The sequence below is a fragment of the Pseudoalteromonas sp. MB41 genome, from assembly GCF_020966275.1.
Taxonomy (GTDB): domain Bacteria; phylum Pseudomonadota; class Gammaproteobacteria; order Enterobacterales; family Alteromonadaceae; genus Pseudoalteromonas; species Pseudoalteromonas lipolytica.
In genome coordinates this window covers 114,478-161,732 of sequence record NZ_JAJJZF010000006.1, presented here as the reverse complement: position 1 = coordinate 161,732, position 47,255 = coordinate 114,478, and the positions used below count along the sequence as shown (strand labels likewise).

The window sequence follows — 47,255 nt, the reverse complement described above, 5'->3', positions numbered from 1 at the left end:
TTCATGACCAACACTACGCGCTTTGCGTGCCCAATAATGAGCACCGCCACATGATTCCATGACAACTTTACAACGAGGAGACGTGGTGAGTATCGACAGTAGCTCTTTTCTGCTTACCGCTTTATTACTTTGTAGTTTTTGATGAAAAAATTGACCGACTTGAAAAACATTTTTTGCCAAGTCGATACAAATTAAGTTAAATTTTGACATGTATGGATTCCTTATTGGTAAAAGTGGTTTTGCAATTTCTTTATACCGTACTTACCCTATTTAGGGGAGGAGTCCATACATCTCCTACGCTTCTTAATCACGATGACAGAAGTGCAAGGGGCTCTAAATCGCTCATTTCACTTCTGGCTCAATTAATTAGAAGGTAGAGGCACTTGAGTGCCGAAAAATGATTATGCTTTTCGCACATAACCACAGACATTCACGGCTATAGCTGTTCCAACGAGATAGTGATTCATTGCTAGTTATTAAAACAAGCCATATTCTTCGGTCTCTTCGGCTTCATGGCGCATCAGATGCTCAGGGCGGAATATGGCGCTAGGATCGAGTAACAAACTATGCTTGTTTTTCATTTTGATTAAACCACGCATCATATTTTTAGTTTGAGGATCAACATCAAAACCAACGGAGGTAAGCTTATCAAGCGGTTTAATATCCTCTTTCTTTACATTGATATTATCTTCTACCTTGTCAACGAGGAGGCCTATATGAGGTGTTACGCCATCTTTAGTGGTAAAGATTATGATAGGCTTGTAATCCAGAATAATCTGCTCTCTTGCAGACTCAAACAAGCGTATTAACTGATTAAACACTTGGCGCTTCTTTTCTTCAAATAAACGAATAACGTTTTCTTTTGTCATTGTTTTTTGAAGGTCTAAGAATTCACGCGCCATGGCGTGCAATTCTCTGTGGGGGGTGTCGAACTTATCGAGGATATTTTGCAGGTCTTCGTTGTCAGTTTTAAAGCTGTTGTACCATCGGCCAAAATCGCATTTATCCGGATCAATTGTGTTTGTGAAGGCTGTGCCTGTGAGCAGGCTATGCTCTAGTGCGCTCAACCATTGTTGGTGATCTTTTTCTTTTTCAACCAATAAGTCAGTGAGCTCTGCATTTGTCTTATTGGTTGATTGGTTATTAAGTACAATGCCTAAATCAAAGATGGGCGTGGGTGTTTCCATGTAATCTTTTACACCAATGAAGCTTTTATTTTCATTAGGCAAAGATGTCAGGTTATTTTCGTAACGTTCTGTTAGAAGAATATCGAGAATCTTAAGTGAAATGGTCTTTTGCCCAACACGAAAATTAATCAGATCCATATTTCCCTCAAAGCCTTGTTAAGTCTTTAAAGCATAGAACATTATTTCGATTTAGCAGTAGTTAATTTCAATTACTTTTAAAATAGGATCGATAGATCTTTTTATCCGTGTTGTTTGTCTGATTGTTAAATAAATCGGCAAACTCAGACGTATCACTAAAGAGCTTATTTAGTTCAGTCAGTAAGCATTGATTATTCAACGGTGTTGTGCACTTTTGTGCGGCGCTCACTAACGCAACTGCATTCAAATAGCCTTCAAAAATAATTCTGTTAGGGCTTGTGTTATAGGGCTTGATATCTGCTCTAAATTGCTTGCATAAGGAGTTGTCACACTGATTGGGGTCTGGCACAACCTCCGTTACCATAATAGTACTTGGGTGGTGAATGAGAGAGTATAAATCAAAACTCGACACAAATGATACTGAGGTATAGTCGGGTTTGAAACCTTGCTCGTATCCAGTATTAATAAATTCGGCTAATGGTTGATAAGTGCCCACCATGCATACTGCGGTGACTCCACTATCTTTAAGTTGTTCTAGTGCCTTTGATATCTCTTCGCTATTTCGTTTGAAACGTGCAACTTCAACCGGTACCAAATCGTGTTTTTGCAGTGCCATTATTAAGTTACTTTCAACTAAAAAACCAAACTCATCGGCTTGGATTATCAACCCTATTTTTTTATGCTTGCGCTCCTGAACTAAATAATTAATTTGCTCTATCGCTTCATCTTGATAGCTTGCGCGTAAGTTAAAGACGTTTGGCATTGACTGGTTATGGAGAAAGTCAGCTCCAGTAAAAGGCATCAGGAAGGGCACTCGATGTCTATCTAAAAGGGGCTTAATCGCATTTGCAGTCGGTGTACCCATCGAGCCGAAAATAGCGTCTATTTTGTCATTAAATAAAAATTGTCGTGTGTTTACAACGGTGTTTTTAGGCTCATAACCGTCATCAGCAAGAATAAGATCAATATTTTGACCATGTATTCCATCACGTGCATTTACTTTGTTGAAATAGATTGTACTACCCAGTGCTAATTGCTCGCCGATGTGTTTTGCAGGACCTGTTAGTGCGGTAGACATCCCTAATTTTATAGATGGCTGTGTATGTTGAGTGTTTCCTATAATAGGCACGAAAAGCAAGCAAATCGCTAGGCGCTTAACGGTTGCTCTTATTAAGTAAAGTAAACTGGGCATACCAATCGTGTACTGCTTTTTTGAACCGAATGTCGAACTCTTTTTTACCCGTGAAGTGTGCTTCATCAATTACGCTTTTCACATCAATTTGCTGTAATACTAGTCTAATAAGGATCATTTTTGTATCTTGGTCGAGTAAATTTAGACTAATAGGCATGTGCCAAATAAGCTGCCACAGTAAGGGTTGTAATTTAAAGAGTGTAACGTCGTTGTTGAGTAACCTGTCTGCTCTATTAAGCATTTCTGAAGAGCAACCTATTGTTGAATAGCCTGAGAGTAGTTCATCAACTAGTTGCCATGGTAAAGAGTTAAAATGCCCAAATAGTTGCACGGATAGGTCTTGCTTAAATTCTTCTTTTAATTGCTCTGTGACTGCTTTGCTTTGTGTTTTTAATGGCTTAATAACAAGTGCAGCATGTTCTGCAGTGGCTTTATCACGGTTAAAACCTAGCTTTACAAGGCGAAAACCATTTGTTTTCCAAAACCTAACTAATGACGCATTTGCCCCAAAACTTGCACCAAAGAAATCGCACGTACTTAGTTGTTGTTGGCAAAAATCTAATAAGGCAGATCCTATACCTTGTTGGTGGCTCTCTGGTGCTACAGCGATTCTCACAACGCGTGCAGAGTGACCTGTTAGCCACTGCGTATCATGCGTTAACTGAGTTAATGTTTGTGCCATTAAATGCCCTTGCGGGCGGCGTTCGCCTGTTATTACTTGCTCTGCAATATCTTGCGATAGTCCCCCTTCAATTGCGACTAAACAGACGGCTTGTAGGTTTTCTGCTTGTCGGCAAATAAATAAGTGTAACTCAGGTGCATCAAGCAATTGACGTAAATCACTCACACTGGTTTGGTAGTGCGCTAACGCGAGGAGTGCCATAACTTGGCTTAATAAGAGTTCATCACGAATAAGGCGCTCCTTGCTAACCTGCTCGAACTGCAAAGGTAACGAACTAGCGACTTGATTGTATTGCGCATCAAGCAGTAATAAATCGCGTATGGCGTACTCAAGCGGATCATGCTTTGCAAAGCGGATCGGTGCGTCTAAGTTTATTGTCTTTAATGACTTAAACTGGCTGCGCAAATAATGTAAAAAGCGCAGTGTATAACCGCGGCCATTGCCTTCATAACCGACCATGGTGCTAGCAAACACAATACGTGGATACGAGTGTAAAATTTGCATTAGCATAGGAACAGGGATAGCTGCAGCTTCATCTATAAATAGCAGATCGCATTGAGGTTTTTCATTAAGGAGGTTATCAGGAGCACTATAACTTAGGTTTGCAAGTTGCTTGCAATTGGCTTGCAAAGGGACATTAAGTTGTTCAGCTAAGTGTTTAAATGTGGTTTGCACCGCTTTAACTTGAGTCGCACACAGCAGTATTTTTTTATCCTTTAATGCAGCAGCTGCAAGGCCTAATGCGGCTGATTTTCCTCGCCCTCTATCAGCACTAATTACGAGAGGACGATGTGCGCGACCCTGTGCTGTTTTAATTATTTGCTCAATACACGCCTGTTGTTGAGAGAAGTCAATTAATGCGTGATGTGGGTGTATTGTTTGATATGTCGTTGGCGTGATGTGCTGCTTAAAAATGTGTGTTTGCGACTCTAATAATGTAGTTAGGCGTTCATTAAAGAAACTATGCGTTATTGTTTGTCCAAACGATGTGACGTTTTCAAGCGCAGGATCGACCCATGTTGGGTCATTCGGGAGTAATAAAATAAACACACCACCGGCTTTAACTGTACCGGCAAGCGCGGCTAACTTATCTGCATACAGTCCACTAAAACCATCAAAAATCGCGTGTTGAAACTCTTGTCCAAGAATTTGATGAACATGCTTTGGGAAGACGCTATTTTTTAATTGATGGCAACTGCTAAACACATACGTGTTTGGCAGTGACAGTTGATTGGCAAATGCATAACACCAGGTTGCATCACCTTGCACCACAATAAGCTGACGATGCTTGGCAATCGTCAGCTCAGTGATGAGCATGCTTAGGTAGTCGTTATAAGGCTTGAAGTCTTGCATACTGAGTAACAAGCCACTTACTGCCTAAATCATCAAAGTTCACTTGAATACGTGACTGTGCACCACTGCCTTCATAATTTAGTACCGTTCCTACACCAAATTTTGCATGTAAAACGCGTTGCCCTAAATTAAAGCCACTGTCTTCAAATGCGGCATGTGTGACTGATGAGCTAAAACGGCCTGCGGCTGGGGGCCTTGAAACTTGTGTTTTGATACGAATTTCCTCAACACAGTCTTCTGGCATTTCGCGCAAGAATCGAGAGGGGCTGTGGTATTTTTCTTGGCCATATAAACGGCGAGTTTCAGCGTGACTAATGTACAGCTTTTCCATCGCTCGGGTCATGCCTACATAACACAAACGGCGCTCTTCTTCTAAGCGACCAGACTCCTCATTACTTTGCTGTGAAGGAAACATGCCTTCTTCAACACCCACCATAAAAACAAGCGGGAACTCAAGGCCTTTTGCTGAATGAAGTGTCATCATTTGCACGGCATCTTCGTGCTCATCGGCTTGACCTTCGCCTGATTCGAGAGAAGTGTACGCAAGAAAGCCTTGCAGTGGTGAGCTGAATTCTTCGTCTTCAGGTAGCTCATATTGGCCACAGGCACTAATGAGCTCTTCTAAGTTTTCTACGCGAGCGCGGCCTTTTTCACCTTTTTCAGCTTGGTACATGGCCATCAACCCTGAAGTTTGAATCGCGTATTTAGCTTGCTCTTCTAAGGTAAGATCACTGATTTTGTCTTCAATGTGCTCAACCAGCTCTAAAAATTTTGTTACTGCACTGGCTGCACGCCCAGATAGATGCTGCTGTTCAATAATGGCTTTTGCAGCATACCACAGAGGAAGAGACTCGTTCCGCGCACAGTCACGAATGTGGCTGAGGGTTTTATCTCCAATGCCACGAGCAGGGGTGTTAATAACGCGCTCAAAGGCGGCATCATCTTGGCGATTACCCACTAAGCGCAGGTACGAAAGGGCGTCTTTAATCTCTTGACGCTCGAAGAAGCGCATGCCGCCATAAATGCGGTATTTAAGCCCTTCTTGTAACATGGCTTCCTCGAGTACACGAGATTGCGCATTGTTACGGTATAGAATCGCGGCATCTTGCAAGGCATTACCAGCATTTAGCCAGCTACGCAGTTTACTGCTTACGAAACGGGCTTCATCTAATTCGTTAAAAGCGGCATACACCGAAATTGGTTCACCCTCGTTACCATCGGTCCAGAGGCTTTTACCCATGCGTTCAGCATTATTTTTAATTAGCGCATTGGAGGCTTTTAATATTGTGGCTGTTGAGCGGTAGTTCTGCTCAAGACGAATGGTTTCGGCTTCGAAGTCGGTTAAAAAGCGTTTAATATTCTCAATACGTGCACCGCGCCAACCATAGATACTTTGGTCATCATCACCTACTATCATAATGCTGTTGGTGTTTCCTGCTAGCAGCTTTAACCAAGCATATTGAATCGTATTGGTATCTTGGAACTCGTCTACCAACATATGAGCAAAACGCTGCTGATAATGACGCAGTAGCGTAGGGTGATTGTTAAGTACTTCGTAGCAGCGTAATAAAATTTCTGCAAAGTCGACCAAACCAGCACGATCGCACGATTCTTGATATGCTGCATAAACTTTCAGCATCATTTGCTCATTGATATCGTAAGCCTGAATATCTTTAGGGCGCAGACCTTCGTCTTTTTTAGCACTGATGTACCAGCTAAACTGTTTCGCTGGCCACTTTTTATCATCGATATTCATTGCTTTAAGTAAGCGTTTGATCATTCGCTGCTGATCGTCTGAATCTAAGATTTGAAAGCTTTCAGGTAATTTTGCTTCACGATGATGTGCACGCAAAATACGGTGAGACAACCCGTGGAAAGTGCCAATCCACATGCCACCAACAGGCGCTTTTAAGGTTTCTTCTACGCGAGAGCGCATCTCTTTTGCAGCTTTATTAGTAAAGGTGACGGCAAAAATACTGTAGGCAGAGGCTTGCTCAACTTGCATTAGCCATGCGATACGATGAACAAGTACTCGAGTTTTACCAGAACCTGCACCAGCAAGTACTAGCATATTTTGCAATGGGGCTGCGACTGCATCCCGTTGTTTGTCATTTAAGCCATCGAGTAATTCAGAAACGTCCATCGTTACGCCTTTTCAATCTATAATGAGAGGAGTATAACAGGTGTTTATGCAAGGCTAAATAAAATACTGTTTTTATAAACAGCTATTTTGGCAAGTTATTAAAATTGCATAATAAAAATTGTGAATTTGACCTATTTGTGGCAAAAAGAACTAAAATAAAAACAGTGTGAAAATTTAACGTGTTGATTTATAAAATATAATAAGTTGGCATGAAGTGTGTTTATAAAAAGTATAATCATCAAAAACTACAGAGGTTAGTATGGCAGAGCAAGGTTCTGGCGGTAATGTAATCGCAGCAATATGTAATATCTTTTTTCCCGGTTTAGGGCAACTGGTGCAAGGTCGTTTGATGGCGGCGATCGCATTTTTCTTAGCGTGGATCATAAGTGGGGTATTAATTTATGTCGCCGTTGGTTTCATATTACTTCCGATTGTATACCTATGGGCAATCATTGATGCCGCGCGTTTCAAGTCGCGACTCTAGCAATTTTTATATATCTAAACAGCATTAACACTAGCGCCATTGGGCGCTAGTGTTGTTTTTGGCCTTCTGAACTCGCTACTGCATGCCGCAACCGATATAATTACTGCATCAAGAGTTGTGAGTATTTACGATGGAATATCAATTTATCCGCGATCCAATGAGCGGTTTACGTATTAAAATTTCGACTGAACATGCGGTTATCGGTCGTTGGTTGAATGAAGAAATAGGCAAAGAAAAAATAGCGATGGTCCAGGCGCTAATTTCCGCTGTTAAAAATAGTCATGAGCCCTTAACACTGCAAGGCCAAGAAATAGATTTGATTTTGAGCAAGGACGAAGCGTTGTTTGAAGCTCATGCTCTTCATCAAGATAATGAAGATCTCATGGCGTATCAGGATGATGATTTAATGCTTGAAGAAAATGGCTTAAGCAGTGGCTGCGGTTTTGAGGATTTTGTTGATTTAATTGAGTCTTGGTACGCGTTTGCGCAAGGTCGATAAGCAGGGCTTATAAAGCCCTACTTAATTAATCACTCGATAGTGTGTTTATTGTTCGCTCACTGATTTAACTGCGGCTAACAATACGTCTTCTGTTAAACGAACTTTATAATTAGGGTTCGCATACTGAAAGTGGATAAGCCCTTGCTTATCTACTACAAAAACAGCAGGAACGGGTAACGCAACCTGTGCTTTGCCATCGAGTGATACAAAGTTAACCCCTAACTTGTTGCGATAAATTTTTGCGGTCTTGTCATCGAGATAAAATGCCAATCCCAACGTTTGGCTCAATGCCAAACTATCATCAGAGAGTAGTTGATAGTTCGCAGAGGTTATTTTAGTCTCGGCTAGCTTTTCTGGACTATCCGGAGATATTGCAATAATTTGTGCCCCCAAGTCTGCTAATTGATCCTCAATTTTTTGTACGTTGGCTAATTGCTTGGAACAATAGGGACACCATCCACCTCGGTAAACAATTAATACGGTAGTTTTTTCTTTAAAACGTTTTTTTAAAGAAACGGTTGTGCCGTTTTGGTCTTTTAAATCAACATCTGGAATTGTTAATCCAGGCAATAGTGGACTGACGTGCTCTGCCGAGTCAGCAATATTATGAGCTGTGGCTGCAAGTGTTTGGCTAGATAGCACAAGTAATGCACTAACAAGAAGGGTTCTCAGCATGGTATTCCTCAATTATTTTTTTCAACTGCTTATGAAGACCTGCTTAGCTGTTTTTTAATTTCATCAATGCTGAATTTATCTGTAGTATATAGCTAAATAAAAATGCAAGTTGGGATTAAAAATGTCTGCTAATTTACAAAAAATCGTTGTCATGCTTGAGATGCAAAATGCCATGAATACAAAAGTGCATGAGCAATGGTTTAGCCAAGGTTTTGAATGGTATCGTGCTATTTGGGTTGAGTGTGCTGAAATGCTCGACCGCTTATCGCCAGCACAATTGTAAGTATTGACGAGTTAGTAGATAGTTCTGAAATTGTAACCTATTGAAATTTATTTTTTATTAATTTTTTTTGGGGTTTTAATGCCACTTACAAAGTTTACTTACAAAAAATTAGTTAATCTGCCCTTAGCTACCTTGACTCTGTTAAGAAATTGACTTGCAGGTTAAAAATTAAGTTTACTTTTATTTACCCAAACATAAACATTTTAGGTTCAAGAACTGATACTGGAGCAAATGCTCTTTCAAGTGTAGACGTAGCAGTTTATATTTATAAAATACACTTGATCAAAAGTTTCAACGTATATTCGGAGTATTAATGAAAACAGTTGAATTGAAAATTTTAAATCCTAAAGTAGGCAATGAGATTCCATTACCTTCCTACGCAACAGACGGTTCTGCTGGTGTAGACCTTCGAGCATGCATTGATGAGCCTCTCACCTTAGAGCCAGGTCAGACCGAGCTGATTCCTACAGGAATCGCTATTCATATGAAAAGTAAAGATTTGGCTGCAACTATACTGCCTCGTTCTGGCTTAGGGCACAAGCATGGTATTGTACTAGGTAATCTAGTCGGACTTATTGATTCTGATTATCAAGGACAGTTGTTTATATCATGTTGGAATCGTGGCACTGATTCTTTCACGATTGAGCCCGCAGATAGAATTGCCCAATTGATGTTTGTCCCTGTAGTGCAAGCTCAATTTGAAATTGTTGAAGAATTTGAACAAAGTGATAGAGGCGAAGGTGGCTTTGGCCACTCTGGCAAAAACTAACCTTGATCACATTGAAGGCTGTATGAATCGGTCTGCGGCCTTACATAGATAATATTCTATTTGACTCTACTAAATCAGGATAAAGTTCAGCACTTTTAAGGCTATTGTGTTTTTTCTGTTTATGCAGGGTCGATAATATTTCCTTTAGGATTTCCCGCGTAATGTCTTCTTTACTTCTAGTGGTATCAAGGAATATAACCGACTCATCAATTATGGTGCTGTAAAAATCGCACCAAAAGTTCTTATTTTTTATTTCTAATGAGTCGATATCGTATTGATCTACCGTTGGCTTGCTAAGAACTCTTTTTCTTCGAACTTTTTCCGAAGAGTGTAAAACTATTGTAAGGTCGGGTTTTACAATACTTTGATAAATCTTATTTAATTCCGACTTTGCAAAAACTATTGAGCCGAACGAGGACTTTCTTAATTTTTGATAACCAAGTGCAGAAGGTAAATATCTGTCGAATATCAATACTTCTTTTGTCGCTTCCGCTAATCTAGTTCTTATTGAGTTTACATAATATGCATAAGATAAATCTGCATCTAGCATTTCTCTGGTAGTTATTGTGCCATGTGAGTCGATAGGCCAACGCTTGTTGCTTACATTGAGTTTATCTAATTCATCACTTATTATTGATGAAAAAAGAGTTTTACCAGTGCCATCCAGCCCTTCGAATGCAATGATAAGATTATTAAGGCTCATATGTACTCACCTTATTCACACTAATTTGCTTAAACATTGTTAAGTTTCTGATTTTTGATTCTAATCTATCAAAATTTTCAAATACAGTTCCTATTATTGATTCATTTATCCTGACGTTTCCTTGTGTATCAACTAATAGACAATTGCCATTTCCTTGCTTGGATATTACATTGCCTTTAAAGCTAAGAGCTATAGCTTTAGCTGTTTGTTCAAATAATTCCAAAGATGTTTCGAATCTCTCAGAGGCATAAAGTGAACGAAAGTTATTCCTCGTAAATTGATAAAGCTTCCACTTACTTATCTTTAAGTCTTTGGAGTTTATTATTTCAGCCAGCTTTACTAGTGATTGAGCATTAAAGCTACTTACTAATGAAGCTAAAAGTATTTTTGTTTCAGGGTTTTTGGTATTTATCTCAGCTATATTAGCTAAAGGTAAGAGCCATTTATCATCTTCAGAATAATCGAAGGTAGAGGATGAGGGCCGCATTCTTTTTACTGTCTTTTCATCAGCCCCATCGATAGAAATTCCAATCCATATAAAATAGTTTATTAAATCCATGTATTCACCAAGTAACATACCATTAGTCCTTAATATCAAAGGTATGTTTAACTTGTTTGCTTTTTCAACTAAGACTCTAAAGTCAGGGTGTAGTAGTGGTTCTCCTCCAGTAAAACCTATGGATGTTTTACAGTGTTTTGCAAAGCGAAGAACTCTGGAATAAACTTCTGCGTCAATTCCTTGCTTTTTTACATCTTCGCCAAAACAGTATGGGCAACTAAAGTTACATTTTCCCGTCACGTATAAATCGATAGTTGGGAACTGGAATGTGCTACAGTTCATCGATGATTGTATCCAAAGTGCCTTCTTCAGTATTGATTATTCTTTTTATGCCTTCGTCATTTAAATCAAATATAGAATGAAGGCTTATTGACGCTTGTTTGTAATCTTGAATTGCACCATCTTCTTTTCGACTGAATAGTACATATACATCATCAACACGTAATTGATGAGAACGCAAGATCTCAACGGACTCTTTCAAAATACTGCCTCCAGAGACTGCATCATCAATTAGAAACCCTCTTTTATTTTCAGAGCGAGGAATTTCACTTAACCCATCGACTTTAACTTTCTTTCCTTCTAATTCCCATCTGCTGTCAAAGTTAACTATGACGAGCGGTAAATTTAGAAAGTTAGAAATTAAATACCCTAAAATTGCATTTCCGTTTCTATTAACGGCAACAAAGTCATACCCTTTTTCATTTTTCTCAATGTCGTCATAAATAAAACCAGCCAAAATATAGCTTAGGTTTGTTGCATCTTGACTATTAGGTAAAATGTTTCTGAGGTTGATATAGAAGTTATATTCACTAGGTCTATTTATGCCTACTTTCGCTTTCGCTTCTGTAGAGTTCTTTTTTATAATTCTTATGAGTCTTTTTTTATACTCAGGGAATTGAGATTTTATTTGAGACTCTATAAAGTTTTTCGTTAGAATAAGATGAATACTTTTTTGCTTATCTAAAGATCTAAACACACCCGTATCTCTTAGTGTCTCAGTTACAGATGTGTCAACGACTCTTTTTATTTCATCGCCGAATTGTCTATCTAAAATAGAGTCCATTACAGGACCATAATTTTTATTGATGTATTGATCTGGTTTGAAAAGTAAAAAGTATAAGCCTTCAATACCTTTCCAAAAAGAAAAAATTATAAACGCTACTATCGTCAAAGCACCAGTAACAGAACTGATCCATTTGACAATCATCATAAAATCCATGCTATAAACGGCTCCATAATTAAGTTTTTGTTAAGCTTACTTAGTTTGGCACTTTTGCAATCAAATGTCAGTCTTTATTAAGTCATGGGAAAGTCTGCTCAGCAAAGTTATTGCTTGAAGAATTGCCTTTGTTCAGAGGTCGAAGCAAGTGTCTTAAGATTTTATTTTTAGTACAAAGCTGAATAAATGTCATTGCTTTAGTTTATGAATGAGTATCTGTCTGACTTATGAGCTACCTTAGAAAAGTTGACTTTTAAGTGTTTTGTTGTTGCTTCGAATCTCTAATTTTGTATAGTTTATTTGGGTTAAAAATTAAAAAGGACTTAAGAATGGAAAACCTTCTATACCAATACTTCTCTGACATTGACTTAGGCGATAGCTTTTTTGACACACTTAAAGAAGACTACACAGAGTTTTCTGCTTGGTTCAACAAAAAGGCATTGAGCAGAGAAAAAGCGTATGTACTATATGAAAATGGAAATGTTGATGGTTTTTTATATCTTAAAAATGAAACTGGTTGTCTTAATGAACTAGATCCCCCGCTCAACTCACAAGTTCACCTGAAGGTAGGTACTTTTAAATTTAACTCTCATGGAACAAGGAGAGGAGAGCGCTTCATAAAGAAAATATTTGATCATGCGACTTCTGCGTATGTTGAAGATATTTATGTCACGGTTTTTGATAAGCATGAATATCTAATCAGATTATTTCTTAAGTACGGCTTTACAGTTCATGGTAGTAAAAACACACCAAATGGCACAGAAAATGTGTTAGTGAGGAAAATGCGATTAGTTACTGGAAATGGATTAATCGATTACCCGTATATAGATGCAAGGACCTCTAGCAACTTTTTATTAGCTATTTACCCTGAGTTCCACACTCGAATGTTACCTGACTCTATCTTAAATAATGAATCAATAAATATAATTGAAGATGTTTCTCATTCAAACAGTATTCATAAGATTTACTTATGTGGTACCCCTCTTGTGTCCACATTTAAGCCTGGCGATATTGTGATTATATATAGAACAGGGGACGGGCAAGGCCCTGCCTGGTACCGTTCTGTAGCAACCTCGGTATGCGTTATTGAAGAGTACAAAAATATAAGTGAATTTACTGAAGCTGAATTTATGAAATATTGTGGAAGCTATTCGGTGTTTTCAGAGCGAGAATTGAAAGGGTTTTATACTCAAAAAAAATACCCTCATATTATTAAATTCACGTACAATGCCGCGCTATCTAAAAGATTAAATAGAAAAATGCTGATTGAGCAAGTTGGATTAGATCAAAATGAACGCTGGAGTGCTCTAGAGCTAACAAAAGATCAATTATCTAACATACTGAACTTGGGAGGGGTTAATGAAAGTCTTGTTGTCTATTAAACCAGAATATGTCGAAAAAATACTCGATGGTTCTAAGAAGTTTGAGTTTAGAAAAAACCTTTTCAAGAAAGAAGGCGTTAAGACAGTTGTAATTTATTCCACTATGCCTGTTGGAAAAATCGTTGCAGAGTTCGAAATAGAAGATATTTTGTGTGAGTCCCCAGACCTCGTATGGGATGCTACTAAACGTAGTGCCGGTATTTCAAAAGAGTTTTTTGATACATATTATGTAGGTAAGGAAAAAGCTGTCGCGATCCAGGTTGGTAAGCTCAAGAAATATGATGAGCCTTTTTGCATATCACTTTTAGGTGACACAATTAGGCCTCCTCAATCTTACAGATACTTATAAAACGATAGCGTATTTAATTACTTACTGAATACGCTATCGATGATTAATTTTATTGGATAAAATCATCTAATATTAATCTTTCACCACCCTTTAACTTTTTCCTAAGCTCTTTAGGTGAAAGCTCAGTACTTTGTATAAAGTGCACTAAAAAGTTAACTCAAGCATCCTTATAAGACATAGTCGTTATGGGGCTCATCATATAAGCAATATTCAGCGTTAGTGTCGAATGAATCTTCTGCACCTGCTTAAGGCCTAATATTAAAAAGTTTAAATAAGTCTATATGGGTATTACATAATTATTTAGGCTATCCTTAATAGTCATCCTTTTATGCTGTAGGTTTAAGTGGCTACTGAAGAAAATAAAGGTAAATCCGTTATGTTTGAAACAATTATAAGGTTTGAAGTCGATAATGATGCTCTGACGATAGATGAGATTGACGATCGTCTTTTCGAGGCCGGATTTGATGATGCGATTGTCAGTCACTATGAAGATGGAAAAATTGCAATTGAACTGTGTAGGGAATCGGTTAGTCATGAGAGTTTGGTAGCTTCGGTTGCTTTACAGGTTAAGGCCGCTATTCCTGGTTCAAGGGTATTACACCGATAGCTTACTCAGTTAGTAAACTTTATGTAGCTTTCAGGGGGAGAAATGAGAAAAACTACTAGGCAGCCAAGCTCAGTAGGTGAAATTATCCAGCAGGAATTTTTGATTCCTTCAGGTGTGACAGTAGAAATGTTATCCGTAATGATGGATGTTGATCACCAAACCGTGGCTGAACTTATTAATGGTGCAAAGCTCTCAGAACTTTTGGCTAATAAGCTTGCTAAATATTTTGGCACCTCCCGCGAGTTCTGGTTGGATATTCAAACTGCACATGACAATTGGCAGGCAAGCCAAGTAACCCATCCAAACCCGTTCAAGGAAAATAAGCTGGATAACCCTGGGGTCGATGCTACGACTTCTAGAATCCGCAGCCAAAGAAAGCTCAAATCTATTATCGAAAGCGAAGGTGGTTATATTGTTGACATTCCTGATGACAAAAGAATGCTACATCCAGCAAGGTATTTCGAAACTTTATTTTTACATAAACTAAAAGCTCGAGAGTTAAACAATAATGATCTAAGCAAGCGGTTAGATCTTTCAGTCGAGCAATTCAACGACTTTCTTAAAGAGAAAATAAGCGTAACACTTACTTTGGCTAAACGGCTTGAGGAAATAACTGGTATGCGGTGTGAGTTTTGGATACGAGTTCAGAGTAAATTCGATAATTCTCACTGATAAAACGGTTGGAGATCAGAATCAAGGCTTGATTTAAATATCCACGATCAGGGTGAAGCCTCTATTCTAATATTGAAGATCAGAATCAAGGCTTGATTTAAATATCTACGATCAGGATGAAGCCTTCATTCTAATATTGAAGATCATAATCAAGGCTTGATTTAAATATCCGCGATCAGGATGAAGCCTTCATTCTAATATTAAAAATCAGGATCAAGGCTTGATTTAAATATTTTTAGACTAGAAATAAGGCTTTATTCTAATATCGGTGATTAGGATGTCGCGTTATTAAAAAATAGCATAGGCAGGTTAATTATGATTGTAACAGTAGGTAAAAATGGGGCTATACCACTACTGGACAACGAAGAAAGCAAATTAAATATCGGTGATATTCTATTATTTAAACTTAGCGAAGATAAGCGTTCAATTGAGCTTGAAAAGTTTCCAGACCAAACTTTAAATGATGAAAAAATAAAAGCACACGGCTCTTTAATTCGTGTTGAGCCATTCAACCCTGATGACTTCAAGTAAGCCATTTGACTGAAATTACTTCTTCGTTATCTCACTCAAAGATTATTGTAAGTTACCCTTCTTCAATCAGAAGAAAGGTTTCATTTTAATATCTAATGTCAGAGACAGACCTTGATTATAGTACTTAGCCTAAGATTACACTCTAACATTAAAGTAATGACTGTAAAAAGGTTGTGCGTTGTACTGTGATTAATTCTTTTAGCGTTGAATTACTGGAAGTGATTAGAAAATTTTATCTTATCAGACCTTATTAATAGGACAAACTAGGCAGGAATCCCAGTACTATTCCAAACCTTTCGGTTTTTTTTATACAGCTTATCTAATAAAATCCATTCAAACTAACTATCTCTGGGGTAGAGTATTTCACAATAGAAAAAGACTTTATGCCAGTTGCTGGTAATTGACATTTATTTTAGCCCCTAAAGTATCGGGCTACTGTTTGATATTATTACAACCGAAATTTTGGTTCTTTCCCCTTCAAGAAATTTACGTTAAGCTCGTATCTAACTGTTTAGATTTAAAAATATTAAATTTCTAAAAATAGAGCAATAATATTGAACACTTTGGGTTATGAGTTTGTTGTACGTATCTCTCACTCCCGCTTCAAGCAATGAAATGTTCAGTCTCTAGCTTTTAGAGGTGAATTTTTGGTTACTTATTGCATCCTCATGCTGGGTCTCAAAACCTGTGATAACAATAGCCAATAAATGAACATACAAACCCCATCAGGTTGTAAAGCTCAGCTTTCTTCAAAGTGTATCAATGGTTTTATAAACAGTATGGAAATGAAGAAGGCTGGCTGTAGATTAAATTCGGTGGTCAGTTTTACATAATTGTCTAGATTGGACTGTGGCGAAGTCATAATCATCCTAATTGACTTAGGCTTAGAACATTTAACATTGCAATCAATTAATGCTCCAGTTCTGATACTCAGGCTGGCAAAAACAAAATAACTGGATAGATATCGATATGACTGAAAGCTCGCAGAATGATTACAAAGAGATGAACGAAATCATAATTGACTTGTTTGCCCCAAATCTTCCGGGTAGCACCAAAGAAGGTGATTTAATTCAGAAAGCGTTGCGTGATAAGTTAGTTGAAAGCATTCGAAATTCAATTAACTTACCTAAATCCAAAAATCTATCGGGTGTTGCCAGATTTATTGATGAGTCAGGACGTAATGTATTCTTTGTGGATGGTACTCGCGGTGCCGGTAAGACTACTTTTATCAACAGTGTAGTCGAACGGCTGAACCATGAAAGTAATGATGCGGATACTGGCATCAAATGTCTGCCAACTATTGACCCTACCAAATTACCTCGTCATGAACCTATTTTAGTTACAGTGACAGCTCGCCTGAATAAGGTGGTGTCAAGCAAGTTAAAGGGATTCTGGTCATCTAATCAGTATTCAAAGCAGAAGGAAGAATGGCAAAGTCATCTCGAGCAACTCCAACGTGGCTTACATTTGTTAACTGATAATGAATATAGACCAGAGTATTTTAGTGACGCTTTGAAATTGGATGCCCAGCTTGATTACTCTATCGGAGGTCAGGATTTATCCGAGATATTTGACCAACTGGTTGAATGTGCGTGTGATATTCTTGACTGTAAAGCAATTTTGATCTCGTTTGATGATATCGATACTCAGTTTGATACAGGTTGGGATGTACTGGAATCTATAAGAAAATTCTTTAATAGCCAGAAGCTGGTGGTGGTGGCGACAGGTGACTTGCGTCTTTATTCTCAGCTGATTCGCGGTAAGCAATATGAAAATTACGGCAAAACTTTGCTTGATCAGGAAAAAGAAAGTGCCCGCTTAGCAGAAAGAGGCTATATGGTGGAGCACCTTGAACAGCAATATCTGTTAAAATTGTTTCCGGTTCAAAAGCGTATGCAGTTGAAAACAATGTTGCAATTGGTCGGCGAAAAGGGGGAGCACGTCAAAGAAAATATTAAGGTTAAAACAGCGCCTAATATGAGCGAGAAGGAAGCCATAGAAGTTCGCGATGCTATTGGAAGTGCCGTAAGGGTAGGACTTAACCTTAGAGAAGGCTCTGATGCTGATATGTACGTGAATGAGCTTCTGAAACAGCCTGTGCGTTTATTAATGCAGGTATTACAAGATTTCTATACCAAAAAGAATCATACCAAATATATTAATGGTGAGCAGGGCGTTAATGAACAAGTTGGGGAACCATCAGTCCCGAATTTACTGAGAAATGCTTTGTATGGTTCGATGCTTAGTAGTATTTATCGTGCGGGCTTAAACTATGAACAGCATCGGTTTGGCATGGATTCACTTTGCAAAGATATATTTACCTACGTAAAGCAAGATCGTGATTTTAATACTGGCTTTTATTTGCGGCCTCAGTCTGAGAGTGAGGCATTAAGAAATTGTTCTATTTACTTAGCATCCCAAGTAAGCGAAAACTGTCAAGGAAGTCTGTCAAAATTCCTACAGATGCTTTTGGTTGGCTGTGGTTCCGTCAGTATCTTCAACCAATTTGTGACTGGTTTAGAGCTGGCTGGAAATGATAGTGGGAAGTCCGAACAACTCATCAGCGAATATTTAGCCTACATGTCTGTAGGTAGAAATGAGAGTGCTTCCCATTGGGCTAATAGGTGCTGCGCTGTGGTAGCAAACAACCCCAATGACGCCAAGGCTGGTGTTTTCCTTGGTATGGTGCAATTAAATCGACAAAAACGCTCAAATATACCTGATAGTTTCAATGTATTTAAGATTGATGAAGAGAAGGGCTTGGCTAAAGCAGCAATGGCTGCTTCTTTGAGCTCTGTTGCTTCTAGTAATCTTATGGATTTCAGCAGTGTCTTTAATCTGATTGGTGCCATCGCTGATATCTCTGCATGCCATCGTGAAAGGGCTGCCATTACTAAAGCATTTAATAAAGCTATAGCACAACCAACATGTATTGTTCCACCATGGAGCGAAGCCGCTGCTCGTGCAGAGATGAAAGGTTCAAATAAAAGTACTGATAATGTCATTTCGTTGTCAGCTTCTGAACCTATTACCAATCCAGGAATCGAAGGGGATGGAGAAAGTCAGGAAGTCCAAATACAATTTTCTGGCGCAATCGAGAGCCTTGAAAAGTGGCTAGAAAAAGTAGGAGAAATTGAGGCTTCAATTCGACCATCGGCGCTACTGATTGGTAAAGTATGGACTCGGCTTTATTTTAATCTGAACAATGTAGCGGACCAACATAAAACTAGAATCTACAATGACTCAAATAATGGACGAAAAGCTAGCCTGTCTAATGCCGCAAAGATTATGCGTTTTAATGTACTAGCTTTTCTTCATGCTGTTTTGGTAGAAGAAAGCCTATACCACTCTGTTAATTCGGAAGAGTATCTTGGTGAAGGTTTGAGGCTCAATCCAATTACTTCGGTGGATGAGTTTGAGAAAAAGCTTAAGTCTATCAATGAGTATCTGAAAAGTAACAGAAAATCATGGAGCGATAATCACCCCTTATTCTTCTTATTGATAAGTTGCCCAATCCTGCACCCGTTCATCTTTCCTGTAGGAGGGGTTAATGGTTTGCCAAGATCCTATGGAAAAGAGGATAGTTTTCGTAGTCTTATTGCGGAAATAATCCAACCTGATGAAACTAATAGCTACTTTTTGTCGAAGAGCGAATTAAGTGATTTATTCCAGAATGAGACTCCAAGTACAAGTACCAATCCGGAAACTTACAGTAAAACAATAAGTACTCTGAATGCGGCTACAATCGCTGGAGCAAAATACCCAGACCCTAAGACAGCTCAGGAGAGCTCACTTTCTTCTAACGACGACGCAGTCTAAACATAATGACCCCCTTGTAAGGATCGTATATGGAACGCTTTCTTCTTAACTCATCAACTTTGTTGCATCGGCTGAGTGCAACTTCATTGGCTGAGGTACTATGTGATGACATTGTGGCGTCCTCTGCGTTCCTCACACAATACGAACAGGCGCGTAGTTTGCCTGATCATGTAGCAAAATCGGCTTGGTCATCCTTGGAACAGCGACTAAAACAGCGGAACATGAAGCTTGGCCCTATTTCTTCTTTACGTTTGCTCGCAGAAAAGTATGTTAAAAACGAAAAAGATGGCCCCAAAACTGAGCTTGCTTTGTTCTCTGAGTGGCAAACTCTGATGAGCCGAGTATCGAGCCTGCCGATTATGGCTTGTCATAAGGTCTTTAACTCTCAGTCTGTCAGTCAGGAGTATAGTTTCCGCTGGCCTTTGTATCCTTATCATCCCTCGGTCGAAGACTACATTTCCCGTGAAGGTCTGCACGAAACTCATCAACATTTGAATGGTAGCACAAGCGCTGAAGAGTGTTGGTTAGATGCTCTTAAGCACCCAGAAGTGACCGTAAGAGATTTCGAGAAGGGCTGGGCATCTCAAGAGATGAGACAGCTTTGTGCCCAGATTGACCCCTCCCTGACACCTAATATTTTTAGGGAACGTTTGCAAATCGCCGGTAATATTCGAGAAATTCTTTGTCGGGTAGCCCTGGGGATTGAGTTGCCTGAGTGGATGCAATCTTTGCAGCATCCGCAGCAGTTGGCGGACAGCACAATTTTACATCATGGTAAAGAATATGGGTTTACGACTGTTTGGCCAACAGACAAAAAATATAGTCAGGAATCTGAGTTTTGTTGGCTAATCGGCGTATTCGAGAAATGGAGGTATGGTGCACCTGAGGGGTTGGAGCGTCTATTATGGATTTATCTGTTAATTCAGAATCAGTATCTGACCCTGCTGGTTCAGCGAGATGATTTCTTTGGTTTTGACCAGTTCCAGAAGTACACGATGACGGAGTTAAGGGAAGAAACAGAGAAGTCTTATTTGTCTCGTTTTAAACATGCACATGGTGTCGGTATTAATTCTCAGGTACATTACTTGGAAGGACGTTTTGCTCCGAAAAGCGACCCCGGTAAAATGCAAAAGTTGCTCTTTAGCGTTTTGCGAGGTTACTGGGAGTATCTTTATGAACATATGACTTTAGATTGGGAGCATTCCCAGCCGCTTAACATCACTCAAGTGCTGGATAATCTTGATCAGGTTAAGCCCAGTTGTATATGTTCAGAACTTGCCTTAGTACCACATTTCATCAAGAAAAAGTCCAGAAAAGATGAAGTCTATCCCTTTGCGATGCTGTTTAAGGATCTGAAGAATCAGGCTGCTATCTTGATGGATATCTTGAATCATGAACCTCGCTTGACACGCTGGATTCGAGGTGTGGATGCCGCTGCAAACGAGATGCATACGCCCCCAGAGTTGTTTGGACCTTTGTTTCGGGTGCTAGCTAAATCAGGTATTGCTCATTTTACTTATCATGTAGGTGAGGACTTTCCGCATTTGATCAGCGGTATTCGCTCAATAGATGATGCCTTGAGGTTTTTGCCTTTGCGTAATGGCGACCGTCTTGGGCATTGCACTGCCATTGGAATTACGCCTGCCATCTGGAAACGATCTTTGCCTTTGTCTATATCCATGACCAAAGAGACGAGATTGCTCGACTTGGTATTCATCTGGCGGGAGCTTCGAAGTCACCCAGATTTGCTACGTTATGCGAGTGATGCAGCGATTGAAGCGGTTCATTTGGCCCATGAGGTGTTTTCTTTGGAAGAAGAAATCTCGATTACTACCCTTGATCAGGTATTTGAGTTGCGTGGTGTACTAGCTGAGTCTGAGGGGCTGTTGGGTATACTAGATGAGTCAGGTGAGCCATTGAAGCCGAAATCCTTATGGCTAGAGGAGTTCGAGTATGTCAGGGGGTTAGCGAGAAGGGCAGGTATGAAAAGGGTCCTGAAGTTGTATCGTAAATGGCTGACTTCTGAGAATGTTCGAAAACAGCGAATTGAATATGTTGAAGTTTCCCTTGAATACTTACCAGATAAGGCGGTTACTTCATTGCAACAAGCAATAATGACAAAAATGGCTGATCGAAATATCGCGATTGAGTGCCCTCCGACCAGCAATACTCGAATTAGTCAGTATCGAGATGTCAGTGAACATCATATTTTCCGTTGGATGGGCTTGCCGAGTGAGGTGATTGAAGGTGATGTTTCTATGTCTATTTGTCTGGGCTCTGATGACCCAGGTGTCTTTGCAGCGGATTTGAAATCAGAGTTTTATCATCTATTTGTGGTGTTAATCAGAAAGTTTGGTTTGTCACCTGCGGATGCATTGAGAAAGATTGCAGAAGTGAACGAGAATGGGCGGATTTATCGCTTTCACGATGTTAGGTAATGTATATATCAGTGCTTCTTTTCTTCTAAAGCCTTAAAGAACAACACTATTGCGGAGGTGAAAAATAAGTTACTTGGATGACTTTGTACTCTGATTGCCATGTTTTCGCTGATCAACCATAGCCGCCCGTCATATGAAGCGTTAACCCACTTACCAAAATTTTCAGATGTGGGTTACTAAAGCTAAGGATATTCATACTTATTTCTTTTTAGGTTTTAAATGTGAAATATTTGCAACGTTTCTGGTCTGGTTTAGTACTAGAATATTAGCTATTTCAGGGTGAAGCATGTTAACTGCTTGCTCCACTTGTTCAATAACATTTTTTGATTCTAAATATTTAACTTTTGCTTCAAGCTTTTTTACTTTTTCTACTAGCTCATCTTTACTTTGAACTATAGGGCCTCGACTTTTAGATTTTACAACTTTTGCGATCCGTTGGTTCTTTTTTTTCTCAAGTTCCTTATTTATGTCTCCTAAGTATTTTGTAAATTCGCCGGAGTAAGTTGAGGTTGTGAGTAATGTTGAAGCGGAAATTCCAACTGCACGAGCAACTTCTCGCCCTGAGATTTGGTAGTTTTTCTTAGACCTGAAGTTTATAGCTCTGCTATGTTTATTGATAAACATAATTCTTTCACATCTCAATCGTTCTGTTTCATTATATGCTACAAGAGAAGCATTATTTTTATTAACCCAGCTAGGAGTCTGCTCTTCTAATACCTTTTGTTCAGCTTTTTCAGCTAATTCTTTAAAGTAATCCATATCGAAACTCCTTGGTTAAGTGATTTGAGTCTGTAAAGCTTGGTTATATTCTTCCAAAATCTTGTGATTAGGGGAGAGTTCTGAAATTCTTTTTTTCGCGTTTGATACGAATGAAATAGACGTATCGACAAGTGGTTTAGGTATGTCCCTAACATAGTCTGAGCGAAGTAAGTCAATGTGTTGCCATGACTGTTCGATAATATAATCGACATTCGTTTTATCAGTCATGAAGTTAATGCACCCTAAGCAAAGATCAGGTTTCGCGTTTCTAGGTTTTGCTTCACCATCTTCAGCACATTTTGCAAAAGACGTAGTTGTGAAACGATTAATGCAATATCCCCACGGGTTTGCTTTAACGGAGATAACGTCAGTTTCTGAAATCTTATCAATTAACGAGTCGGCTGCTTGGAATGAAGTGATAGATGTATTCTTAAATAGTCTTTTTAAGAATGTATGGTATTTACCAGAAGTTTTAACGCCTTTATTCCTCAGCCAGTTCTTCATAAGCGAGCTTGCGATATTTACTTTCAATTGTTGATGAATATTTACGTCAGTTTTATTTGCAATATAAGCGACCCACATGGACTCTGAAATGTGCTTGAAATTACTTCTAATCATCCACCCTGCATCACCATCAAATCGCCTAAAGACTGCTTCTGCCCACATATGTCTGAACGCGTGTGGTGTTGGGTATAGACATTCAGAATATAAAAAATGAGTAAGCTCTTTATTGATCTCACGAAGTTCTTTAATACTACTTTGGGCTATTCTGTCTTTAATTGCAGAAGGTAGATGTTCTTCATAAATTTTTAAAACTCTAACATCTAGATGGTGTTTCTTATTTTGTAGGTAGCGCTGATATTGCTCAAGAGCTCCTTTCTTAACCGAAATGTCCGTTCTTGTCTGCATAAACGAAACCACAGGTAATTCTTTTTCAATCCTCTTTTTCACTTCGGATAATAGGGGGTTGTTGATAACGTAACTCCACTCTTCTGAGTGTTGATGTGCAGATAAACTCTTAAATAATATTGCTTCAGATTCAGATAACGGAACCTTATTTCTTAGTTCATTGAATAATGATATCTCGTTTAGAACCTTAAATGGTTTATAGTGCTGCGCAAAGTTATACCAATTCGCGTTACAAGCATCAGCCATCTTATTTGACGAGACATTTTTACTAGTTGGATCTTGTTTGATGTTATAGGTTTCGGAATAGATTGCAGGTTCATGCTCCAGAGGGCAATGAAAGTTAGTCATTGATCTTATTAGTTCATAAGTTCTTTGAGTAATTTCCCTATCAAGGCTAGTGCCTCGTTGAGTTTTAAATATATGCCAATGAATATTGTGTCTGTATGGTAATGCATATTGATCTAAAACGTCATGATTGAGTTTGCTTGATATTGACGATACTGGAAAACCAAATTCACTTCGCCTCCAACCTGTGAAGGCCATAATGCAAGTTTGTCCGGCTTTCTGGACTTTCCGGATGAAATTTAGGACATCTCTGCTAGAGTTTCTTTCAAAGTATTCTCCTACAAATTGTTTAATGTATGAAGAAGTAGGTAACTCAGGTGCAGGAACTCTAGCCGACATCCGAGCTATAATTTCTTCTAACTCTTGTATACTTGTGTCGAAGTTAGAGTTTTTAACTACGTTACTTAATTCTGGATAATCTTCATCATCGGTTAGGAAATATAGAATGTTTCTTAATCGTTCGATGTCGGCATTATGGTGGTATCTTTCATTTTTTGTATCAATTCCAATCTGTTGTGCAATTTCTCTTACTGAGGCATCTTTTAAAATGAAGTTTCGTTTAAGAATTGGGTGAATGAAACGGATATACTCTTGTTTAATTTCTTTTTCTAGGAAATCGATCTTTTTCCTATCAAATGTTTTCAGGTGGGGGTTCTCTCTAACATTAACCTGTGTTAACAAGCCATAAATCATTGGTACTGTATTTTTATGCACTTTATATCCAGCACGAGAAAGTATATCTTCTCTGATCGAGTCGACATAATTAAGTGCCAAGGCAATAGGATAATTTTCGTTATAAAAATCCTGTAAAAACTCGACGTAATGCCTACCATAGTCCAATGTTAGGTTGTTGAAAGATTTACCTGACTTCCAATCGTTGTATGTCAGTTCACCAATAGAGACTGATTTAATAGCATCTTTCAGGTGTTTTTTCCCTTTTGATTCCGTCATGCTGCTTACAGAAGAGAATTCGATATCATACATATGAAGAATATGGGTGATACGCTGAATTATTGTCGGTAAAAAATAGCAGTTTGCCCAAGACCTTGGTGTTAATCGCCTAACTATTTGAACATCCGATTTGTCCGTCATGTTTCTTACTACTTTATGCATAATGAAGTAAGAAAATATATCGACAAGATCGTTCTGGCTTACTTTGACTATTCCGTGTCTTTGCATATAAGTAAACAAAATAAGAGTGAAGTCCGAATGTTCCCTGATCGTTGAAGATGTCGGACATTTGGGAAATAAATTAAGTAGAATCAACTTAACAATGATATCAGGACTAATGTTAAGTTCATTAAAGAAGTCTCCTTGATTTCCAAGAAGTAGCATATTGCCGCTGTGATATAACGTGAATTCACTAGACCCGACAATGAAGTTCCATTCATCAGCATGTAAGTCATTTTTAGTATCGTTGAAGGAGCACAATTTACTATTCAATTCATTGATAATATTGTATTCCTTCATTATTGATTTATTCATAGTGACATACCTGATTGAATTTCATTCTCAAATAATTTGGGTAAAATGTTTAACTTCTTTAATCGCTGGTAATCTTCTACAGATTTGCTGACTAAATCAGGGGAGAATTGGCTTAAACAATGATGCATCCACTCCACATTAATTAGCAAAGTTTCTTCGAAAAACGAAGAGTTGGCTTGCATGATTGCTTTAGCATTAATTTCTGCTTCATCAATGTAATGAAGCATTGTAATTACAGTCTGCGAGTTTTCGAAAACTATCACATGATCAAGGTCTCGTTCACTTTCTGATTGTATAGCCTCACCATACTGGTTAATTCTTACATTTGTTGAATGAGTACTATCAATAACTTTCGTCCGAAGGTTTCTTTCTGTAGCTTCTTTATCGATAAATTCTAAGGTAGGCCTGAAAGCCCTCGATTCAATATCATTCATAACCATCCTCGTGATCCTACCGACTTGATTTACCCACTCTTTGTTGTCATCTGTTAAGTAAGACAGTTTTTCAGTATTCGACTGATGTGAGTTCTGATTGACTAAATCCTCATTTCTATATAAATCCGTTCTGGAGTAAACGCCTGTATTTTTTATATGTGCCAACTTGAAGAAATAAGATGGTAGTGGTTCTTGAGTTCGCTCCTGATATTCTTTTCTAGTAAGATTCTTTTTCTCGAACATAGAAGCAGCAGTATGTTGATCATATCTATTGTGATCATAAAAATGAGACATCGCATATTTAAACACCTTTCCAGCTCCACTTAATTTAAGTTCACGCTCTAGGTTAGTATTCAATTCATTATTTGTTATTAAAAGTTTTGCAAAAAGAGCTTGGAAGTTGTTGTGATTACTGTGCTTATGTTCAGAAAAAGGATTTGTTAGGCTTATTGCATAATTTTTATCACCTCTTAATCTGATAAAAAACTCATCTTGATGTTTGGGCAAGTTGTTGATATAGGAAATGGTTGTTCTTGCAATCAGGCTTGAACCTCTTAATGTTGGTGGTTTATGTCTTCTTAGCCCTCTGCCTTTTAAATAGTCAACTTCTAATAATCTTACATTACCTTGTGAATTCGTTTTTATAGCTATATGTCTGCGTGTGAGACCAAGTATATCTGTTGGTTGAATTGAGAGTGTAGCGAACAAAAAAGACATAAGAGCTTCTTCTGCTAGGCTCACCTGCTCGTAAAAATTTTCGGGCGCTGAGAAAGGGAATTCAGCACGACGTTTATATAAAAGTTCGTCATACAGAATTTGAGAACTACTTTTATTGCTATTCTCACGACACTTCAGAATGACTTGGCGTATCTTAGTTCTATGTTTAGGGTGGGAGCATTCTGTCAATATGAAACTTCTAAGCTCAGTTACCGAGTTCTCTGGCTTGTCGAGTAATGCGCCTATAAAGTTTATGATTCTTTTTTGCTTATCTCTGCTTGAAGTAGAATTCCGGATATTCATATAGAGTTCAATAAGATCTGGGTGAGATGCAAACTGTTTTCTTGCTTCTAAAATGAAACTTAACATTGTGCCAATTGTTGCTTCGAATGACTTTATTAGTCTTTTGGGGCTCTCTAGAAGCAAGAAATGTTCACCCATATATTTTCTAAGCCATGGGCTGTTCTCAAGAAACCAAGATGACAGCGAAAGCGGATCTTTCTCTGCGTCCTTTGATTGGACGAACGAATTTATCACAGTTTCTATCTGTCTTTTTTCACTAAAGTTCAAGTTAGGTGAGTTCTTAACTCTAGATAAGATAGTCTTGAGTCGACGGCAATTTGTACTTTGTGGCTTTATTTTATATTGTTCGACTTCCCAGCTTTCAAACTCCTTTAGTACTTTGTTACTTAGGGTTTTGCTTTGGTTTAGGAATTCAATACATCTTCGAAATGCACCTTTAGTATGTTTTTGGTGATCTGCTGACTTCTCTTTATAATCACTATCCAACAAATAAAGCTTCATGATTTTAAGCAATAATTGTGATACTTCATGAGTGCTTTTAAGTGGATAAATAGTATTGTTATCAAGAACAAGATTTCGAGTATCTAGCAATAATTCTCGCTCTTCACCCCCAACTTTTTGAGTGAAATATGGAATTGATTTCTTAGATAGCATAATTTTTTCCTTCTACATCCAGCATCACTTCTTTTAGACGGATGTAACAAGTAGTAACTGAGGTCGGCCTACCATCTTTGCCTAAAGCGTGCCCGAGACGTTGAGCGACGGTAATAAGTGCTGAGCTTTGCGAGCGCGTTTCTCCACCTTCAGAGTTTATAAGCTCGTATTGATAAAGTTCAGTTGCAAAGGTATGTCGAAGATCGTGGTAGCTTAGTGTTTGATCCATCCAATCTATCATGTCCCTATACTTATCAAACACATCAGTTGCTCTACTTTCTTTTATTGGGTCTCCCCTATACCCTGGTGCAGCATTTAAAAATAGGTCGTCGGGATCTAACTTGCCTTTCGCATCAGAGAGGACTATAGCTCTCTCTGTTAAGTAGTAGTCCCTAATAGCTTCGAGTAATGAGCGGGAAAAAAATATCCAGCGAGACTTCCCGCCTTTTGTAAATTTTCCATGTAACATGTATCTAAACTTTTCAAGGTGACTTTTTTCTGGGTTTATTAAATCGTCAAAGAGACTCAATAAATACCCGTCTTTGTTACCCTTGTATTGAAGTAATAGGCCTGTATTTTCAGAGGTCCTTAAGCCTACTTCAAACCCCATTCTCAACAAGAGTCTGTCTCGTTTCGTTTTACATCTATGTAGAAGAGCAGCTCTTTCTTCAGTGCTGACGTAATTGATTTTAGTTTTACTACGATTATTATCAAACGATAGCTTTTTCGCTTTTCTTGATATCTTAATATTCATAGGGGCTATTAACCCTAATTTCGATAAAAAGTAGAAGTAAGATCTTATGGATGCCTGATGTACGCTTAAGGATGCACTTGTAAGGTGTTTAGGTAAGTACGAGTTTAGGTATTTATTAACTAGACTTGCTTGAATTAAATATGAGTGGTGAACATCAGGGGCCTCATTGAGTAGATTCAATTTTTCTATATATTGAAAAAAATTAAAGATATGCCCAATGTATTGGGGGATTGAGCTTTCGCTTAATGAGTCTTCATAAAACTCCTTGTATAACTCACCACCTTTCTCGTACTCTTTGCATTTTATGACTCCGCCAATATTTTCTAAATATATAGTGTATAGCAATGGAGCAATTATTATATTTCCATTTGAGTCAAGAAAGACTGTTAGTGACTCGAAGCTATTCCCACATATATTTACATCCTTTAAAGTTCTTTTTTCCACTAAGTTCACCACTAACAAACTAGTTTGATTTGAATATATTATCTAATAGCATCTCTGGGTGATTAAGGCTAACAATTTCGTAACTTAAATGTATGTGGTGAAAAGATCACTATGGTTGGAAATGGTGGAAAAAACAAACCCCAGATACTGAGCAAGTTATTTTGGAGCTGGTCGACATTTTCCATTTTGGTTTATCACTGCGTATCGACGGGGAAACAAGTTACGAGCAACTTGCCGCTCAACTTGAAGCTGAACTAAGTGCGCCTGAGCAAGCTGACGATTTTAAACAAACGCTTGAGTTATTGGCTGCAACCGCCGTTGCTGAAAAGCGTTTTAATGCTGCCGCATTCGCTGGATGTATGGCGCAAATTGGCATGGACATCGACGATTTATATCGTGGCTATGTTGGCAAAAATACACTTAATTTCTTCCGCCAAGATCATGGTTACAAAGATGGCAGTTATATAAAGGTGTGGAACGGTCAAGAAGATAACGAGCATTTAGTTGAAGTTGTTAAAAGCCTCGATACGGAGCATGCTGATTTTGCAAAGCTTGTCTATCAAGGCTTAGAGCAGCGTTACCCTAAATAAACCTATTTATGCTCATTTTAGGGGCATGAAGTCACGAAAGTCGGTGGTAGATAAATAGCCATCGAACTGTTTATGCGGTTGTCGGCTATCAGGGTTGGCAACCGCAAGTATATGGCCTATGCCAAATTCTTTGGCCGCGTCGAGCACTGCGGGACTGTCATCAACAAATAAAGTGCGCGCTTTATCAAACTGCCATTCTTGTTGCACTTGCTGCCATAAAGGTTGATGTTCTTTACTCACACCATATTGATGGGTTGAAATAACGCCATCTAAATAATTGTCTATTGCCGTTAACTCAAACTTTAACATGACACAATCTGGGTGGGCATTCGTAAGTAAGATTAATTCTTTGCCTGTTTTTCTAAGTTCGGTTAGAAAAGGGGGGACGTCTTCGCGAATTTTTATTAAATGCTGAATATCACGCTTTAACGCCATAATGGGTAAATCGAGTTGCTGTTGCCAGTAATCTAAACAATACCAACTTATTTGGCCGCTTACTTTTTGATAGCGTTGAAAAATGTCTGTTTTCGCCTGCTCTAAACTGAGTCCATGCTTTAATGCATATTGTTCGGGAATAACGGTAAGCCAAAAGTAATTATCAAAATGCAAATCGAGCAGAGTGCCATCCATATCAAGCAGTACTGTATCGATTTTTGACCAATTTAACATAGGCAATTCACTTTAAAAGATTTATCATGAGTGTAACTGACATGATAGCAAATTAATGCCAATGACACAGAGAAAGCACCCAACACCTCCGCAAATATTGTCTAACGAAGTCGTCGCCAAAAGCCGACTATTTACTGTTGAATCTCTGGCTTTGAAGTTTTCTAATGATGAACAAAGGCAGTACGAAAGAATTCGTGGTGGTGGCCGGGGAGCTGTGATGATTGTGCCCGTTACAGCTGATAATGAATTGCTATTAGTAAGGGAATATTGTGCAGGCACGAACGACTATCAACTCGGTTTTCCTAAAGGCTTAATTGATCCTGGAGAAACACCAGAGCAAGCCGCAAACCGAGAGCTTAAAGAAGAGGTCGGTTTTGGTGCGAAGCATTTTTCTGCACTAAAAAAAGTAACGATGGCACCCAGTTACTTTAATGCCACTATGCATATTCTCTATGCAGAGCAACTTTATCCAGAAACGTTACCTGGTGATGAGCCTGAACCGCTCGTTGTTGTTAAATGGCCAATACAAGATTGGCAATCTTTATTACAACAAGATGACTTTACTGAAGCACGAAGTGTTGCAGCTTTGCTATTATTAACAAAGTACCTAGAGTCAGGAGCGGGCAATGAATAATTTTTTAGAACCGTGCATTCGTTTAGCTGAGCAGGCAGGTGAGGCTATTATGGCTATTTATCAGCAAGATGATATTGGTGCTGAAGAAAAGTCAGATAATACACCCGTAACGAAAGCTGACTTGGCATCGAACGAAGTATTGATGGCAGGCCTAAGAAAGTTGGCTCCCGATATTCCGATTATGTCGGAAGAGACGCCTATTCCAGCACTTGAAGATAGGAAACATTGGCAGCGATATTGGTTGCTAGATCCTATGGATGGTACGGGAGAGTTTATTTTAGAAAGTGGCGACTTTGCGGTAAATATTGCGTTGATTGAAAACAATCATCCCGTCTTAGGCGTTATACACTGGCCAGCTAAACAAGTGACGTATTTCGCAAGTTATCAAAATGGTGCGTTTAAACGTGAAAATGGCCAAGATAAGCAAATTTCGGTAGCAACGCCAGATAACTTAACATTAGCGGTGAGTCGCAGGCAAAAAATTGAGGCGGTCAGTCAATATTTAAATACTCAGTTTGCCACCGTAGCATTAGGGTCATGTTCATTAAAGGCTTGCATTATTGCTGAGGGGAAAGCAGATTGCTTTTTACGTATTGGCCCAACAGGTGAATGGGATACTGGTGCATCTCAAGTAATTGTCGAAGAAGCTGGCGGATGCATTACTGACGCTGAATTTAACCCACTGACTTACAATCAACGAGAAAGTACTGAGAATCCTGATTTTATTGTAATGGGACACCCAGATTGGGAGTGGCAAAAAATGATCAGTCCTCATCAACGTGCTATTTAGAGTAGTTTTGTGTGCTTTTTGTTCGCTTGAACCGCTTTTATTATTATAACCCTTGATTTCTAATTTTTTTGCTATATTATAGCGCTCTCTCTGGTACAGGGCATCGTTAACATGCTTATGTTACTAAGAGATTACAGGCGCGGGATGGAGCAGCCTGGTAGCTCGTCGGGCTCATAACCCGAAGGTCGTCGGTTCAAATCCGGCTCCCGCAACCAATTTTTTAAATTGGCTGACTTCTTAAATTAAGTGAGAAGAAAAATAAACTTAATAATTTCAGGCGCGGGATGGAGCAGCCTGGTAGCTCGTCGGGCTCATAACCCGAAGGTCGTCGGTTCAAATCCGGCTCCCGCAACCAATTCTTTGAATTGGCTGACTTCTTAAATTAAGTGAGAAGAAAAATAAACTTAATAATTTCAGGCGCGGGATGGAGCAGCCTGGTAGCTCGTCGGGCTCATAACCCGAAGGTCGTCGGTTCAAATCCGGCTCCCGCAACCAACTGAAATTAAATTAGCAAACATGATCAGACACGCCACCGCGTGTTTTTTTATGCCTGAAATTCAGGTTTATGACCCGAAGGTCGTCGGTTTGCTTTCATAGGCTCCCGCAACCCACTGAAATTAAATTAGCAACAATGATCAGACACGCAGCCGCGTGTTTTTTTATGCCTGACATTCAGGTTTATAACCTAAAGGTCGCCGGTTCGCCTTCATAATTCCCCGCTCCCGCAACCCACTGAAATTAAATTAACTAAAATTATTAGATACACATCAACGTATTTTTGCCTGAAACAATAGCGGTATTATTGGGCTTAAACGTGATGAGCTTTAGAACCGACTATAATAAAAGCTTTTCTTTCATGTAGTTAAAATGGGGAACTATTATGAATGTTAACTGAACTGAACTATTCTTTATTAATAACTAATAATAAATGTGTAGCTTTTAGGGATGACTCGGTTTCTTATTTATCTTTTTAGTCTATTTTTTTTACCTTTTGCGTGGCCTGCGTTTCAAAATTTCAGTATTGATAATGGCTTATCACAAAGCGTTGTATTTGATATTCAACAAGATCAGCAGGGGTTTGTATGGTTCTCTACGCAAGCAGGGTTAAACCGCTTTGATGGGAATGAATTTATTGTTTTTTCGTCAACAGGAGAAAACAATAGTTTAACGAATAACTACATTTATCCGCTTGCACTCGATAACGAATCGCACCTTTTTATAGGCACCCGCAATGGGGGCGTAAATCAACTCCCGTTATACGATTACCAATTTTCTTCGCCCATTTTAACAGACTACCGTATTACCAGTTTGTTTGTTGATTCTCACGTGCTGTATATCGGCACGTATGATGGCAGTTTATTCGCTTACAATAAACGCAATGAAAAAGTGACCCCACTAGTGCGGGATATAAAAAAGCCTATTTATGCGATAACAAAAATACACGATGTATTGTGGCTAGGTACTCATGGTGCAGGATTAATTCATTATGATCTAGCTAAGCAACAACGTGTCAGTACGTTGTTGAATGGATTTACAAAGCCACCTAGCATTCATTCGAGTATCTTTGCGATAAAGCAGGCAAATGACGAAACAATATGGTTGGCCAGTCAAGGCGGTGGGTTATTTAAGATTGATTTATCAGCAAAATCGATGCAGCAATGGCTTAAATCGAGCGACTCAGAGCACGGGTTAACCAGTAACGAAATTCGTGATATCGAGTTTGATCAGCAAGGTCGAGTATGGCTTGCAACGCGAGGGGGCGGCATCAATATTTTTGATCGCAAAACCAACACGTTTTCTGCTTTAACCCATGACCCATTTGACAGATATAGCTTAGCGCACGACCGAGTTTACAGTATTTACCGTGATAGTAGCGATATTATGTGGTTTGGTACTGCCAATGGTATCAGCAAGCTAGATCCTGCTTCACTTCAATTCAGTAAATTAAAAAAACCGACACCGCTTTCAAGTAAAGATGCTTGGGCGCTATTTGAAGATTCGCAGCAACGTATTTGGTATGGCAGTTGGGGGGGCGGGATAGATATCCTTGATCAACAATTAAACCGTATTAAACACCTCGTGGCGAGCAACTTACCCAATTCAATTACCAGTAACGCAATTAAAGCGATAACCGAAGATTTAAATGGAGACATTTGGGTTGGTAGTTGGCAGCAGGGCATTGATGTGCTCCACCAAGATGGCAGTGTGACACATTTTCGAGCTGATGAAGGGAGCCATGGATTAACTGAAAACAGTATTTACGCCTTGCTGGTGGATGAGAAAAATAATGTCTGGGTAGGGACGAATGGTGGTGGATTATTTTGTTTTGATAGGCAATTAGGTCGGTTTATCAGTTTTTCAGAAAAACAGGCACATTCTCAATTAGTCATACCTACAGCAAGGGTGACAAGCTTATATCAAAGCTCCGCAACAGACATGTGGATAGCAACCGATGGGGATGGGGCGTATTACTATAACTTTGCGACTGATTCTTTAATTAATTATCGCAAAGGTAACCCCGCATCGGCTTTATCTGATAATACGGTGAGAGCCTTTTTACAGGAAGGTTCACGTATGTGGTTAGCGACGTCTAATGGAATAAATATCATTGACACCAATAGCCAGCAAGTAAAGGTTATTAATGTGGCAGATGGTATGCCTAATCAAGTGATTTATGCTTTATTAAAAGGCAATGATGGCATGGTTTGGGTAAGTACAAACAATGGATTAGCTAAAATAAATCCAGAGAATTTTGCAATCACCAGTTATAAAGCTCGTCACGGTTTGCAAGGCAATGAATTTAATGCCGGCGCCTATCTAAAAATGCGAGATGGCCGGTTAATGTTTGGCGGCACCCAAGGTGTAAGTGTTATTAACCCTGAAACACTCGTTAAGAATAAACAAGGTGGGCAGTTAGCATTAACGCGTTTACAGTTTGACGATCAAGACCTTATTATTTCTGCTGGGAGTAAGCTCGGTAGCCTTTACCAAATCGAGAAGAGTCGCATTGTCACAGTGCCAGCCGATATTACACGCATGCACTTACAGGTCAGTTATTTGCATTATTCAGAACCTAAAACTAATAAGTATTCTTACCGTTTAGAAGGTTTTGAACAGCAATGGAGAAATGTAACTGGTCCTTACTTATCAATAGATTACACCAACTTACCGCCTGGCAGTTATCAGCTTATCGTTAAAGCAAGTAGCGAAAGTGGAGCGAACGCACTCGCCCCATTGTTATTGAATATCAAAGTACTGGCTCCATGGTGGCAAAGCCCTGCTTTTTATGTTGTTTGTGCAGTACTTGTCTTATGTTTGGTGTGGTTATTAACGGTGCTTTGGACCTATCGGATCCGTAAACAAAAGTATCAACTAGAGCAACTTGTCAATGAGCGCACTGATGAAATTGCAGAGCAAAAAGCGCTGATAGAACAGCAAGCTGATGCGCTTAGTGATTCGCTTGAAAATAAAGTGCGCTTTTTTACGCATGCATCTCATGAGTTACGTACGCCACTTAGTTTGTTAATCGCACCATTGCAGCGTCTTATTTTTAATGAAAAAAACACAGATAAACGTGAGCAGTTAACCTTGGTATTACGAAACAGTCGACGTTTAGAAAATCTGGTCGATAAACTCTTAACATTGACCCGTTATGATGAGCGCAATGAAGAGATTATTAAGGTTGTATCCTTGTCTGCGATTGCGCGTGAGGTTGCAGGACAGTTTTCTGTACTCGGTGAGCAATCAGTAGAGTTTTATGTTGAAATAGAAGAAGCAATTTTTATATCAAGCACCCGAGAGGGGCTAATTACTATATTAAGCAATTTACTCAGCAATGCCTTCAAGTATACAAAACAAGGGAGTGTAAGCTTAAAAATAACAACGCATGATAACAATGCCTTTATTGAGGTGACCGATACAGGTAAAGGGATTGCTGATGCGGAGAAAGAGAAAGTATTTGATATCTTTTACCGTGTAAGCAGCCAAGCCAATGTAGAAGGCAGTGGTGTTGGGTTAGCCATTGTGAAACGTCTCGTTGATAAGTATCAAGGCGACATTCAGCTTGTTAGTCGCTTAGCGGTAGGCACAACATTTACGCTTCGTTTCCCATTAGCTGAGGCTCTCGAGCAGGCAACCTCGGTGAGTATCGACAGTGAGAACCTTAAAGCCAAGAAAAATTGTGAGCAACCTACCGTACTAGTTATCGAGGATAATGATGAGTTGCGTCATTATTTAAAAACTGAATTACACCCGCGTTATCAGGTATTACTGGCAGAAGATGGCCACGTTGGTTTGCAAATAGCGCAAAGCCAAGTGCCAGATTTGATAGTGACAGACCTAATGATGCCAAAAGTGGATGGCTTTGCCGTATTAGATGCGTTACATAGCTCCCCTGTTACGTGCCATATTCCTGTGATAATACTCACTGCTAAAGGAGACTATGAAACGCGGGTAAGCGGTTTAAAACAACATGCTTTGGATGTAATCACCAAGCCTTTTGACAGGGAAGAATTATTATTAAAAGTCGATAATTGGATTGATTGGGTTAATCAATATGCTCAACAGCATGTGATTCAGGTGCCAGATCAAAGCCCACCAAAGGCAGATACTCCCGTTGATCCGCGTGATAAACAGTTACTTGAAAAGCTTGAGCACTATGTATCTGAAAATTATCAGCAACAAGGATTCTCAATGACGCATTGTGCTAAGCATCTCGCACTGAGTGAACGTCAGTTGCAGCGTAAGTTAAAAGTGTTTCTCAACATGACACCGAGTGAATATTTACGGGATTATCGACTCATAAAAGCTGCCGAGTTGTTACGCCAAGGTCGTCAAATTAGTTTGGTGATTGACGATATTGGTTTTTCATCTCGCTCACATTTCTCGAAATTTTTTAAAGTAAAATATGGTATGACGGCAAAAGAATATCAGTGTCACTACGTTTAACTTATTGATTTTTATTGTTATGTCGTATTTGAGTACATTTTTGTCGGCATCAAGCATACATAATTTTTGCATCTCATCTAACCTATAAAACTTAACGAAAGATGAACCGTTTTGATGGGATCTCACGTGTTCATATTTGACGGGCAAACATAGCTGAACTCAGTATATGGTTAAGGAAGTCACGGAGATCCCGCCTTTGTTCATAATTGTTAGATTTCGCTTCCCTTGAGATATGGCAACTGTTTGTGCAGTTGCCTCTTTTTGGGTGGCTACGTAGCAATCAATGTAAGGAATGACATGATGAGCCCTCCTAATTCACGATTAATAAATCACTTTAAACAGCTACTGCTCGCGACAAGTCTTGTCGGTTTAACCGCTTGTGGTGGCAGTGGAAGCGATAGCGACGAGGATAAAAAGCCGCCAGTTGCAGAAAATAAAAGCCCTACAGTATCAATAAGCAGCGATGAAACACTCACCGAAGGTAGCGAGTTAACGCTTCTAGCAACCGCCACTGATAGTGACGGCACTATTAGTACTTATGCATGGTCGCAGATTTCTGGTCCTGATTTAGCTTTGTCGGGTAGTGACAGTAGCAGCCTAACGATAACGGCACCTGCAATTGAAGATGATGCGGATGTGGTGTTATCTGTGACCGTCACCGATGACGATGGTGCAACAGCTAATGCACAAGTCACTATTCAATTAAAGCGTAAAGTGCTCAGTGTCACAATTACAGGTATTGTAACGGATGAGCCCATTATAAATTCAAATGTGGCGGTACAAATTGGTGATGAGTTATTTGAGATTACTGCTGATGAGCAAGGCCGCTACCGTGTTGATGTTGAAGTAGACGACTCTTTTGCTAATAAACTGGTGAAACTTGTTGCGCTAGGCGATAACGCCATCAACCCAGGTGTAGAGTTTGTTTCTCAACTTAAGTCGATTGCTACTTTAATCTCGCAAGCAGGCGAAGATGGAACACTGAGCAAAGAAGAAAACTTTGGTGTCAATATTACCAATGTAAGTACTGCTGAATTTGCTCTTATTAGTCGTGATAACGACACGGTTGATTCTGAGGATGCATTAGACAAAGCCTTGCTTGCGATTGATGCTGACGAAAAACTGCTGCTATCAGCACTAATTAAAATTATTGTTGATAATCCTGATTACAGCTTACCTGAAGGGGTAGAGTCTACGCTTGATTTAGTCAGTGACAGCGAGAGTATTGATGACTTTATCAACACCGTGAACAGTCAAGATCCAGCCTTAATAGAAACAGTAAAAGAAACCATTAAAGACGATGAAGAGTTGGTTGATAACTCATTTGGCAGTGTTGTGGGTGACTATGTTGTTATGGCGCCCAAGTATTACACGCGTTTTGGCGCGGGTCAGATTAATTTTAACGCTGATGGAACGGGCAGTTATGTTTTTATTAATTTTAATGCTTCATTCTCTTGGACACAGGACAATGATGTCGTCAGTATTACTGTTCCTGAACCAGTCAAAGTATCGTGTTATTTTGATGCAGGTACAGTGACTCAAGAAGAAATGTGCGAGTACTTAACTGATTTGGATATGCGCATTTTACTTGAAAATGACGCTAATAGAACTGTTGAGCTTTATTCAGCGTTTGAAACGAAAAACGAATCAACGACTGAGATAATATCGACAGAAGAGTTGACCGCGAATCGTACGTTAATCGATAAAACACAAACCTTAAATGTTGCCGCAGCCGATTTAGTCGGTTCATGGTATGTCGATAATACATCTGATTTTTACGGCTACAGCAGTGCCGTTAATTTTAATTTAGTTGAAGGTGGTACGGGAACACTTATCAATAATAGCAACGCACCGGTTGAGATTACTTGGTCAGTGTCTGATAACCAGTTGATGATTTCTAGCACCGATGAGTCACTTACGTTTGACTACTCGTTCTGGTTTATAAAATCAATGAATGTCGGTTACCAATTCGCAGCTTCTTTAATGTCTAAAACGGATGATTCAAGTATTACAAGTACAGGGTTATTTGTAAAAGATAACACGCTGCAGCTTACAAACAGTGATGTGTTGGGTAAATGGACTATTTATCAAGGTGTAAATTCAGCGCAACCTGATCTCCATTACGATGTATATGATGATGGCTTAATGAATTTTAGCCTTAATCAACATTATCGCTCTTGGCAGATTAACAGCGAAGGTGTGTTTGTTCGAAATAACTACTACACCGACACCGGAGGCATATCGGCAACCTGTGATAAACCCGACAATAGCTGCCCAGTTTATACAGAGTTTACACAGCAGCTGCTAGCAAAAGATGGCGAGCACTTCTTTACCTATCGTAAATACCGTGCATTTGAAATGGATGGCACCGAAATGCCTGAATATTATGCTTCTCATATTCGAGAGTTTTCTGTTTCAAGTAATTATGGTGTAAGTCGATTTGCGCCGTATTGGTGGGAGCATATGTATGCTGAAGATGATACAAGCTATCGTTACTTTTCAAACTTCTATACTCCAAAAGAGCTTGGGGTAGAAACCATTGAGTTGGCAACTATCACTGACAAAAGTTCAGGTGCTTTTGAGTACTCAATAGCAACAACCTATCAAGGCGCGTATATGCAAAACAGCTATGCACTGCAAAGTGGTAAGTTGATGTCCAATGAATGGGTATTTGAGGTCGTTGAATTTGACCGCGATTTCTTAACTGTGTGTGTTTACAGTCAAGGAAGTAGCTGTACAGAAGATGCTAAGCAGGCATGGTACTTCGATGAGGCTATGGCTCAAGAACAAGTTGTTATAGAACGTCCCGCGACTGTTCATCCTCTTGATGGTGCATGGCAACTCGCTGATGAACCTGAAGTGGCGGTGATCTTACGTGATGGTAAGTGGTTACAAATCCAAGCTATGTCACACCCTGATGATGAGACTGCCTTTGCGGGTTATGAAATAGGTGATTTTACGTGGAACGAGTCAACAGGTGAATTCTCTGTTCAAATTAGCGAAGATACAAATGGTAGTTTTGGTATTGATGATGCTGGAGCAATCACAGCCACCGTATCTGGTGATACGTTAACCCTAGATATTGAAGGTGAAGGTACTATAACGCTCACACGCATTTACAGTGCAACTAATCCGCTGATAGGAGGATACTATGATGGCTCATTTGACAGTGATTTCTTTATTGCCGTATTTAAAGAAGATGGCACATTCTTAGAGTTAGCACATGATACTGAGTTTAATGAGTTAGGTATTTCAGGTGGTTATTACAGCTACGATACAGAAACTCAAAAGGTGTCAGTAGACTTCTATGAAAAAACCTATGGTAGTCCTATTGAGCAAGCCGACCCTAACTTTATTGTGAAAGCGCAAGGTAACTTTATACACTTTAAAGATGGCGACGATTTCGGCATCATGGAGCGAGTCACGCGAGTAATAGAACAAGCGACCTTTACTGAAACAGAGTTAGTGGGCTCACATGGATTTACCTACATGGCAGATGATGGCAGTGGTATGCAAACATCGAATGTTGTTATTTCAAATGATGGTACCGCAACATTTGAATTAGAGGGTGAAGTGAGAGAAGCGACATGGGAGCTACACCTAGGTTCGTTAATGATGTACAGCGACCCGACCGTTACTCAAAACTACGGTTATGGTGTACTCATGACCCCCATAATGATGATAGATGGTGGTTTTAGTGTTGAGACTTTAGGCTTCGAAGTGCCAGAAACCTATGATGATAACGATGACCCTGCTCTGCATTCTTTTGTATCAGGCAGTTTAATTAAGCAGTAACCGTGCACAGCCCAGTAACAGCAATGTTACTGGGCTTTTTTTGAGGATTTAATCAATGAAAATATTTTATTTCTCAGTTCTTCTACTCAGCCTAACAGCCTGTAAAACAATGGATGCAGTACAAGAAGATATCAGCGATATTGGTACTAGTTTGTTTTCAAGCGAAGAAATGGATGAAAGTGCACAAGATGCATTTTTAAAAGCACAAGAAGCCTTTTATGAAGCTGATCGTGTTCGCAAGCAACATTCGCAGTTGACAGCCAAAGAGCGGAGTTTATGGCTTGAGCTAGAAGAGGACTATAACGTGTTATTAGCGACACCCAGTAAAGCGACCGAAAAGGAATCGTACTTTTCTGATACCACACTTGCTGATGGGGTTATGATGCAAAGTCTCCAATTTATTGAGTTGGTAGAAAGCGGCGAGTAATTGATTCTTCGCTTAAAAGATTGAAAAGTTTATGTTACAACGTAAGTAACATTACTTTTTAGTTACAAACATGACGGAACTTTACCATTGGTTTGATTTAATCGGCGTTGCCGTGTTTGCTGTTTCTGGGACGTTGTTAGCGTACGATAAAAAAATGGATGGCTTTGGAGTTGTTGTGTTAGCGACCGTTACAGCCATTGGGGGTGGGACCTTACGAGACCTCATTTTAGATATTCCAGTTTTTTGGTTACATGATCAAAGTTACTTTTGGGCTATTCTTGTCTCAGTTTTTATTTCGACACGGCTAATCAATAAACAGCGCTCTATTCCGTTATATGCTTTACAAATAGCGGATGCGTTTGGTTTGGCTTTTTTTGCTGTAATGGGGGCGCAAAAAGCCCTGCTTGCAGGCATGCCAGATACCACGGCTATTATTATGGGAGTGATTACAGGTTGCTTCGGAGGCATGATCCGCGATGTACTTGCTGGCAACATACCTATGTTATTAAAAGGTGAGCTTTATGCGATCACTTGTATCGCGGGTGGCATCGTTTATACAGTGGGAATTTCACTTGGGTTAGTGACAGAAATGGCCATGGTACTGGCCATGTTAATGACCCTCACATTACGACTTGCAGCAATGAAGTGGAATCTCACATTACATGTTTTTAAATATCCCGACTAAACTGTAATAACAAGGATACATTACAGGGACAACGGAACGTGTCATTAGCTCGGATTTTCTCTCGTGCTCAAGTAGGAGTGCAAGCTCCAGAAGTCATTGTCGAAGTGCATTTAGGGAATGGCTTACCTGCTTTTCATATTGTTGGTTTACCTGAAGCCTCTGTAAAAGAGGCTAAAGATAGAGTGCGCAGTGCGCTTGAAAACTCACAATTTGGTTTTCCCGATCAGCGCATCACCGTTAATCTTGCGCCCGCTGACCTACCCAAAGACGGAGGGCGCTTTGACTTAGCCATTGCCGTTGGGATTTTAGTGGCATCAGGGCAAATAGTGTGCCCTGATATTCATCGCTATGAGTTTTATGGTGAGCTGGCCTTAAATGGTGAAGTAAGGGGAGTGAATGCTATTTTACCCTCCGTATTAGGAGCGAAAGAAAAGGGTCGGTGCTGTTTTTTACCAGCGGAAAACGACACCTTAGCCAGTCTTGTTTCTGGTGTGTCACGTAAAGCGATTTATTCTATCCAAGATGTATGGAACGACTTACTGAATCAGCAGCCCTTACCGCTTAATATTGAGTACCCAGAGCAACAAATAGAACGCGATTCAATCTATGATTTAAGTGATGTTAAAGGCCAACCTGGTGCCAAACGTGTGTTAGAAATCGCGGCTGCTGGTGGCCATAACTTGCTTTTTTTAGGCCCGCCAGGCACGGGTAAATCGATGCTAGCACAGCGAATGCCAAGCATTATGCCGACCATGTCGGATGATGAAGCAATTAGCACCGCGGCGCTTTATTCTATTATTGGTCAGTCTGTTGATTTATCTAAGTGGCGAGAGCGTCCCTTTCGAAATCCACATCATACTTGTTCGGCAGTCGCGCTGGTTGGAGGGTCATCGAACCCGAAGCCCGGTGAAATTTCACTGGCACACAACGGCGTGTTATTTTTGGATGAGCTCCCTGAGTTTGAGCGTAAAGTGCTAGACTCGCTTCGTGAGCCAATGGAAACTGGGGTCGTAACAATATCAAGGGCTGCGAGGCAAATGGAGTTTCCTTCTCAATTTCAGCTTATAGCTGCACTTAATCCCAGCCCAACGGGAAGCCATAACGACAAGCGTGCGACACCAGATCAAGTATTGCGTTATTTATCTCGTGTATCGGGTCCGTTTATTGACCGAATAGATTTACAAATTGAATTACCACGACTTACCAGCGCTCAATTGCAAAGTACCGAACCAGAAGAGAGCAGTCAGCAAGTACGTAAACGTGTGGAGCGAGCGCATGCGCTTCAGCATGCACGGCAAGGTAAAGTGAATGCACGATTGAACAATAAAGAAATGAGTCGATATTGTGAGCTTGCAGCTGCAGAGTTGCAGTTTTTAGCGAGAGCCAGTGAAAAACTGGCGCTGTCACCACGTTCTTACCATCGTGTTATTAAAGTTGCCCGAACAATTAGTGACTTAAAAGAGCAACCAACGATCACCTTAAGCGAATTAAAAGAGGCATTAAATTATCGTGCCTTTGAGCGCCTAATAAGCCAATTAACACAATTTTAAATCGATGCTTTATTCAATATTTTACGTGTTTTAGCAAGCGTCACCGTGTTAGGTGGTATGTTTATAAACAATGAGTCATTTAGGCGCTGTGTATACCTAAATAGAAAGCATATAACCTTTACCACGAACTGTTACGATGCGCTTTTGATCTTTTTCGTCACTGAGCTTTTTACGTAAACGGCCAATTAACACATCGACGGTACGGTCACTTGGGCTCCAGTCGGGTTGCCCAATCTCTTCAGATATTTTCTCTCGAGAGGTTGCTTTTCCTGCGTTGGCAATCAAGCAAATAAGCACTTTATGTTCAGCTTCAGTGAGGCGAGACTCTTCGCCACTTGGGGTGATCAAAGTGCGATTGTCAGGGTGCAGCTTAAAGTCGGCATATTCTATAAACTCTTCACTTTCATCGTCGTGTTGTGAGCCTTTTAAACGTTTGTAAAGGGCGCGCATTCTTAGCTCAAGTTCAAGCAGGTCAACCGGTTTACAAATATAATCATCAGCGCCTTGAGCAAGGCCTGCAATACGATCGGCTTGTGAGTCACGACTAGATAAAACAATTACACCAATATTGGTCAGTGCATTGAGCTCTTTGGCAAGTAACAAACCATCGCGCTTGGGTAAGACTATGTCGATCACTGCCAGAGAAATTGCATCTTGTAGAGAGGCACGTGATTGCACGATGCTTAAAGCATCGGCTCCCGTTGAATCTACCTCAATATTAAATTCAGTCTCTTTAAAATGATTGAGAATGCGTTTAACGAGAAGCTCGTCGTCTTCAACCAATAAAACTTGAATAGTCATTCGCTTTAATTTCATACTTGATTTGCTGTTATGTTAGCACTGTATGGTAAAGGCTGAGAAGTGCAATGGAGCGGTTTGTAACTGTTTCTTACAATTTAATGGCTTAGCTTTTATTTATTTGTAAAAAGCTGAGTACCTTTGCAGGTACTCAGTGATGTTTTTTGTTATTTTTCAGGGTAAAGATACTGCCACCATTGAGGCTGATCTTTTAAGTTTTTATCGAAATAAGCCAGCATCGTATTCCACCAATCAAAGCGTTTGTCACGGGCAAATATTTGGTGATCTGCACCTTTATATTCAATCAGATCAACATCTTTACCTAATAACTTTAATGCCGTGTACATATTGTGGCTTTCACCAACCGGTACATTGGTATCTGAGTCACCATGAAGTAGTAATAGCGGCGTTGTTACTTTGTCAGCATGAAACACGGGACTGTGTTGGCTATAAAGTTGCGGGTTATTCCACGGGTAGCTATTTTTAGATGCTTCAGCTGAGTATAAATATCCCCACCAACCTTGGCCCCAATAAGACGTGATATTTGAAATTCCCGCATGTGCAATAGAGGCACTAAACATATCTGTTTTTGTCGCCAGCAGCATGGTCATAAAGCCACCGTATGAGGCGCCTAAGTTACCAACGCGTTTACTATCGACAAACGGATACTGGTTAAGAAATGCTCGTGTGCCATTAATAATATCGTTTGCGGTGTATTCACCCCATGCATTAACGTGTTTAGCCGAAAACTCTTGGCCAAATCCCGTTGCACCTGTTGGTTGAATAACGTAAACCACATAATCATGTTCCGCCCACAGGTTAAAAGGGTAACGCCCAGTAAAGCCACGCGTCACCGGTGATGTACCGCCATAGTAGTAAACCAAAGCAGGGTATTGTTTACTCTTATCTATATTATGCGGCAAGTACACGCGACCTTTAATTTCTACACCTTCAGGGTTAATGAAATTAAACTCTTCAAGCGCTGCAATATCAGTGTGTTGGTAGCTAATTGGTGTGGAGTCCCACAGCACCTTAGTACGACTTTTACCTACAGTGAGTTGCTTAAGTTGTTGTGGTGTTGATGCTGTGGTGCCTGTAACAAGCAGAGTAGGGTTACGCTCGTCTGAGAAACTAAATTGCTCAACAACATCAAAGCCTGTATTCACGTTGTTAAAACGTTTTTTGCTTAAATCGTATTGATATAATTGCACAGTATCTTGCTCAGTCACTTTTAACAGTGCATCGCCATTTGCAAGCACCGTAAGTTGGCCTATCGCCGGGTCAAACTCTTTGCTTAGTGCTGTCGCCTTTTTGCCATCGCGGCTAAGTAAGTAAAGTTGCCCATCGTAATTATTGGCAAGCATGCCTTCGGGTAAATTACGGCCAAGGCCATCTCTGAAGTCAGGGCCAGCTGTAACATAAATACCGTCGTCGGTGTATTTTGCTTGATTAAAGGTTTTAAATTGGCCAAGTACACTACTCGTTGCAGTGGCAATATTTAGCTCAACAAGTTCAGTCGCGGGTTCTGGCGAACGGTTCATAGCTTGGGCTGAGCGACTCATTAACACAACACCTTGTTGAGCATCGAAGTCTTCAAGTGAATGGCTCAGCGGGCCTTGACTTAAAATTTTACTTAATCCTGTGCTTATATCGAGTAAGTACACTTGTGACGTGGTACGCGCATAAGACCAACGGTCTTGAAGCCCTTGATAGTGCTTGGTGAGTTTTCCATCGTCGCTGGGTGATTTTGACCAACTAAAAATTAAGCTGTCATTATTGTAAAATTGAAACCCATTTGCGCCTGCAAGATGCTTAGCTATGACAGTGAGTTGCAGTGTTTCTAAATTTAAGCGCTTAAGCTCGCCCTCGATTAAATACACCAAGCTTGAACCGTCTGGGCTCCAAGTTATATTGCTAGGCTGCGCTGATTCAAAACGATAAATAGTCTTATTTTTAGCGTTTTTTAACTCAGTGACATACAGAGCTTGGTTTGCTGATTTATCGTCGTAATGGCGTGTACTCGCCAAAAAATGTGCGCCATTTGGTGACATAGAAATGTAGCTTATCGTTGGCGCATCAAATAATTGCTTTGCCGATAAACCATGCTGCTCTTTTGCTGAAAAGGTCAGAGCGCTTTCCTCTGATTTAGCTTCAAAATCAATGGCAACATCATGCCAATTAGGCACTTGCTCTGTGATGATCACTATTTGATGGTCGCCTTGACTCAATGCCAATTCATAAGTTTTATCTTTTTCAGTCTGTTTTTCGCCGTTAATAAATAACTGGGCGTTTTCGATCCCCTTTAACGTTAACTTACCTTGACTAAAACGTTCGGCTGACGCTGTGAATTTTAGGGCTTGCAGGCCCCCTAAAGTAAGGGCACTTACTTTATCAAATGCTTGCCAATCTTGTTCATCACCAAAGACACGTACACGGGAGGTATTTTTTTGTAAGTGTGGCAGTAGATTGGCGATGATGGCATCGCGGTGCTCGGTTTGATAGGGCTTAAGTTGCATGTCATCGCTAAGTGGACCAATAAATTGTATTGCAGACTTATCAATGGCAGCAGCCATTGCTGTGCTTGTTAAAGTGCACAGTGCCACAGCGCTGAGTGCTGTTTTTAAGCGAGCGCGCTTGCTCAGCCAAGTTGTTGTAAACATCATGATTTAGCCTATTAAATGGTGGTTTAGAGCAATATAACACGCAGCAAAAATGTCAAAAAGTGTGCTGCGTTAGAATGCAGAATGGATTGAGCTTCGTGTAAACACTTGTTAAGGTGAGGCACTTCATTAAAGCTGAGGGCGCACAGTGACACTATTACTTGTATACATGCTGGTGGCAATTACCGTTTCTTTTTTATGCTCAGTAATGGAGGCTGTGTTGCTAAGCATTACGCCAAGCTATGTTGCTTTAATACGAAAACAGCAACCTCTTTTAGCTGAGCGTGTTGCTAAGTTGAAAGACAATATAGATCAACCATTGGCGGCTATTTTAACTTTAAATACGATTGCTCATACTGCAGGTGCTGCGGGTGTTGGTGCGCAAGCCGCGGTGGTTTTTTCGGATGCGGCTGTCGGCATTGCTTCAGCAATAATGACACTACTGGTACTCGTGTTATCCGAAATTATTCCAAAAACATTAGGTGCTAATTACTGGCGTGCTTTAACCCCCATCGTAAGCGTAAGCCTGGTGGGTTTAGTCTTTATCTTAAAACCCTTTGTTTGGTTTGCGGATATCTTAACGCGCTTTTTAGGGCGCAATTACGATGAAGCATATTATATACGTCAAGAAATTGAAGCAATGGCAGATATAGGCACTGAATCTGGGGCACTTAGACAAGATGAGTCTGAGATTATTCGCAGTTTATTGCATTTTCGCCATGCCAAACTTGATACATTAATGACGCCGCGCACTGTGCTTTTTAAAGTACACAAAGATATTACAGTGAATCAGTATTTATCGGAATATGGTTCATCGTCATTTTCTAGGGTGTTGGTATACGATAAAAATGGCGATGACATTATTGGTTTTGTACATAAAAACGATATTATGCTTGCTTACCATCGCTTGGGTGAAGACTACAAAATTAGCAAGCTGGTCAAGCCTATTTATACGGTGCCAGAAACCTTGCATGTGCCTACTTTGCTTGAAACCTTATTATCGCAACGTGTTCATATTTGCTTAGTGGTTGATGAATATGGTGATATTCAAGGCATTGTGACATTGGAAGATTTAATTGAGGCCTTAATGGGGCTTGAAATCGTTGACGAACATGACCAATCTGCCAATATGCAAAAAGAGGCAAAGCAGCGCTGGCGGCAGCGTTTAGAGAGCAGTAATACGATTGTTAGCGACGATAAACGTGAGCCTTAGCGGCGATAC

The 47,255-nt window shown here is 39.7% G+C and carries 34 protein-coding genes, 3 tRNA genes and 3 pseudogenes (1 of these 40 running past the window's edge); 23 read left to right on the top strand and 17 right to left on the bottom strand.

Annotated features, from left to right (window positions below):
* From LPA49_RS09100 to uvrD, 5 genes and pseudogenes are all read right to left on the bottom strand, one after another.
* Positions 1-210: pseudogene (locus LPA49_RS09100) on the bottom strand (IS110 family transposase); the annotation flags it as partial.
* Between the two features lie 266 nt (positions 211-476).
* Positions 477-1,325, bottom strand: coding sequence for a CZB domain-containing protein (locus LPA49_RS09095; protein ID WP_230236433.1), 849 nt, complete (start codon positions 1,323-1,325; stop codon positions 477-479).
* A 67-nt stretch (positions 1,326-1,392) separates the two neighbouring features.
* Positions 1,393-2,517 (bottom strand): ABC transporter substrate-binding protein, encoded by a 1,125-nt coding sequence (locus LPA49_RS09090; protein WP_268260738.1) that lies wholly within the window; start codon positions 2,515-2,517, stop codon positions 1,393-1,395.
* On the bottom strand, positions 2,480-4,552 hold the full coding sequence (locus LPA49_RS09085; RefSeq protein WP_230236430.1) for a GNAT family N-acetyltransferase: 2,073 nt from the start codon (positions 4,550-4,552) through the stop codon (positions 2,480-2,482). The genes LPA49_RS09090 and LPA49_RS09085 overlap by 38 nt, the downstream gene beginning before the upstream one ends.
* Positions 4,530-6,695 carry a DNA helicase II gene (gene uvrD / locus LPA49_RS09080; RefSeq protein ID WP_230236428.1) on the bottom strand — a complete coding sequence of 722 codons (2,166 nt, stop codon included), beginning with the start codon at positions 6,693-6,695 and terminating at the stop codon, positions 4,530-4,532. The genes LPA49_RS09085 and uvrD overlap by 23 nt, the downstream gene beginning before the upstream one ends.
* Positions 6,696-6,954: 259 nt before the next feature.
* Here uvrD and LPA49_RS09075 point away from each other — a divergent pair, with 259 nt between their 5' ends.
* Complete coding sequence (locus tag LPA49_RS09075; RefSeq protein WP_036974279.1) at positions 6,955-7,179, top strand: hypothetical protein; 225 nt, start codon at positions 6,955-6,957, stop codon at positions 7,177-7,179.
* A gap of 130 nt (positions 7,180-7,309) precedes the next feature.
* Positions 7,310-7,678, top strand: coding sequence for a YacL family protein (locus LPA49_RS09070; protein ID WP_230236426.1), 369 nt, complete (start codon positions 7,310-7,312; stop codon positions 7,676-7,678).
* A gap of 45 nt (positions 7,679-7,723) precedes the next feature.
* On the opposite strand, the gene LPA49_RS09065 is transcribed toward LPA49_RS09070, so the two are convergent.
* Positions 7,724-8,353 (bottom strand): peroxiredoxin-like family protein, encoded by a 630-nt coding sequence (locus LPA49_RS09065; RefSeq protein ID WP_174403907.1) that lies wholly within the window; start codon positions 8,351-8,353, stop codon positions 7,724-7,726.
* Between the two features lie 121 nt (positions 8,354-8,474).
* Between LPA49_RS09065 and LPA49_RS09060 the strand changes: the two are divergent.
* Positions 8,475-8,612, top strand: a pseudogene (locus LPA49_RS09060) (dUTP diphosphatase); the annotation flags it as partial.
* A gap of 337 nt (positions 8,613-8,949) precedes the next feature.
* A complete protein-coding gene (gene dut / locus LPA49_RS09055) occupies positions 8,950-9,405 on the top strand; it encodes a dUTP diphosphatase (protein WP_230236424.1) in 456 nt (151 codons plus the stop codon).
* Between the two features lie 40 nt (positions 9,406-9,445).
* Here the strand turns inward: dut and LPA49_RS09050 are convergent, their stop codons facing one another.
* Genes LPA49_RS09050 through LPA49_RS09040 form a run of 3 tightly spaced genes read right to left on the bottom strand, consistent with a single transcriptional unit; the run spans position 9,446 to position 11,886 of the window.
* Positions 9,446-10,108: a hypothetical protein gene (locus tag LPA49_RS09050; protein ID WP_230236423.1), complete on the bottom strand. Its 663-nt coding sequence runs from the start codon at positions 10,106-10,108 to the stop codon at positions 9,446-9,448.
* Positions 10,098-10,907: a radical SAM protein gene (locus tag LPA49_RS09045; RefSeq protein WP_230236422.1), complete on the bottom strand. Its 810-nt coding sequence runs from the start codon at positions 10,905-10,907 to the stop codon at positions 10,098-10,100. The genes LPA49_RS09050 and LPA49_RS09045 overlap by 11 nt, the downstream gene beginning before the upstream one ends.
* Positions 10,908-10,938: 31 nt before the next feature.
* Positions 10,939-11,886, bottom strand: coding sequence for a hypothetical protein (locus LPA49_RS09040; RefSeq protein WP_230236421.1), 948 nt, complete (start codon positions 11,884-11,886; stop codon positions 10,939-10,941).
* 329 nt (positions 11,887-12,215) lie between these two features.
* Here LPA49_RS09040 and LPA49_RS09035 point away from each other — a divergent pair, with 329 nt between their 5' ends.
* From LPA49_RS09035 to LPA49_RS09005, 7 genes are all read left to right on the top strand, one after another.
* A complete protein-coding gene (locus LPA49_RS09035; RefSeq protein ID WP_230236420.1) occupies positions 12,216-13,268 on the top strand; it encodes a hypothetical protein in 1,053 nt (350 codons plus the stop codon).
* The gene (locus LPA49_RS09030; RefSeq protein ID WP_196857520.1) at positions 13,246-13,617 is read left to right on the top strand and encodes an ASCH domain-containing protein; all 372 of its coding nucleotides are present in this window, start codon (positions 13,246-13,248) and stop codon (positions 13,615-13,617) included. The genes LPA49_RS09035 and LPA49_RS09030 overlap by 23 nt, the downstream gene beginning before the upstream one ends.
* 343 nt (positions 13,618-13,960) lie before the next feature.
* Entirely contained in the window at positions 13,961-14,224 is a 264-nt protein-coding gene (locus LPA49_RS09025) for a hypothetical protein (RefSeq protein WP_196857521.1), read from the top strand.
* Between the two features lie 42 nt (positions 14,225-14,266).
* Positions 14,267-14,896: a HigA family addiction module antitoxin gene (locus LPA49_RS09020; protein ID WP_196857522.1), complete on the top strand. Its 630-nt coding sequence runs from the start codon at positions 14,267-14,269 to the stop codon at positions 14,894-14,896.
* 315 nt (positions 14,897-15,211) lie between these two features.
* On the top strand, positions 15,212-15,427 hold the full coding sequence (locus LPA49_RS09015; protein ID WP_196857523.1) for a hypothetical protein: 216 nt from the start codon (positions 15,212-15,214) through the stop codon (positions 15,425-15,427).
* A 969-nt stretch (positions 15,428-16,396) separates the two neighbouring features.
* Positions 16,397-19,246 (top strand): hypothetical protein, encoded by a 2,850-nt coding sequence (locus tag LPA49_RS09010; RefSeq protein ID WP_230236418.1) that lies wholly within the window; start codon positions 16,397-16,399, stop codon positions 19,244-19,246.
* A gap of 29 nt (positions 19,247-19,275) precedes the next feature.
* On the top strand, positions 19,276-21,684 hold the full coding sequence (locus tag LPA49_RS09005) for a hypothetical protein (RefSeq protein WP_230236416.1): 2,409 nt from the start codon (positions 19,276-19,278) through the stop codon (positions 21,682-21,684).
* Between the two features lie 198 nt (positions 21,685-21,882).
* On the opposite strand, the gene LPA49_RS09000 is transcribed toward LPA49_RS09005, so the two are convergent.
* From LPA49_RS09000 to LPA49_RS22360, 4 genes are read right to left on the bottom strand one after another with little or no spacing between them, the layout of a single operon-like run.
* Positions 21,883-22,443: a hypothetical protein gene (locus LPA49_RS09000; RefSeq protein ID WP_230236414.1), complete on the bottom strand. Its 561-nt coding sequence runs from the start codon at positions 22,441-22,443 to the stop codon at positions 21,883-21,885.
* A gap of 15 nt (positions 22,444-22,458) precedes the next feature.
* Positions 22,459-25,182 (bottom strand): hypothetical protein, encoded by a 2,724-nt coding sequence (locus LPA49_RS08995; protein WP_230236412.1) that lies wholly within the window; start codon positions 25,180-25,182, stop codon positions 22,459-22,461.
* Positions 25,179-27,290 carry a hypothetical protein gene (locus LPA49_RS08990; RefSeq protein WP_230236410.1) on the bottom strand — a complete coding sequence of 704 codons (2,112 nt, stop codon included), beginning with the start codon at positions 27,288-27,290 and terminating at the stop codon, positions 25,179-25,181. Before LPA49_RS08990 ends, LPA49_RS08995 begins: the two co-directional genes overlap by 4 nt.
* Positions 27,280-28,488 (bottom strand): tyrosine-type recombinase/integrase, encoded by a 1,209-nt coding sequence (locus tag LPA49_RS22360; protein ID WP_230236408.1) that lies wholly within the window; start codon positions 28,486-28,488, stop codon positions 27,280-27,282. Before LPA49_RS22360 ends, LPA49_RS08990 begins: the two co-directional genes overlap by 11 nt.
* 104 nt (positions 28,489-28,592) lie before the next feature.
* Between LPA49_RS22360 and LPA49_RS08980 the strand changes: the two are divergent.
* Positions 28,593-29,078 (top strand): annotated as a pseudogene (locus LPA49_RS08980) (dUTP diphosphatase); the annotation flags it as partial.
* A 12-nt stretch (positions 29,079-29,090) separates the two neighbouring features.
* Here the strand turns inward: LPA49_RS08980 and yrfG are convergent.
* Complete coding sequence (yrfG, locus tag LPA49_RS08975; protein ID WP_036974272.1) at positions 29,091-29,747, bottom strand: GMP/IMP nucleotidase; 657 nt, start codon at positions 29,745-29,747, stop codon at positions 29,091-29,093.
* A 61-nt stretch (positions 29,748-29,808) separates the two neighbouring features.
* Here yrfG and nudE point away from each other — a divergent pair, with 61 nt between their 5' ends.
* The 10 genes from nudE (at position 29,809) to LPA49_RS08925 (ending at position 42,575) form a co-directional block, all read left to right on the top strand.
* Complete coding sequence (gene nudE, locus LPA49_RS08970) at positions 29,809-30,381, top strand: ADP compounds hydrolase NudE (protein WP_230236406.1); 573 nt, start codon at positions 29,809-29,811, stop codon at positions 30,379-30,381.
* Positions 30,374-31,171, top strand: coding sequence for a 3'(2'),5'-bisphosphate nucleotidase CysQ (gene cysQ, locus LPA49_RS08965; RefSeq protein ID WP_036974269.1), 798 nt, complete (start codon positions 30,374-30,376; stop codon positions 31,169-31,171). The genes nudE and cysQ overlap by 8 nt, the downstream gene beginning before the upstream one ends.
* Before the next feature lie 138 nt (positions 31,172-31,309).
* Positions 31,310-31,386: transfer RNA gene (locus LPA49_RS08960), tRNA-Met, on the top strand.
* A gap of 63 nt (positions 31,387-31,449) precedes the next feature.
* Positions 31,450-31,526: transfer RNA gene (locus tag LPA49_RS08955), tRNA-Met, on the top strand.
* 63 nt (positions 31,527-31,589) lie between these two features.
* Positions 31,590-31,666, top strand: a tRNA-Met gene (locus tag LPA49_RS08950).
* A 450-nt stretch (positions 31,667-32,116) separates the two neighbouring features.
* Positions 32,117-36,118 (top strand): two-component regulator propeller domain-containing protein, encoded by a 4,002-nt coding sequence (locus tag LPA49_RS08945; protein ID WP_230236403.1) that lies wholly within the window; start codon positions 32,117-32,119, stop codon positions 36,116-36,118.
* Between the two features lie 297 nt (positions 36,119-36,415).
* Entirely contained in the window at positions 36,416-39,913 is a 3,498-nt protein-coding gene (locus LPA49_RS08940) for a hypothetical protein (RefSeq protein ID WP_199525029.1), read from the top strand.
* 55 nt (positions 39,914-39,968) lie between these two features.
* Positions 39,969-40,340 carry a hypothetical protein gene (locus LPA49_RS08935; protein WP_199525028.1) on the top strand — a complete coding sequence of 124 codons (372 nt, stop codon included), beginning with the start codon at positions 39,969-39,971 and terminating at the stop codon, positions 40,338-40,340.
* A gap of 70 nt (positions 40,341-40,410) precedes the next feature.
* Positions 40,411-41,025, top strand: a complete 615-nt coding sequence (locus LPA49_RS08930; RefSeq protein WP_036974258.1) for a trimeric intracellular cation channel family protein — start codon at positions 40,411-40,413, stop codon at positions 41,023-41,025.
* 38 nt (positions 41,026-41,063) lie between these two features.
* On the top strand, positions 41,064-42,575 hold the full coding sequence (locus LPA49_RS08925) for a YifB family Mg chelatase-like AAA ATPase (protein WP_230236401.1): 1,512 nt from the start codon (positions 41,064-41,066) through the stop codon (positions 42,573-42,575).
* Between the two features lie 96 nt (positions 42,576-42,671).
* Here LPA49_RS08925 and LPA49_RS08920 read toward each other — a convergent pair whose 3' ends face one another.
* Complete coding sequence (locus tag LPA49_RS08920; RefSeq protein ID WP_036974296.1) at positions 42,672-43,376, bottom strand: response regulator transcription factor; 705 nt, start codon at positions 43,374-43,376, stop codon at positions 42,672-42,674.
* Between the two features lie 164 nt (positions 43,377-43,540).
* Positions 43,541-46,036 (bottom strand): S9 family peptidase, encoded by a 2,496-nt coding sequence (locus LPA49_RS08915; RefSeq protein WP_230236399.1) that lies wholly within the window; start codon positions 46,034-46,036, stop codon positions 43,541-43,543.
* Between the two features lie 145 nt (positions 46,037-46,181).
* Here LPA49_RS08915 and LPA49_RS08910 point away from each other — a divergent pair, with 145 nt between their 5' ends.
* The gene (locus LPA49_RS08910) at positions 46,182-47,246 is read left to right on the top strand and encodes a hemolysin family protein (RefSeq protein WP_036974240.1); all 1,065 of its coding nucleotides are present in this window, start codon (positions 46,182-46,184) and stop codon (positions 47,244-47,246) included.
* On the opposite strand, the gene LPA49_RS08905 is transcribed toward LPA49_RS08910, so the two are convergent.
* On the bottom strand, positions 47,243-47,255 hold the 3' portion of the coding sequence (locus LPA49_RS08905; protein WP_230236397.1) for an EAL domain-containing protein. 1,208 nt of this gene lie beyond the right edge of the window; 13 of the gene's 1,221 nt are visible here — the last part of the coding sequence; its start codon lies beyond the right edge, outside the window; the stop codon is at positions 47,243-47,245. The two genes, LPA49_RS08910 and LPA49_RS08905, sit on opposite strands and share 4 nt — an antisense overlap.

Coding starts and splice junctions, on each gene's coding strand:
- LPA49_RS09095 (WP_230236433.1), bottom strand. CDS start 1,325: ATGGATCTGATTAATTTTCGTGTTGGGCAAAAGACCATTTCACTTAAG.
- LPA49_RS09090 (WP_268260738.1), bottom strand. CDS start 2,517: ATGCCCAGTTTACTTTACTTAATAAGAGCAACCGTTAAGCGCCTAGCG.
- LPA49_RS09085 (WP_230236430.1), bottom strand. CDS start 4,552: ATGCAAGACTTCAAGCCTTATAACGACTACCTAAGCATGCTCATCACT.
- uvrD (WP_230236428.1), bottom strand. CDS start 6,695: ATGGACGTTTCTGAATTACTCGATGGCTTAAATGACAAACAACGGGAT.
- LPA49_RS09075 (WP_036974279.1), top strand. CDS start 6,955: ATGGCAGAGCAAGGTTCTGGCGGTAATGTAATCGCAGCAATATGTAAT.
- LPA49_RS09070 (WP_230236426.1), top strand. CDS start 7,310: ATGGAATATCAATTTATCCGCGATCCAATGAGCGGTTTACGTATTAAA.
- LPA49_RS09065 (WP_174403907.1), bottom strand. CDS start 8,353: ATGCTGAGAACCCTTCTTGTTAGTGCATTACTTGTGCTATCTAGCCAA.
- dut (WP_230236424.1), top strand. CDS start 8,950: ATGAAAACAGTTGAATTGAAAATTTTAAATCCTAAAGTAGGCAATGAG.
- LPA49_RS09050 (WP_230236423.1), bottom strand. CDS start 10,108: ATGAGCCTTAATAATCTTATCATTGCATTCGAAGGGCTGGATGGCACT.
- LPA49_RS09040 (WP_230236421.1), bottom strand. CDS start 11,886: ATGGATTTTATGATGATTGTCAAATGGATCAGTTCTGTTACTGGTGCT.
- LPA49_RS09035 (WP_230236420.1), top strand. CDS start 12,216: ATGGAAAACCTTCTATACCAATACTTCTCTGACATTGACTTAGGCGAT.
- LPA49_RS09030 (WP_196857520.1), top strand. CDS start 13,246: ATGAAAGTCTTGTTGTCTATTAAACCAGAATATGTCGAAAAAATACTC.
- LPA49_RS09020 (WP_196857522.1), top strand. CDS start 14,267: ATGAGAAAAACTACTAGGCAGCCAAGCTCAGTAGGTGAAATTATCCAG.
- LPA49_RS09015 (WP_196857523.1), top strand. CDS start 15,212: ATGATTGTAACAGTAGGTAAAAATGGGGCTATACCACTACTGGACAAC.
- LPA49_RS09010 (WP_230236418.1), top strand. CDS start 16,397: ATGACTGAAAGCTCGCAGAATGATTACAAAGAGATGAACGAAATCATA.
- LPA49_RS09005 (WP_230236416.1), top strand. CDS start 19,276: ATGGAACGCTTTCTTCTTAACTCATCAACTTTGTTGCATCGGCTGAGT.
- LPA49_RS09000 (WP_230236414.1), bottom strand. CDS start 22,443: ATGGATTACTTTAAAGAATTAGCTGAAAAAGCTGAACAAAAGGTATTA.
- LPA49_RS08995 (WP_230236412.1), bottom strand. CDS start 25,182: ATGAATAAATCAATAATGAAGGAATACAATATTATCAATGAATTGAAT.
- LPA49_RS08990 (WP_230236410.1), bottom strand. CDS start 27,290: ATGCTATCTAAGAAATCAATTCCATATTTCACTCAAAAAGTTGGGGGT.
- yrfG (WP_036974272.1), bottom strand. CDS start 29,747: ATGTTAAATTGGTCAAAAATCGATACAGTACTGCTTGATATGGATGGC.
- nudE (WP_230236406.1), top strand. CDS start 29,809: ATGACACAGAGAAAGCACCCAACACCTCCGCAAATATTGTCTAACGAA.
- cysQ (WP_036974269.1), top strand. CDS start 30,374: ATGAATAATTTTTTAGAACCGTGCATTCGTTTAGCTGAGCAGGCAGGT.
- LPA49_RS08945 (WP_230236403.1), top strand. CDS start 32,117: ATGACTCGGTTTCTTATTTATCTTTTTAGTCTATTTTTTTTACCTTTT.
- LPA49_RS08940 (WP_199525029.1), top strand. CDS start 36,416: ATGATGAGCCCTCCTAATTCACGATTAATAAATCACTTTAAACAGCTA.
- LPA49_RS08935 (WP_199525028.1), top strand. CDS start 39,969: ATGAAAATATTTTATTTCTCAGTTCTTCTACTCAGCCTAACAGCCTGT.
- LPA49_RS08930 (WP_036974258.1), top strand. CDS start 40,411: ATGACGGAACTTTACCATTGGTTTGATTTAATCGGCGTTGCCGTGTTT.
- LPA49_RS08920 (WP_036974296.1), bottom strand. CDS start 43,376: ATGACTATTCAAGTTTTATTGGTTGAAGACGACGAGCTTCTCGTTAAA.
- LPA49_RS08915 (WP_230236399.1), bottom strand. CDS start 46,036: ATGATGTTTACAACAACTTGGCTGAGCAAGCGCGCTCGCTTAAAAACA.